Source organism: Crystallibacter permensis, assembly GCF_025960875.1.
GTDB classification, from domain to species: Bacteria; Actinomycetota; Actinomycetes; order Actinomycetales; family Micrococcaceae; genus Crystallibacter; species Crystallibacter permensis.
Genome location: NZ_JAODLR010000012.1, coordinates 57,058 through 112,693, shown reverse-complemented (window position 1 = coordinate 112,693; position 55,636 = coordinate 57,058). Strand labels below are relative to the sequence as shown.

The 55,636-nt window shown below is 64.9% G+C and carries 52 protein-coding genes and 1 tRNA gene (2 of these 53 running past the window's edge); 26 read left to right on the top strand and 27 right to left on the bottom strand.

The window, feature by feature from the left end; all coding sequences use genetic code 11:
• Nucleotides 1–739 carry the 5' portion of an ABC transporter permease gene (locus B0G38_RS14560; protein ID WP_264670069.1) on the bottom strand. It extends 104 nt beyond the left edge of the window, so the window shows 739 of its 843 coding nt (coding positions 1–739); it begins with the start codon at nt 737–739; its stop codon lies off the left edge, out of view.
• Nucleotides 736–1,710 (bottom strand): ABC transporter substrate-binding protein, encoded by a 975-nt coding sequence (locus tag B0G38_RS14555; protein ID WP_264670068.1) that lies wholly within the window; start codon nt 1,708–1,710, stop codon nt 736–738. Before B0G38_RS14555 ends, B0G38_RS14560 begins: the two co-directional genes overlap by 4 nt.
• Nucleotides 1,711–2,409: 699 nt before the next feature.
• Between B0G38_RS14555 and B0G38_RS14550 the strand changes: the two genes are divergently transcribed.
• Nucleotides 2,410–3,249, top strand: a complete 840-nt coding sequence (locus B0G38_RS14550) for a GerMN domain-containing protein (protein ID WP_264670100.1) — start codon at nt 2,410–2,412, stop codon at nt 3,247–3,249.
• A gap of 399 nt (nt 3,250–3,648) precedes the next feature.
• On the opposite strand, the gene B0G38_RS14545 is transcribed toward B0G38_RS14550, so the two are convergent.
• Both B0G38_RS14545 and B0G38_RS14540 read right to left on the bottom strand, forming a co-directional pair.
• Nucleotides 3,649–4,620: a lantibiotic dehydratase C-terminal domain-containing protein gene (locus tag B0G38_RS14545; protein WP_264670067.1), complete on the bottom strand. Its 972-nt coding sequence runs from the start codon at nt 4,618–4,620 to the stop codon at nt 3,649–3,651.
• Nucleotides 4,621–4,719: 99 nt separating this feature from the next.
• A complete protein-coding gene (locus B0G38_RS14540; RefSeq protein ID WP_264670066.1) occupies nt 4,720–4,854 on the bottom strand; it encodes a hypothetical protein in 135 nt (44 codons plus the stop codon).
• Between the two features lie 299 nt (nt 4,855–5,153).
• Between B0G38_RS14540 and B0G38_RS14535 the strand changes: the two genes are divergently transcribed.
• Together B0G38_RS14535 and B0G38_RS14530 are read left to right on the top strand one after the other, a co-directional pair.
• On the top strand, nt 5,154–6,128 hold the full coding sequence (locus B0G38_RS14535) for a helix-turn-helix transcriptional regulator (protein ID WP_264670065.1): 975 nt from the start codon (nt 5,154–5,156) through the stop codon (nt 6,126–6,128).
• Nucleotides 6,129–6,239: 111 nt separating this feature from the next.
• Nucleotides 6,240–7,493 (top strand): aminotransferase-like domain-containing protein, encoded by a 1,254-nt coding sequence (locus B0G38_RS14530; protein ID WP_264670064.1) that lies wholly within the window; start codon nt 6,240–6,242, stop codon nt 7,491–7,493.
• A 6-nt stretch (nt 7,494–7,499) separates the two neighbouring features.
• Here B0G38_RS14530 and B0G38_RS14525 read toward each other — a convergent pair whose 3' ends face one another.
• From B0G38_RS14525 to B0G38_RS14500, 6 genes are all read right to left on the bottom strand, one after another.
• Nucleotides 7,500–7,715 (bottom strand): hypothetical protein, encoded by a 216-nt coding sequence (locus B0G38_RS14525; RefSeq protein ID WP_264670063.1) that lies wholly within the window; start codon nt 7,713–7,715, stop codon nt 7,500–7,502.
• 45 nt (nt 7,716–7,760) lie between these two features.
• Nucleotides 7,761–8,249 carry a ribonuclease E activity regulator RraA gene (gene rraA, locus B0G38_RS14520; protein WP_264670062.1) on the bottom strand — a complete coding sequence of 163 codons (489 nt, stop codon included), beginning with the start codon at nt 8,247–8,249 and terminating at the stop codon, nt 7,761–7,763.
• Nucleotides 8,250–8,359: 110 nt separating this feature from the next.
• Entirely contained in the window at nt 8,360–9,838 is a 1,479-nt protein-coding gene (locus tag B0G38_RS14515; RefSeq protein ID WP_264670061.1) for a dihydrolipoamide acetyltransferase family protein, read from the bottom strand.
• 15 nt (nt 9,839–9,853) lie between these two features.
• On the bottom strand, nt 9,854–10,828 hold the full coding sequence (locus tag B0G38_RS14510; RefSeq protein ID WP_264670060.1) for an alpha-ketoacid dehydrogenase subunit beta: 975 nt from the start codon (nt 10,826–10,828) through the stop codon (nt 9,854–9,856).
• Complete coding sequence (pdhA, locus tag B0G38_RS14505) at nt 10,828–12,000, bottom strand: pyruvate dehydrogenase (acetyl-transferring) E1 component subunit alpha (RefSeq protein WP_264670059.1); 1,173 nt, start codon at nt 11,998–12,000, stop codon at nt 10,828–10,830. The genes B0G38_RS14510 and pdhA overlap by 1 nt, the downstream gene beginning before the upstream one ends.
• 149 nt (nt 12,001–12,149) lie before the next feature.
• A complete protein-coding gene (locus B0G38_RS14500) occupies nt 12,150–13,301 on the bottom strand; it encodes a histidinol-phosphate transaminase (protein WP_264670058.1) in 1,152 nt (383 codons plus the stop codon).
• An 83-nt stretch (nt 13,302–13,384) separates the two neighbouring features.
• On the opposite strand from B0G38_RS14500, the gene B0G38_RS14495 reads away from it, so the two are divergent.
• The 4 genes from B0G38_RS14495 (at nt 13,385) to B0G38_RS14480 (ending at nt 19,165) form a co-directional block, all read left to right on the top strand.
• Nucleotides 13,385–13,789, top strand: coding sequence for a phage holin family protein (locus tag B0G38_RS14495; protein ID WP_169996881.1), 405 nt, complete (start codon nt 13,385–13,387; stop codon nt 13,787–13,789).
• Between the two features lie 140 nt (nt 13,790–13,929).
• Nucleotides 13,930–15,348, top strand: coding sequence for an MFS transporter (locus tag B0G38_RS14490; RefSeq protein ID WP_264670057.1), 1,419 nt, complete (start codon nt 13,930–13,932; stop codon nt 15,346–15,348).
• Entirely contained in the window at nt 15,348–17,525 is a 2,178-nt protein-coding gene (locus B0G38_RS14485) for a molybdopterin oxidoreductase family protein (RefSeq protein WP_264670056.1), read from the top strand. The genes B0G38_RS14490 and B0G38_RS14485 overlap by 1 nt, the downstream gene beginning before the upstream one ends.
• Nucleotides 17,522–19,165, top strand: a complete 1,644-nt coding sequence (locus tag B0G38_RS14480) for an FAD-dependent oxidoreductase (RefSeq protein WP_264670055.1) — start codon at nt 17,522–17,524, stop codon at nt 19,163–19,165. The genes B0G38_RS14485 and B0G38_RS14480 overlap by 4 nt, the downstream gene beginning before the upstream one ends.
• On the opposite strand, the gene B0G38_RS14475 is transcribed toward B0G38_RS14480, so the two are convergent.
• Complete coding sequence (locus B0G38_RS14475; protein ID WP_264670054.1) at nt 19,136–20,599, bottom strand: hypothetical protein; 1,464 nt, start codon at nt 20,597–20,599, stop codon at nt 19,136–19,138. The genes B0G38_RS14480 and B0G38_RS14475 overlap by 30 nt on opposite strands.
• Nucleotides 20,596–20,901, bottom strand: coding sequence for a hypothetical protein (locus B0G38_RS14470; RefSeq protein WP_264670053.1), 306 nt, complete (start codon nt 20,899–20,901; stop codon nt 20,596–20,598). The genes B0G38_RS14475 and B0G38_RS14470 overlap by 4 nt, the downstream gene beginning before the upstream one ends.
• A 205-nt stretch (nt 20,902–21,106) precedes the next feature.
• Here B0G38_RS14470 and purB point away from each other — a divergent pair, with 205 nt between their 5' ends.
• From purB to B0G38_RS14455, 3 genes are all read left to right on the top strand, one after another.
• Nucleotides 21,107–22,519: an adenylosuccinate lyase gene (gene purB / locus B0G38_RS14465; protein ID WP_264670052.1), complete on the top strand. Its 1,413-nt coding sequence runs from the start codon at nt 21,107–21,109 to the stop codon at nt 22,517–22,519.
• A gap of 185 nt (nt 22,520–22,704) precedes the next feature.
• A complete protein-coding gene (locus tag B0G38_RS14460) occupies nt 22,705–23,880 on the top strand; it encodes a metallophosphoesterase family protein (protein ID WP_264670051.1) in 1,176 nt (391 codons plus the stop codon).
• Nucleotides 23,881–24,007: 127 nt separating this feature from the next.
• Nucleotides 24,008–24,081, top strand: a tRNA-Met gene (locus B0G38_RS14455).
• Nucleotides 24,082–24,143: 62 nt separating this feature from the next.
• Here B0G38_RS14455 and B0G38_RS14450 read toward each other — a convergent pair.
• The 3 genes from B0G38_RS14450 to B0G38_RS14440 form a co-directional block, all read right to left on the bottom strand.
• On the bottom strand, nt 24,144–25,358 hold the full coding sequence (locus tag B0G38_RS14450; RefSeq protein WP_264670050.1) for a hypothetical protein: 1,215 nt from the start codon (nt 25,356–25,358) through the stop codon (nt 24,144–24,146).
• 167 nt (nt 25,359–25,525) lie between these two features.
• Nucleotides 25,526–26,689, bottom strand: coding sequence for an aminotransferase class I/II-fold pyridoxal phosphate-dependent enzyme (locus B0G38_RS14445; RefSeq protein ID WP_264670099.1), 1,164 nt, complete (start codon nt 26,687–26,689; stop codon nt 25,526–25,528).
• Between the two features lie 64 nt (nt 26,690–26,753).
• A complete protein-coding gene (locus tag B0G38_RS14440; RefSeq protein WP_264670098.1) occupies nt 26,754–27,179 on the bottom strand; it encodes a universal stress protein in 426 nt (141 codons plus the stop codon).
• 154 nt (nt 27,180–27,333) lie between these two features.
• Between B0G38_RS14440 and B0G38_RS14435 the strand changes: the two genes are divergently transcribed.
• Complete coding sequence (locus B0G38_RS14435) at nt 27,334–28,512, top strand: L-talarate/galactarate dehydratase (protein ID WP_264670049.1); 1,179 nt, start codon at nt 27,334–27,336, stop codon at nt 28,510–28,512.
• Nucleotides 28,513–28,549: 37 nt separating this feature from the next.
• The gene (locus B0G38_RS14430; protein WP_264670048.1) at nt 28,550–29,272 is read left to right on the top strand and encodes a FadR/GntR family transcriptional regulator; all 723 of its coding nucleotides are present in this window, start codon (nt 28,550–28,552) and stop codon (nt 29,270–29,272) included.
• Between the two features lie 130 nt (nt 29,273–29,402).
• Here B0G38_RS14430 and B0G38_RS14425 read toward each other — a convergent pair whose 3' ends face one another.
• Genes B0G38_RS14425 through B0G38_RS14410 form a run of 4 tightly spaced genes read right to left on the bottom strand, consistent with a single transcriptional unit; the run spans nt 29,403 to nt 32,934 of the window.
• Nucleotides 29,403–29,804 carry a universal stress protein gene (locus tag B0G38_RS14425; RefSeq protein ID WP_264670047.1) on the bottom strand — a complete coding sequence of 134 codons (402 nt, stop codon included), beginning with the start codon at nt 29,802–29,804 and terminating at the stop codon, nt 29,403–29,405.
• Complete coding sequence (locus tag B0G38_RS14420; RefSeq protein WP_264670046.1) at nt 29,801–31,342, bottom strand: tripartite tricarboxylate transporter permease; 1,542 nt, start codon at nt 31,340–31,342, stop codon at nt 29,801–29,803. The genes B0G38_RS14425 and B0G38_RS14420 overlap by 4 nt, the downstream gene beginning before the upstream one ends.
• Before the next feature lie 9 nt (nt 31,343–31,351).
• Complete coding sequence (locus B0G38_RS14415) at nt 31,352–31,921, bottom strand: tripartite tricarboxylate transporter TctB family protein (RefSeq protein WP_264670045.1); 570 nt, start codon at nt 31,919–31,921, stop codon at nt 31,352–31,354.
• On the bottom strand, nt 31,918–32,934 hold the full coding sequence (locus B0G38_RS14410) for a Bug family tripartite tricarboxylate transporter substrate binding protein (RefSeq protein WP_264670044.1): 1,017 nt from the start codon (nt 32,932–32,934) through the stop codon (nt 31,918–31,920). The genes B0G38_RS14415 and B0G38_RS14410 overlap by 4 nt, the downstream gene beginning before the upstream one ends.
• A gap of 153 nt (nt 32,935–33,087) precedes the next feature.
• Here B0G38_RS14410 and B0G38_RS14405 point away from each other — a divergent pair, with 153 nt between their 5' ends.
• The 5 genes from B0G38_RS14405 to B0G38_RS14385 all read left to right on the top strand — a co-directional run bounded on the left by B0G38_RS14405 (nt 33,088) and on the right by B0G38_RS14385 (nt 38,992).
• Nucleotides 33,088–33,966 (top strand): LysR family transcriptional regulator, encoded by an 879-nt coding sequence (locus B0G38_RS14405; RefSeq protein WP_264670043.1) that lies wholly within the window; start codon nt 33,088–33,090, stop codon nt 33,964–33,966.
• A gap of 165 nt (nt 33,967–34,131) precedes the next feature.
• A complete protein-coding gene (kdgD, locus tag B0G38_RS14400) occupies nt 34,132–35,046 on the top strand; it encodes a 5-dehydro-4-deoxyglucarate dehydratase (protein ID WP_264670042.1) in 915 nt (304 codons plus the stop codon).
• 10 nt (nt 35,047–35,056) lie between these two features.
• Nucleotides 35,057–36,643 (top strand): aldehyde dehydrogenase (NADP(+)), encoded by a 1,587-nt coding sequence (locus tag B0G38_RS14395; RefSeq protein ID WP_264670041.1) that lies wholly within the window; start codon nt 35,057–35,059, stop codon nt 36,641–36,643.
• Nucleotides 36,644–36,646: 3 nt separating this feature from the next.
• The gene (locus B0G38_RS14390) at nt 36,647–37,978 is read left to right on the top strand and encodes an enolase C-terminal domain-like protein (RefSeq protein WP_264670040.1); all 1,332 of its coding nucleotides are present in this window, start codon (nt 36,647–36,649) and stop codon (nt 37,976–37,978) included.
• Nucleotides 37,979–38,071: 93 nt separating this feature from the next.
• Entirely contained in the window at nt 38,072–38,992 is a 921-nt protein-coding gene (locus B0G38_RS14385) for an AEC family transporter (protein ID WP_264670097.1), read from the top strand.
• Between the two features lie 15 nt (nt 38,993–39,007).
• On the opposite strand, the gene B0G38_RS14380 is transcribed toward B0G38_RS14385, so the two are convergent.
• The 6 genes from B0G38_RS14380 to B0G38_RS14355 form a co-directional block, all read right to left on the bottom strand.
• On the bottom strand, nt 39,008–39,844 hold the full coding sequence (locus B0G38_RS14380) for a DNA/RNA non-specific endonuclease (RefSeq protein WP_264670039.1): 837 nt from the start codon (nt 39,842–39,844) through the stop codon (nt 39,008–39,010).
• Between the two features lie 90 nt (nt 39,845–39,934).
• A complete protein-coding gene (locus tag B0G38_RS14375; RefSeq protein WP_264670038.1) occupies nt 39,935–40,138 on the bottom strand; it encodes a hypothetical protein in 204 nt (67 codons plus the stop codon).
• A 77-nt stretch (nt 40,139–40,215) separates the two neighbouring features.
• Nucleotides 40,216–41,226 (bottom strand): NAD(P)-dependent alcohol dehydrogenase, encoded by a 1,011-nt coding sequence (locus B0G38_RS14370; protein WP_264670037.1) that lies wholly within the window; start codon nt 41,224–41,226, stop codon nt 40,216–40,218.
• 20 nt (nt 41,227–41,246) lie between these two features.
• The gene (locus B0G38_RS14365) at nt 41,247–42,116 is read right to left on the bottom strand and encodes a carbohydrate ABC transporter permease (RefSeq protein ID WP_264670096.1); all 870 of its coding nucleotides are present in this window, start codon (nt 42,114–42,116) and stop codon (nt 41,247–41,249) included.
• A gap of 8 nt (nt 42,117–42,124) precedes the next feature.
• Complete coding sequence (locus tag B0G38_RS14360) at nt 42,125–43,063, bottom strand: carbohydrate ABC transporter permease (RefSeq protein ID WP_264670036.1); 939 nt, start codon at nt 43,061–43,063, stop codon at nt 42,125–42,127.
• Nucleotides 43,063–44,445, bottom strand: coding sequence for an ABC transporter substrate-binding protein (locus B0G38_RS14355; protein ID WP_264670035.1), 1,383 nt, complete (start codon nt 44,443–44,445; stop codon nt 43,063–43,065). Before B0G38_RS14355 ends, B0G38_RS14360 begins: the two co-directional genes overlap by 1 nt.
• Nucleotides 44,446–44,563: 118 nt before the next feature.
• Between B0G38_RS14355 and B0G38_RS14350 the strand changes: the two genes are divergently transcribed.
• The 4 genes from B0G38_RS14350 to B0G38_RS14335 all read left to right on the top strand — a co-directional run bounded on the left by B0G38_RS14350 (nt 44,564) and on the right by B0G38_RS14335 (nt 47,901).
• On the top strand, nt 44,564–45,520 hold the full coding sequence (locus B0G38_RS14350; protein WP_264670034.1) for a sugar-binding transcriptional regulator: 957 nt from the start codon (nt 44,564–44,566) through the stop codon (nt 45,518–45,520).
• Complete coding sequence (locus B0G38_RS14345; RefSeq protein WP_264670033.1) at nt 45,517–46,755, top strand: FGGY family carbohydrate kinase; 1,239 nt, start codon at nt 45,517–45,519, stop codon at nt 46,753–46,755. Before B0G38_RS14350 ends, B0G38_RS14345 begins: the two co-directional genes overlap by 4 nt.
• Entirely contained in the window at nt 46,640–46,924 is a 285-nt protein-coding gene (locus tag B0G38_RS14340) for an FGGY-family carbohydrate kinase (RefSeq protein ID WP_264670032.1), read from the top strand. Before B0G38_RS14345 ends, B0G38_RS14340 begins: the two co-directional genes overlap by 116 nt.
• Nucleotides 46,925–47,331: 407 nt before the next feature.
• Nucleotides 47,332–47,901 (top strand): DoxX family membrane protein, encoded by a 570-nt coding sequence (locus B0G38_RS14335; protein ID WP_264670031.1) that lies wholly within the window; start codon nt 47,332–47,334, stop codon nt 47,899–47,901.
• A gap of 72 nt (nt 47,902–47,973) precedes the next feature.
• Here B0G38_RS14335 and B0G38_RS14330 read toward each other — a convergent pair whose 3' ends face one another.
• Complete coding sequence (locus tag B0G38_RS14330; protein WP_264670030.1) at nt 47,974–49,458, bottom strand: mannitol dehydrogenase family protein; 1,485 nt, start codon at nt 49,456–49,458, stop codon at nt 47,974–47,976.
• A 220-nt stretch (nt 49,459–49,678) separates the two neighbouring features.
• On the opposite strand from B0G38_RS14330, the gene B0G38_RS14325 reads away from it, so the two are divergent.
• Genes B0G38_RS14325 through xdhC form a run of 3 tightly spaced genes read left to right on the top strand, consistent with a single transcriptional unit; the run spans nt 49,679 to nt 54,391 of the window.
• Nucleotides 49,679–51,181: a xanthine dehydrogenase small subunit gene (locus tag B0G38_RS14325; protein WP_264670029.1), complete on the top strand. Its 1,503-nt coding sequence runs from the start codon at nt 49,679–49,681 to the stop codon at nt 51,179–51,181.
• Complete coding sequence (gene xdhB / locus B0G38_RS14320) at nt 51,178–53,583, top strand: xanthine dehydrogenase molybdopterin binding subunit (protein WP_264670028.1); 2,406 nt, start codon at nt 51,178–51,180, stop codon at nt 53,581–53,583. The genes B0G38_RS14325 and xdhB overlap by 4 nt, the downstream gene beginning before the upstream one ends.
• A 1-nt stretch (nt 53,584) precedes the next feature.
• Nucleotides 53,585–54,391, top strand: a complete 807-nt coding sequence (xdhC, locus tag B0G38_RS14315; RefSeq protein WP_264670027.1) for a xanthine dehydrogenase accessory protein XdhC — start codon at nt 53,585–53,587, stop codon at nt 54,389–54,391.
• A 92-nt stretch (nt 54,392–54,483) separates the two neighbouring features.
• Here xdhC and B0G38_RS14310 read toward each other — a convergent pair whose 3' ends face one another.
• Entirely contained in the window at nt 54,484–54,906 is a 423-nt protein-coding gene (locus B0G38_RS14310; protein WP_264670026.1) for an arsenate-mycothiol transferase ArsC, read from the bottom strand.
• A 202-nt stretch (nt 54,907–55,108) separates the two neighbouring features.
• Here B0G38_RS14310 and B0G38_RS14305 point away from each other — a divergent pair, with 202 nt between their 5' ends.
• Nucleotides 55,109–55,543 (top strand): arsenate reductase ArsC, encoded by a 435-nt coding sequence (locus B0G38_RS14305; RefSeq protein ID WP_264670095.1) that lies wholly within the window; start codon nt 55,109–55,111, stop codon nt 55,541–55,543.
• A 32-nt stretch (nt 55,544–55,575) separates the two neighbouring features.
• A protein-coding gene (gene trxB, locus B0G38_RS14300) for a thioredoxin-disulfide reductase (RefSeq protein ID WP_413542071.1) crosses the window boundary here: on the top strand, nt 55,576–55,636 show its 5' portion. It continues 914 nt past the right edge of the window; only the first 61 of its 975 coding nucleotides appear in the window; its start codon is at nt 55,576–55,578; the stop codon falls past the right edge of the window.

Genomic DNA, 55,636 nt, shown 5'->3' with positions numbered 1-55,636 from the left:
GTACCAGCGCGTACATCCCCGAGATCGCGCCACCGGACTGGGCCAGGGCAATCTCGCGGCCCAGTCCCGGGGAACCGATCACCAGTTCGGCGGTGATCGCCAGGATCAGCGCCACGGAAGCGGCCAGGCGGATGCCGGTCATCAGGTACGGCAGCGCCGTCGGGAACACGACGTGGCGGACCCGGGCCATGGCGCCCAGTCCGTAGGACTTAGCGGTCTGCATCGCCACGTTGTCCACATCTGCGACCCCGTAGAGCACCTGGATGAAGACCTGCCAGAACGACGCGTAAACCACCAGCATCAGGGTTGATTCGATCTTCACGCCGAACAGCAGCACGGCCAGCGGGATCAGCGCCACCGAAGGGATCGGGCGGAGGAACTCCACGGTCGAGTTGGTGAACTTCCGCAGGAACATCGACGAACCGATGATGAAGCCCAGCACCACGGCCAGCACGATCGACATCACCAGGCCGATCGCCCAGGCCAGCATGGTTTCGCCGACCGCTACCCAGAACGCCGTCAAACCGAAATCGGTGATCAGTGCCGCGATGACCTCACTGGCCGGCGGCAGGAACCGCGGCTCAACGATGCCCACGCGTGGAATCAGCTCCCACAGCAGCAGGAACCCGATAATGCCCGCTATCCCGAGCAACTGTTTTGACGGCAGCTTCTTTGCTGGCTGCTTTCTGGCCCGTGGGATGGGCGCAGCACTATTGGTTGTTACGGCTTCTTGGGTCATGGCAGCAGCTCATCCAGGTTCGGGGCCTCGCTCAACGTGCCGTACTTTGCGGCCGCTTCGCCGAGCGCCTGGGCCGCTTCGCGGCTGAACTCCGGGCGGTACTCTGGCAAGGTCAGTTCCGCGAGGGTTTCAGCATCGATTTCGGTGTAGGTTCCGACAATGTCGCGGACTTCCTGCGGGTTCTCCTGCGCGTATTCAAGGGACTTATTCATGGCCCTGGTGAACTTCTCCACCAGCTCCGGCTCGCTCTGAACCTTTTCGGAAGTTGTAAAGTAGCCGGCAATGTCGAGCTCCGGGTGCATTTCCGTGAAGTTCCATGACACCACACGCGCTCCCTCGGACCGCGCCTGGGTTAGGAACGGATCCAGGATCCACGCGGCATCAACCTGCCCATTTTGGAGCGCGGCGGGAGCATCGGGGAAAGCGACTTCCACGAAGTCGATGTTGTCCGGATTGCCGCCGTCCTGCTCGACGACGTGCTTGATGGTCGTATCGCCGATATTGGAGAGGTTGTTGACCGAAACGGTCTTGCCTTCGAGATCCGCTGCGGACTGGATGTCGGAATCCTTAGGAACGACTACGGCGCCGAAGCCCGCTCCTTCCTCACCGGTGGTGGAGGCGCCATTGGCAACGAACTGCAGGTCCAGCCCTTTGTCATTCGCGACCATGACCGAGATCAGGTTGGAGAAAGCGAAGTCAAAACTGCCGCTGACCACGCCGGGAACGATTGCGGCTCCGCCGGTAGCGGTCTGCAGATCCAGCTCAAGACCTTCTTCGGCAAAGAAGCCCTTCTCGTCACCGAGCCAGATGGGCGCCGTATCTACAATGGGGATTACCCCGACGGAGATCTTGGTCAGTCCGCCGCTACCGGCGGGCGCTTCGGATCCGCCGCCGCTCGGGGAGCCACTGCCACAGGCAGAGAGGGCGAGCACTGAAACTGCGGCCACGAGCGCGGTCAGTCTGCGTTTCATTTTCTACTCCTTAGTGATCCCTGAGAGACCCGGGAAAACCTGAATGTTCGCGCAACGAACAAATGTTCACCCATCAGTCTGCGCGACTCCTATTGTGACGTCAAACACATCACTTCATCGTTATAGACACGATACTCGGTGACGCACCTAGTCGGTATTGAATTGAAGTTTTCAACGAATTGTGAAGCGAGATTGCAAACCGGAACCCATTACCCTCCGGTGCCGGGACTGGCCCATCCGGCGAGTCCTGGACGTGACAAACCTGCAACGGGATGGTGACCGGAAATCCGTTTGTGGCTGGTTCTTTCGCGCGTATCGTGAGTGATAACCACAGGCCACCGGCCCCTGAGCGGATGTTTGAGCATCCTCGTCCCGGCGGCATCACGTTTACAGGGGGTCAACATGAGCAAGCAACGCGTTCTGGGGACCGCATCAGCAGCCCTGCTGCTGGCTCTGACAGCGTGCAGCCCTCCGGCCGGTCAAGGCCAGTCACCAACAGCAAATCCACCGGCCACCTCCGTAGCCGAACCGCAGGGGATTACCCCACCCACAAATCCGGCTCCCGACCCATCGGCTCCGCCAGTGGCGTCGGTCCCACCTGCTACGGCCTCCGCGCCGACCGAGGAAACAGCTGCAGCGCCAGTCGCCCAGTCGGAAGTTTCGGTGAGGTCAGAGAACGGGGCAGGAGTTCCCTTGACGATGTATTACATCGGAGTAGAAGACGGCGGGGTCTCTGGCGCGGAGATCGGCTGCAGGGACAGCCTCGTCGCCACTTACACGGAGCCTGTCAAGACTCAGGATCATGTGAAGGCCAGCATGGAACGCCTGCTCGCCGACGGGGACAGATTGCACGGATCATCCGGACTGTACAACGCCCTCCACGAATCCGCACTGACGTACCAACGCGCCAGGATCGATGGCGACACCGTCACCGTCCACCTTTCCGGGGAGCTAAAATCCGGAGGCTCGTGCGATGACCCGCGCATTGAATGGCAGCTGAGACAAACCGCAGCCACTGCCGCCGGAGTCGGGGAGGCCATCATCCTGATCAACGGGATTCGGATTGAGGATTACCTCAGCGGACGCGGCCCCGCTGTTCCCGAAGCACCGGCGCCTGCTGCACAGGCCCCCATTACAGTTCCCTTGACCGTCTATTACATCGGGCTCGCCGGCGAGGAGACTTCAGGCGGCGGTATAGGGTGCGGCGACAGCGTCGTTGCCACCCTTACACAGCCTGTAACGTCCACCGATCAGCTTGAGGCGAGCATCACCCATTTGTTGGCAAACAAGCAGGAGTTTCTAGGCGAGTCAGGCCTCTATAACGCGCTGAACTCCTCAGCATTGTCCTATCAGGGCAGCACCCAGGACGGCGAGACCGTGACAGTTAATCTGTCCGGCAGTGTCACGGTCCGTGGAACTTGTGATGGTCCGCGCATTGAAGCGCAGTTGGAACAGACTGCCGCCACAGCCGCCGGCGTTGCCGAAGCGGTAGTACTGGTCAACGGCATCCCCATTGAAAAACTCGTCGCGGTGAAGTAGCCATCGGTCAGCGTGGGTAGCCGGGTGGTGCAGATTTGACCCGAACAGCCGACTGGCCGGAACCGTTGGGGGCAGTTCCGACCAGTAAGCCTTGGGGGAACTGGCCGGAACCGTTGGGGGGAAGTTCCGGCCAGTAGTTTATTTTTTTGGGGGGACTGGCCGGAGCCGTTGGGGGAAGCTCCGGCCAGTGGTTTATGGGGTTATCGTGCGGGATTTACTGCCAGGCATGGTCTGCCCAAGCTGCGTCCCGCGAGTAATCGCTCCCACTCAAGTTCCACAGATCGCCATCTTGGCCGTGGGCTCCCACGACTCCGATCTGGTCGAGTGCTGAAGCCGGGCCTTGTTCTGCGTTGCCGGGGGCCAGTGGGCCCACGGGCGCCGATGTGATGCCATAGGGAGTCATCGTCTTCTCTTCTCCAACAGAGCGGATTCAGTTTCCGGGGTCCAGGCGCGGGCGTAAATTCCCAAAGCCGCCTCTTCCCACAGTGTGAAGCCCAAGCGGTTCATCATCAGATGTGACTGGCTGAAAGTCAGATTCTGCGCACCGCGGCTGACCCTCGATTTATCTGCCCGGTACAGGTAGGCGTCAATAGCCCGCTTCCAGCGGCGACGCCAGTTTTGCACGCTTCCTTCGGCTGCCGTGGCGGCCATCAGGCGGTGCATCGGTGCGGTTTTCGGCGCCAAGGTGGCAGTCAAACCGAGCCGGGCTTTAGCAGCGCCGCGTCCAAGTTCCATTGTCGAAACGCGGAGGTGGTTGTCCCAGCAGTAATCCCAGGAGAGTCGGCGGCGGTCCGGCCACTGCGGAGCCTTCGGCCCGTTGAGCATGGCCCAAGCCGCGTCGGAGAGCAACAGCGCGCCGAGGGCCGTCCGGCCCTGCGACTTGTTGAACCGTTGCGCTGCCCAGCTACCAAGTTCAGAAGACAGCTCAAAGACCTCTTCGGCAAGTTCGAGCCCTTCGAGCCCGCCAAATCTGTCCAGATCCGATTCCTGCACCAAGGCGACAGTATCCGTTCCCAGGGTGCCGATTAGATCCATGCTGTCCGGCGACACGACGTAGTGCTGCTGGACTCGAACTGTTGGCAGGATTTCAAGGAGCCGGTTCCGGGCCGCCTGCTCAAACCTTTGGAGGCTATCAAGGGCTGAGCGGTGGCCCAGGAACCGGACCTTTAGGTGAGGCCCCACCTCATCAACATGGTGGCTGAAGTACCAGCGGCCCACGCCTTCGCGGCGAGCGTGGGCCACCAGTGGTGTAATCAGTTCTCCTATGACGGTTTCGGCTACGTCTTGTCTACCCGTGTAAATAGACAGGACCCACCAGTAGCGTTTGAGACTGAGCTTTTCCGAAGAGCGTACGGCTGTCAGCTGGCTCATGCGCTTCTCCTAGATCTGCTCGCTGGTGGTTGGGGAGGGATAGCCGTTGCCGTCCTGATTACAGGATCAGCGGGTATGCTGTTGCGGTGGGGCAGCTTTTTACCAGTCCCAGGCAGCCGTAACGATTGCGTTGGACTGTTGGCTCTGGTCGGCTGCCACTGCAGGAGTGGCCGCGGAGACCGCGCCTACAGCAAGCAGTAGACCTGCCGTAATGCCGGCGATCTTCTTGAACATGTCATTCCCCTTCGATGTGAGTGGCAATCCATCGAGTATCGTTCCCCCGACTCTTCAAGAGTTCCGCGTCACCGGGCATGCTGTCCAGTCAATATAGGGGCAACATCATGACATGCCCTTATCGGGACGAATCAGGGCATCCATGAACGTTCTGACACTTGGCCATAACCGCGGATTCCCGCGTGATTCAAGGATTTTCCAACATGAGTATGATTTGAGTATGACCACTACAGTTAGGTGGCATATACCGGACATGGCAGATAGTTACATGCCACGAATCATGCTTGAGGGGGCACCGGATGTTGAGTGGGACAGCCTTTGAGCTCTATGAATACGCGGTAACTCACCCGGACTGGACCAAGGAGTCCGCGTCGACTGCGCTCGGCTACACCATTCGGGATCTCAATAGCGCCATTACTGAGCTCACCGGACGCCGCCTGTTCCAACAGCCGGCGCCAGACGTGGACTGCTTTACTGCCATCTCTCCCGACGTGGCCCTGGCGCAGCTAGTCGAGGCCGATGAACGTCTGCTTATCGATCTACGCGGCAAAATCAGCGGGCACCGGAGCGACATGGCTTCGCTCGTCCCCACATACCTTGCGGCACGAAAGCAAATCGCTCTCGATTCATCCATTGAAATACTCGAAGACCCTGGGGTAATTCGAAAGCTCCTGATGGACTACGGACGGGATGTCACAGAACAGGTCCTGATCAGCCAGCCTGGCTCAGGGTCTACGGCGGAGGTCCATGAAGAGGGCATCCAGAAGGACTTGGAACTCCTGGAACGCGGCATAGTCAGAAAAAATCTCTACAATGCCAGCACCCTGGATCATGTGCCTACTCGGAAGGCGGTCGCCGCCACGGCCCCCGCTGGCCTGGAATATCGGACATTGCCCTACGTGCCACTGAAAGTCCTGATCTTCGACCAGTCCTTGGCGCTCGTAGCCCGCCAACTGGACGCCGATGATCGAGCAGCTCTGGTAGTGCGTGACGTCAATCTAATCCATGTATTCACACAGCTATTCAATGTGGCATGGGAAGTTGCAACCCCATACGGCTGGGAGACCGAAAGCCGAAACCCTGCTGACCTCAACAGCATTCAACGATCCGTCCTCCGTGGGATGGCCGCCGGTTACTCCGACGAAGTGATTGCACGGAGGCTTGACATCAGTGTGCGCACCTGCCGCCGGCATATCGCATGGATGCTTGAAGAACTGGGCGCCGAAAGCCGCTTCCAGGCGGCACTCAAGGCCAAAGAAGCAGGCTGGCTGTAGTCGGGACGCAAGAAACCGATTGCACAAATAGAAAACAGCTGTTGCCTTCGGGGCAACTGTTCGGGTTATCCTGTGTGAGTGAGAACACAGGAATCTTCCACTTCTGCCGACATGCCAACCGAAACCGAAGTAGCGCTTGAACGCGCGGTTACTTCGCATCGGCACCACAGTCTGTACTCGGACCGCGCAGCCAAAATCAAGCAATCCGCCGTTCGCGATGTCTTCGATATTTCGCTACGCCCCGGCCTCGTCTCGCTCGCCGGAGGAAACCCGTTCCTGCAGTCCCTGCCCTTGGAGAAGCTCGCGGGAATGGCCTACAGGCTCATCGCCGAGCAGGGCATGACAGCCCTCCAGTACGGCGGCGGCCAGGGAACCGAACGGCTTCGCACCCAGGCCTGTGAAGTCATGGCCGAGGAAGGCATTGAGGACGCCGACCCGGCGAACGTGGTGATCACCACCGGTTCCCAGTCCGCCCAGGACGTCGCCTGCAAGGTCTTCTGCAACCCCGGCGACGTTGTGCTCTGTGAAGACCCAACTTATGTGGGTGCCCTGAACACTTTCGAGGCTTATGAGGTTACGGTGGAGACCGTGGCCATGGATGAGCTCGGCCTCGTTCCCGACGATCTGCAGCGGCGCATTGATGAGGTCCGCTCTGCCGGCGGCAACATCAAGTTCCTTTACACCATCCCCAACTTCAACAACCCGTCGGGCATCACGCTCGCCGCAGAGCGCCGGCAGCGCGTCGTGGAGATCTGCCAGGACGCGAACATCCTGATCATCGAGGACAACCCGTACGGCTTGCTGCGCTTCGATGGCCACCCGATCGCCCCGCTGCGCGCGGGCCACCCGGACGACGTGATCTACATGGGTTCGTTCTCCAAGATTCTCGCGCCCGGCCTGAGGATCGGCTGGGCCTTGGTGCCGGCGCATCTGCAGCGGCGTTTCTACCTGGCCAGTGAGGCAGTCACGCTCTGCCCGCCCACGCTGAACCAGATGCTCATCTCGGAGTACCTGGATGGCCACGACTGGCGCGGGCAGATTACCACCTACCGCAGCCTCTATTCCGAGCGCTGCACAGCCATGCTCCAGGCGCTCGAGGACTTCATGCCGGAGGGCGTCAGCTGGACGCGGCCGCAGGGCGGTTTCTTTATCTGGGTGAGCCTGCCGGAGGGAATCGATACCTACCCGCTGCTGTACAAGGCGATCGACGCCGGCGTCATCTTCATTCCCGGCGCAGCATTCACCCCATCGGACGATCCCTCCAGCAAGCTCAGGCTGGCATTCAGTGCCGTGTCCAGCGAGAACATACGCGAGGGCGTACGACGGCTGGCTCCTGTGTTGCAGGAAGCTATGGATGTCCGGTAGCAGCTATCAGCGCTTCTTGAGGTACTTGTAGTAGACATAGCGGCCGCCAAAGTAGAGGCCCAGGACCAGAATGATGCGTAGAATTCCGTTCATGCCCGGGAACAGAAATATGAATATGTAGCTCAGCAGGAATATGACGGCCATGCCCCAGAGGGTGCGCCGCCAGTCGATCTTGGGCACGTCGGGACGGTTGCCGGACCCTGAAGGTCGGTTGTTGCTCATGGCCCAAGTCAATCACAGGCGCAGGCGGTCCCTGTTTTCGACTGCTCAGCGCTCGACCAGGACGCCGTCTGCATCGGCATAAACCATGGCACCTGGCCGGAATGCTACACCAGCGATCTCGACGCGCACATCCACCTCGCCTAGAGAGTCTTTGGCGCTCTTGCGCGGGTTGCTGCCCAGCGCTTTGACCCCCAGTGACAGCTGCGCAATGGCGGTGCGGTCACGGATGGGTCCGTTGATGATGACGCCAGCCCAGCCGTTTTCCACCGCCGCTGCTGCGATCATGTCGCCCATCAGGGCGGTCTTGAGCGAGCCGCCGCCGTCCACGACGAGAACCGCGCCTCCGCCGGGTGAATTCAGAACGGATTTAACCAATCCGTTGTCTTCATGGCAGCGGATGGTACGAATGGGGCCGCTGAATGCCACGTTGCCGCCCAGATCCTGGAACTGCAGCGACACCGACTGGAGGTCCTCGCCTCGCTCGTCATACAGGTCCGCGGTGGAAACAAAACCGGAAAGATCAGTGCTGGTCATCGGGAATGGTCTCCTTTTCGCCACATGCGCTCGATCATAGCCCAAGCCAGAAGGGAGCCAGGCCTTCCTGCCGGCGCAAACGCCTTCGACGACTACGCCATTCCTCGGTACTAATCGAGCAGAAGCGCGGGTTCTTCCATGATCGCGGCAACGTCGGCCATGAAACGGGCGGAAAGATCGCCGTCCACCACCCGATGGTCGAAGGAGCCGCCAAGGGTAGTGATCCAGCGCGGAATGACCTCCCCGTCCAGCACCCACGGCTTCTGCTTGATGGTGCCGAAGGCCACGATCGCGACTTCGCCCGGGTTGATGATGGGTGTTCCGGTGTCGATGCCCAGCGCTCCGACGTTGGTGATGGTCAACGTGCCGCCTTGCATTTCGGCCGGTTGGGTCTTACCCGCGCGCGCCTTGGTAGCGAGTTCGTTGAGGGCGATGGCCAGTTCCTTCAGTGACAGATCCTGTGCGTCCTTGATGTTCGGCACCATGAGTCCGCGCGGCGTGGCGGCGGCGATCCCGAGATTCATGAAGTGCTTGATCAGGATCTCGTCATCGGTCCAAGTGGCATTAACGGAGGGGTTCCGCGCTGCCGCCCAGATGACCGCTTTGGCCAGGATCAGCAACGGTGAAATCTTGATGCCCTCGAAGTCGCGGCTGACCTTAAGCCGCTTCACGAACTCCATGGTCCGGGAGGCGTCCACATCAACGAAGATGCTTACGTGCGGAGCGGAGAAGGCCGATTCGACCATGGCCTTAGCCGTGGCCTTGCGGACACCCTTGACCTTGACCCGCTCGATGCGCTGGTTCTGCGGCTTCTTGCTCGGTGCCCAGAAGGTCTCGGCCTGGTCCAGCTCGGCGTCGCGCTGCGCCTGGTAGCTCAGCAGGTCCGCCTTCGTGACCTCTCCACCGCGGCCCGTCGGAGTGATGTCCGCCAGATCGATCCCCAGATCCTTGGCAGCCTTGCGCACAGGCGGCTTCGCCAACACTCGGGTCAGCAAGCGGTTCACTGCGGCCTGCACGGTCTCGCCGCGCTGCTGGCCCTTGGTGCCGTCCCGGGTTATCTCGCTTTCGACGGCGGAGTCAGGGGACGCTGCCGAGGGAACCGGCGGCACGGGGCTGGACGAGCGGCGAGGGCGGCGCTTGACCGCATCTGCCTTCGGTCCGGATCCGACCAGCGACCCGCTTCCTGGGCCGGGCTCAGCTGCTGGCGGCGTTGCCTCGACTGCGCCAGCCAGCGGATCGCCCTCAGTCTTCGCGGGCGCGTCCTGTGGCAGCGCACCGCTGTCCGGACGCGCGGGGGCCTGGAGCGCGTCCCCGGCGTCCTTCACCGGCGCTGGCTGGCCGGCGCCGCCGACGTTCACGGAGATGATCGGCGTGCCCACCTCGATGGTCTGCCCCTCCGGCACGAGCAGTTCCGCCACGACGCCCGCGTACGGGCTGGGCAGCTCCACCAGGGACTTGGCCGTTTCGATCTCCACGATCACGTCATTGACGGCGACGGTGTCCCCGGGCTTGACCTTCCAGGAAACGATTTCGGCTTCGACCAGGCCTTCGCCAACGTCGGGAAGGTTGAATGATTCGATATTCGACATGGAAACTCCGATGCGTCAGTAGGCGAGGGAACGGTCGAGGGCCTCAAGCAGCCGGTCGATGTCCGGAAGATAATGCTCTTCCACCTTGGCCACGGGGTAGGGCATGTGGAAACCGCCTACCCGCAGGACCGGGGCCTCGAGGCTGAGGAAGGCGCGTTCGGAGATGCGCGCGGCGATCTCCCCGCCGACGCCGCCGAAAGTGGGTGCCTCGTGGGTGACGATCAGGTGCCCGGTCTTGTGCACCGACGTCGTGATGGTGTCGAAGTCGATCGGCGAGATGGAGCGTAAGTCGATCACCTCCACGCTGTTGCCGTCCTCCTCGGCGGCCTGCGCTGCCGCCAGTGCGACCGGCACAAGCGGGCCGTAGGCGACGATGGTGGCGTCCGTTCCCTCGCGGACCACCTTGGCGCTGAATGCGTCCTGACCGGGATTGTCCGTGTCCACTTCGCCCTTGAGCCAATAGCGGCGCTTGGGCTCGAACACGATGACCGGGTCGTTCGATTCGACGGCTTGCTGGATCATCCAGTAGGCATCGTGGGGATTGGACGGGGTAATGATGCGCAGCCCCGCGGTATGCGCAAAGAGCGCCTCCGGCGACTCCGAGTGGTGCTCGATGGAGCCGATGCCGCCGCCGTAGGGAATGCGGATGACGACGGGCGCACTGAGATCGCCGGAGCTGCGGGCGTGGATTTTCGCCAGTTGGGTGGTGATCTGGTTGAAGCCCGGGAACACGAAGCCGTCGAACTGGATTTCGCAGACCGGCCGGTAGCCGCGGAACGCGAGGCCGATCGCCGTGCCGATGATGCCGGATTCGGCCAGCGGAGTGTCGACCACGCGGGTCTTGCCGAACTCGGCCTGCAGGCCTTCGGTCACGCGGTAGACACCGCCCAAAGCGCCGATATCCTCGCCCATGAGCATGGTCTTCGGGTTGTTCTTCATCGTTTCGCGCAGGCCGGCGGTAATGGCCTTGGCGATGGTCATGTTGGCCACTAGTTGCCCTCCCCTGCCTCATCGGTGTCCGCGAAACCTGCCTCATACTCGCGGTGCCAGGCGAGTTCCTCGGCGACCAGCGGGTGCGGATCGGCGTAGACGTTGTTGAAGCTCTGCACCATCTCCGGACCGGTCATGGCCAGGACCTCGGCACGGACCTTGGCTGCCAGCTCATCGCCCTGGACCGCGACCTCCTCGAAGAAGGAGTCCTCCGCGGTGTTGCTGGAGCGCAGATACCGTTCCAGGCGCTTGAGCGGGTCCTTGTCCCTCCACGCGTCCTCCTCTGCGGAGAGCCGGTACTTGGTGGGGTCGTCCGCGGTGGTGTGGGCGCTCATCCGGTAGGTGAACGCCTCGATGAGCACAGGGCCCCGGCCGGAACGGGCATGCTCCAACGCCCAGCGCGTGACGGCGTGGACGGCGACTACGTCATTGCCGTCGACCCGAATCCCCGGGAAACCGTAGCCGCTTGCACGGTTCGACAGCGGGATCCGCGACTGCACTTCGGTAGGCACGGAGATGGCCCAGTGGTTGTTCTGGCAGAAGAAGACCACCGGAGACTGGTTCGAGGCGGCGAAGACCATCGACTCATGGACGTCGCCCTCGGAGCTGGCCCCGTCACCGAAGTAGGCGACACTGACGCCGTCCTCGCCGTCCCGCTGCAGGCCCATGGCGTAGCCGACGGCATGCAGGGTCTGGGCGGCGAGGACCAGCGTGTAGAGATGGAAGTTCTTTTCCCGGGGATCCCACCCGCCGCTGGAAACACCGCGGAAGAGCTTCAGCAAGGCGGACAGTTCGAGCCCCCGGGTCAGCGCCACACCGTGCTCCCGGTAGGTCGGGAAGACGTAGTCATTCGCCTGCAGCGCGGTCCCGGAACCGATTTGGGCGGCCTCCTGCCCTAGCAATGGCGGCCACATCACCAGCTGCCCCTGGCGCTGCAGAGCCACGGCTTCCTGGTCGAAGCGCCTGATCAAGAACATGTCCCGGTACAGCCCGCGCAGGGCCTCGCCGTCCAGATGCGCGGCGTAGGGCCCGTACTGGACGTCCTCGCGCAGTGTTCCGTCCGAGGCAAGTAGCTGGACCATTTCCGGGGCGTCTGCAGGGTCGCTGGAGGTCATGGACTGCTCAAGTTCCTCAATGTCGAATTCAGAGGTGGGCAGGTGTTCAGCGCCCATACGAACTCCTCGCCGGCATGCCGCCCGTCGACGGTTACCTTAGCTGCTGATATATGCCTTGCCGGGAATGCATTACCGGCAAGGCATATATGGGTCAATTTTCTGTTCCAGCCTAACGATACCGGGCCTGGGCCCCGCTGTTGTTACGGTCAGGAAACGCCGGGGCCTTTTGTATAGTTCGCACACAGAGAGAGGAAACGGGTATTGGCCTCCACCTCGCCGATGCTGACCCGGACCCCTTCGTTGGGGAAGGCCCGGACAGAGAGAGCCTGTTCCCCCGCGTAGGCCGCAAAGTCCTGGGCATTCTCACCTAGCGGAAGCCATACAAAGTTGCCCTGGGACTCCGGGATCTTCCAGCCAAGATCGCTCAGGCCGGCCACGACTCGTTCGCGTTCGTCCACGAGGCTTTGTACCCTTTCCACAACCTTGTCGTAGTGCTTCAGCGAGGCAATGGCCGCGTCCTCTGCCAAGCTGGAGACCGCGAAGGGCGTCGCAGCGACCCGCAGGTGCTGGGTGAGTTCCGGGTTCGCGACCGAGTATCCGACACGCAGATTGGCCAGGCCGTGGGCTTTGGAGAAGGTCCGCAGGACGATCACGTTGGGGTGCTTCTTGTATACCTTGATGCCGTCCACCACTTCCGGATCCCGGACGAACTCGGTATAGGCCTCGTCGATGACCACCACCACGTCTTGTGGGACCTTGGCCAGGAAGTCCTCCACCTGGGAGGTGGTGAGGGCCGGGCCGGTCGGGTTGTTCGGGGTGCACAGCAGGATGACTTTGGTCCGGTCGCTGATGGCGGCTGCCATGGCTTCTAGATCGTGCGAGCCGTCAGCCTGGTTGGGGATCTGCACGCTTGCTGCGCCGGAAAGGCCGATCATGATCGGGTAGGCCTCGAAGGAGCGCCAGGCGTAGATGACCTCATCCGCCGTGCCGTCCTCGCTCTGGCCGGAGAAGGTCTGCAGGATCTGGACCAATGCGCCCAGACTGCCGGCACCCGTGACAATGTCCTCTGCGGGTACATCGAGGAAACGGCTCAGCTCGGTGCGCAAGGCCGTGGACAGCGGATCAGGGTAGCGCATGATGTTGTGCTGGGACTGGATGGACGCCAACACCTCAGGGATGGGCGGAAGCGGGTTCTCGTTGGAGGAGAGCTTGTACGGCTGCAGCCCTTCAATAACGGCCGGTGGTTTGCCCGCCGCGTATTTGGGCAGCCGGTCCATAACCGGGCGGGGGCGGATCTGACGGTCCTGAGCGGCCGTCTGAACCGCAGCTACATTGGTGGGGTTCTGGCTAGAAGTCATGGGTTAAAGAATACGGTGATGCAACGAGGGGTTTGTCACGCCGATCCTGTGCCTCCTGATCGGCGGTATGACAGCATGAAGCCATGGGAAAGTTCATTGTGCGTGTTCTGATCAACGGCCTGGCGCTGTGGATAGCAAGCTGGATCCTGCCGGGCATCACGGTGGAAAGCACCGCCGCAACGGAAGTTGCGCAGGGAAACTCTACGGCCGGCGTCGTACTTGCGTTCCTCTTTATCGGGCTCATTTTCGGCCTGGTCAACGCGATCGTGCGGCCGATCGTCAGCTTCCTGTCGCTGCCGGTCACGATCCTGACATTGGGCCTGTTCACCATCATCATCAACGCGCTCATGCTGATGCTAACGGCGTGGCTCTCTTCCTACACGCCGGTGAACTTTGTGGTGGATTCCTTCTTCTGGACCGCGGTGCTCGGCTCGCTGATCATCAGCCTCGTGTCCCTGATCGCCGGATCGATCACGCGGACCCGGTAGTTCCGGGTTGGCCTCACCGGCGGCCGGCGGCGCGGTGAGGCACTTTTGATCCGCCCGTAACGTGCGGCCATCGCTGCCGAAACACGCCGTTCCTACAGTCTTACCAACAGGGTGAAACCGCTCCCCTTTTGGAGGACTGAATGAGTGTTGAACAGATCAGGACCACAGGCACCGCGCGCGCCGACGATGGGACAGGTTCCCGGCTTCGTGTACGTTCGGGCCGGTGGGTGGACGGCTGGGATCCGGAAGACAAGGACTTCTGGGAAACCGAAGGCCGGCCGATCGCGCGGACCAACCTGAACTGGTCCATCTTCTGCGAGTTCTTGGGCTTTGTCGTCTGGCAGCTGTGGTCCATCATGGCCGTCCAACTGCCCGCGGCCGGGTTCGGCTTCAGCAATTCGCAGATCTTCTGGCTGATCTCGATTCCGAGCCTGGTCGGGGCCACCCTGCGGATCCCGTACACCTTCATGGTGCCGAAATTCGGGGGCCGGAACTGGACCGTGATCTCCGCGCTGCTGCTCCTGGCGCCGTCGATCGGGCTGGCCGTGTGCGTGGCCAACCCGGAGACGCCCTTCGGCGTGATGCTGCTGGTGGCGGGTCTGGCCGGCCTCGGCGGCGGGAACTTTGCCAGCTCGATGGCCAACATCACCTACTTCTATCCTGCGGCCGAAAAGGGCTACGCGCTGGGGCTGAACGCCGCCGGCGGAAATCTTGGCGCCGCCGTCGCGCAATTAGTGGTGCCCGTGGTTATCACGCTCGGCGCGGCCGCTTCGCTCAACCTCCCGCTTGGCGGACTGATCTGGGTGCCGCTGATCCTGCTCGCCGCCTGGGGTGCCCGGAAGTACATGCACAACCTCTCGCATGCGAAGGGGGACGCGGCTGGCTCCGTGGCAGCTTTGCGCGAGCCGCATCTATGGATCATGGCGCTGCTCTACATCGGCACCTTCGGATCCTTCATCGGTTTCTCCGGGGTCTTCCCGAAACTCATCCACGATGTCTTTCCCGCGTTCTCCTCCTTTGAGGTGGGCTCGGCTGCTCTCTCGCTGGCGTTCCTGGGTCCGCTGGTGGGGTCGCTGGCCCGGCCGCTGGGAGGCAAGCTGGCCGACCGCTTCGGCGGGGCACGTATGACGGTTGCCGCCTTCGGCGCCATGGCGCTGGTTGCGCTGGCGGTTGTGTGGACGCTGCCGCTGGGGAACTTCTGGCTCTTTCTGCTGCTGTTCCTGGCACTGTTCACCGCGAGCGGCTTCGGCAACGGCGCTACCTACCGGATGATCCCGCGCATCTTCGCCATCCGCGGCCTGGGGGCTGCGGCCGGGACGACCGGCACCCGAGGGGACGTCGGCAGCGAGCGCAAGGCGGCTGCAGCGCTCGGACTGGTTTCCGCGATCGGCGCGTACGGCGGTTTCCTGATTCCGCAGGTTCTCAACGCTTCCAACACTGCTACCGGCGGTTATACCGGCGCGTTCTACGGTTTCGTGGCGGCCTACGCGGTGATGCTGGTGGTGGCCTGGTTCTGCTACCTGCGGCCCGGTTCCGCGATGGCCCGGGGCGGTGTCTGATGGCCGTGGATACACACTGCCCCTACTGCGCCCTGCAATGCGCAATGCGGTTGGCGCCCAAGGAAGCAGCCCCCGCGACCGCGAAACCAAATCACGACGACGGCAGCGCGCAGCTCCCGGCTGACGGGACGCAGCTGGAAGCAGCCGGCCGGGACTTTCCCACGAACCGCGGAGGTTTGTGCCGGAAGGGCTGGACCTCGCCGGCACTGCTGGACTCGCCGGAACGGCTGACCGAACCGCTGCTGCGCGACGGCGACGGAAGCTTCCGCCCCATCGACTGGGAAGAAGCCCTCGATCTGGCGGCGGAGGCCATCCGCAGCTCCCGCTCGTTGCACGGACCGGACTCGGTAGGGGTCTTCGGCAGCGGCGGCTTGACCAACGAAAAGGCATACCAGCTGGGCAAATTCGCGCGGCTGGCCGTGGGCACGTCCCGGATCGACTACAACGGCCGGTTCTGCATGTCCTCCGCCGCAGCGGCGGGGAACCGGGCGTTCGGCATGGACCGGGGGCTGCCGTTTCCGCTGGCCGACCTGGACCAGGCCCACACCGTCCTGCTCCTGGGCTCCAACGTCGCGGACACCATGCCGCCGTTTGTCCAGCATCTGCAGGGCGCCCGGGCTGCGGGCGGCCTTATCGTGGTGGACCCGCGCCGTACTGCCACGGCCGCGCTGACGGAGGCCGGCGCCGGGCTGCACCTCCAGCCGACACCGGCGACGGACCTGGCGCTCCTGCTGGGGATCGCCCACGTCGTCGTCCATGAGGGACTCGCCGACCAGTCCTTTATCCGAGACCGCACCACAGGCTTTGAGGCACTGCTGCGGAGCCTGAACCACTGGTGGCCGGCACGGGTCCAAGCCGTGACCGGTGTTCCGGCGGAACTGATCCGCGAGACGGCGCACCGATTGGCATCCGCGGCACGGCCTGATGCGGCCGGACAGGCGACCGGCGGGACCTATATCCTCACGGGCCGCGGTGTTGAGCAGCATGTCGATGGCACGGACACCACGACCGCGGCGATCAACTTGAGCCTCCTGCTGGGCCTTCCGGGCAGCAGCCACGGCGGCTATGGCACGCTCACCGGGCAGGGCAACGGGCAAGGCGCCCGCGAGCACGGACAGAAGGCCGACCAGCTGCCTGGCTACCGCAAGATTACTGATCCGGCCGCCCGGGAGCATGTGGCCGGTGTCTGGGGTGTCCGTCCCGAGCAGATCCCCGGGCCCGGTGTTCCCGCCGTCGAAATGCTCATGGGCCTTGGCCGGCCCGGCGGAGTGCGCTGCCTGCTGGTGCACGGGTCCAACGTGGCGGTTTCTGCCCCTGATGCCGGTGCCGTCATCCGCGGGCTGCGCAATCTCGACTTCCTGATGGTCTCCGACTTCTTCCTGTCCGAGACCGCGGCCGAAGCGGACCTCGTGCTGCCCGTCCTGCAATGGGCGGAGGAAGAAGGGACGATGACCAACCTTGAGGGGCGTGTGCTGCGGCGGCGCCGTTCCATCGATCCGCCAGCAGGGGCACGCTCCGAGCTCTGGATCATGACCGAACTGGCTCGGCGGCTGAACGCACCGTCGAGCTTCAGCGCTGACGCCGCAACCGTCTTTGAGGAACTCCGGCAGGCTTCTGCCGGCGGTCCGGCCGATTATTCGGGCATCAGCTATGACATGCTCGACGCCGGCGCGGAGGCCTATTGGCCGTACCCGACCGGGTCCGCGGGTACGCCGCGGTTGTTTCTGGACCGCTTTGCGCACGACGACGGCCGGGCCAGACTGGTGACTGTCTCGCCCACGGCACCGGCTGAAGCCCTCAATGGACCGGGCAGCCTCACGCTGGTGACCGGCAGGCTGCTGGAGCATTACCAATCCGGCGCCCAGACGCGTCGGGTTACCGAGCTTGCCGCTGCACAGCCCGAAGCACGCCTGCAGCTGCATCCCGTAACGGCGCAGGGCCTGGGTGTCGTCGATGGAGACCTGATGGAAGTCAGTGGCGACCGCGGCTCGGTCCGGGTCAGGGCCGATGTGACGATCGGGATCAGGCCGGATACGGTCTTCCTGCCCTTCCATTTCCCCGAGGAGCAGTCGGCCAACATCCTCACGTCCGCGGCCACGGATCCCATTTCCGGCATGCCCGAATTCAAATCCACCGCCGTACGGGTCCGCGTGCTGGCGAAAGCAGGGGCCCTATGAGCGGGCAGAAGTTTGAAGAAATTGTCGAACGCGTTGTCATTGTCGGCTTCGGTCCGGTGGCAGCCCGCCTTGTTGACGAGATCCTCCCCGCGGTCCGCGAGGGCCGGCTGGACCTGACGGTCATCGGTGCCGAAGGTGTGGCGGCCTACAACCGTGTCCTGGTTGCCGACGTCGGTACGGGGCGAACTACCGGCGAGGCCATCGGGCTGGCCGATGCCGCCCAGCTCCGCGGCGACGGTGCCACGGTGCTGCTGGGGCGCACCGTCCGGCGGATCGACCGGGCGCGCAGGACCGTGCTGCTGGATGACGGAACACAGGAGCCCTTCGACCGGCTGGTGCTCGCCACCGGGGCGCAGTCCGTGGTCCCTACGCTGGCCGGCCTCAATCCGGACCCGGCCGCCCTGCATTTGTTGCCGCCGGGCGTGACAGCCCTGCGGGATCTGGAGGATGCGGCAAAGTTGCGTGCCGTTGTCGGTTCCGGCGGCCGGATCGTCGTTCTTGGCGGCGGGATTCTCGGCATCGAAGCGGCGCTGGCCGCGGTCGAGGAAGGAGCCGATGTCACCGTGGTCCATCACGGACCGCACCCGCTGGGCCGCAACCTCGATCCCGGCGGCGGACGGATGTTGGCCGCCGCGCTGCACGCCAGCGAAATCGGGCTGGCGTCCGATGTCCGTTCCACCGCAGTTGCTTTCCGTCCACGAGTGGGAGGCCGCCACCAGTTCCGCGCGCTGGTGCTGGAGGACGGCACGGAGCTTCCCGGCGATCTTCTGCTCCTGTCCTGCGGGGTGCGGGCGAGGACCGAACTGGCTGCCGGCTGCGGACTGGGTGTGGACAAGGGCATTCTGGTGAACCACAGGCTTGAAGCCGATGTGGAAGGGCGCGTATTCGCCGTCGGCGACTGCGCCCAGGTGGCGTGCGGCGATGGCGGCTGCACAGGCTGTTCAGGCAGTAGTGCGGGACCTCCCGGCCTGATCGGCCCGGGCTGGCGCCAGGCGGAATACGTTGCCCGGCGTTTACTGGAACTCGCGCCACGGCGGCAGGTGGCCGTCGTAAGTGGGACAACGGCGCAGACCCAGGCGGCGCCGCTGGCACCGGAACGGCCCGGTGTCATGCTGCTCAAGGCGCGAGGACTGGACCTGGCCTCGGCCGGGAACATCTCCGCCGAGCTCTGGGACGCCTGGCGGCAGGAACGGGATAGTGGCGGGAGTCCGCCGGGTTGCCCGCCCATCCAGGTAGCCCAGTGGGCCGACCCGGAACATGGTCGGTATGCCAAAATGGTGACTCGCGCCGGAGTGCTTGAAGGACTGGTCTGCGTCGGCATGCCCCGGACTGCGGCCGAACTGGTGCTGCTGTATGAGCGCGGGGCTGAACTGCCGGCGGACCGCACCGCCCTGTTCCGGTTGGATTCGGTCGAGCAGCAGGATGACGGGCCGGCACCTGCCGATCCGGACTCCACTTTGTGCCGCTGCAGCGGTGCAACGCTCGGCGGGGTGGAGAACGCGATAGCCGTCGGCTGCAGCAGCGTCGAAGAGGTTTCCGCCTGCACCCGGGCCGGCACCGGCTGCGGCGGTTGCAAATCGCGCATTGGGGAATTGATCGAGGCGTATGCGTCAGTAGCCGTGCGGGCGGTTCCGCAATGAGTACGATGCCCGCTTATGCGGTGGCAAGGGTTCGCGGGCAGGTACCTGGCGGGTAAGGGTGAACAAGTGCCGGCTTGCCAGGCCTCCGCCTACAGCGGCGCCGAGCGCCAATCCGGAATCTGCAACCGAGACGTCCGTGCTGTCCTGCAGTAGCTGCGCTCCGGCCATGTAGTTCCCGAAATCATGCCCGGGACCGAGGCCGCCGTCTTCACCCTCAGGAGTCCCCACCTCATTGGTCAGGGTCACGGTGACCCGGTCCCTGGTATCAGGGCTGGGGAGTCCGTCCGCTCCGGGTACCCAGTCCTGGACATGTTCCAGATGCAGGCTTCTGAGTCCTTCCGGCAGATCGACGGCACCTACCGGCGAGCCGGCCGTAAGCACGTAGGCAACGTTGTGCTCCGCCAGGAATGCCTTGTCTGCGGCCATATTCATGGCGTGGATGCCGCCTTGGCTATAGCCGACCAGCACCACCTGGTCCGCTGCTTCGGCGCCGGCTTCCTCCAGCGCAGCGGAAACCGCGGCCGAGACATGCTGGCTGTCATAGGCAAGCGCTTCGGCTACCCCCGTCTCATCGAAAGGATTGGCCGTTGCCTCCGGCCCCTGGGACTGCGTTCCCGGCAACGCGACAACCCAGGTCTTGCCGGCGGCGGCTACCGTTTCCAGAATTTCGATAGTTCCCGGTCCGGCAGCTGCCGCGGCGCCGGCACGTGCGAGCAGCCCTGCAGGTGTGGCCTCCAGGCGCAGCGCCCCTGCCGCCGGCTCTCCGCCGGGTCCGCTTTCGGTATCGGCGCGCCGCGTTACCGAAATGGGAGCCGGCTGCAGCAGGCCCAGCCCATTCGCGGTCTCGACGAGGTTTGGGACGAGACGCTCAGTGGTCGATGCCGGTCCGGAGCCAGGGTAGCGGGGATCATCCGGTGGTCCGGGTATCGGCGGCAGCGCCAGCAGGCCGCGGGTTCCGTGGTTGATCAGCCGCTCCGTGCCTCTCAGCGTAGGCCGCAGCTCGTTTCCCATCGCGCCCAAGGGTGTACTCAGCCACCAGGTTCCTTGCGCCAGGCCGTTCAGGGCACCGTTGGCGGCAGCCTCGGCCCGCCCGTAGGCTTCCTTCGCCCTGGTCACCTGGTCCGCTATTTCGCGCACGTCGTCGGCCGACGCCTGAACAGCCTCCAACGCCCGCCGCACGGCCTCCTGCGCCGCCACCCGCCCGGGCACCATGAAGATGCGGCTGTCCAGAATGGTCAGCTGCAGTGCATAGATGTCGAAATAAATTCGATCCGCATCCGCGGCCACGGATCCCAGCCGGACCGCAGCGTCCTCAAGTTCCTCCCATTGGAAGGCCGCGCCGCCGACCCCGCCCGTCACACGGAAGCCGCCCAGGTCGCCGGAGCTCCCGTCCAGCCGGGTGGGGGCGGGCAGCCACTCCGGATGGCCTGTCATGGGCCCGGCTGGATCAGGTCTGCCGCTTCAACCGCTACACCGAAGGCATTGACGGCCACGGCCGCCTCCCTGACGTCTGTTGCCGCATTGTCCATCCGCAGCTGCCGTTCCACCAGGCTGCGGCGGAAGGCTTGTCCGGCTGGCGACACCCAGGCCGCCAGCTCCAGTCCCGCCAGCCGGCCATTGAGCTCCAGCAATGCGGTCTCGCAGGCGTACAGCCGGTGCGCAGCCAGCCGCAGATCGTCGGCTCCCGTCGCCCCGACCGCAAGACCCGACGTCGTACTCTGCAACGAACTGACCATCACTCTTCCTTCCCTTGCATCGACGCTAAGGCCGCGGCCCAGGGTGGCGTGCAGGCCAGTTCAGGTATGTGCGCAAAGGCAGCTCCGGCTGTGCTGTGGAGATCGTGTCCTCCGGCACACAGCGGCCGCCAGCCAAGAAACCGGTGCGGTGAAAGTTGGGGAACAGGTTAGGGAATCGTGCCCGACTCTTGAAAGAATGGGGTCCATGGCTGAAACTCCCCGCGTCTCCTTGGCAGACGTCACTCCCGCAATCGCCCTTGGCCCCCTTGACGGCCGCTACCGCTCCGCCGTCGCGCCGTTGGTCGACTATCTCTCCGAGGCGGCACTGAACCGCGACCGCGTCCACGTGGAAGTCGAGTGGTTGATCCATCTCACCAGCCAGTCCGTCCTGCCGGGGGCCGGACCGCTCAGCGCCGAGCAGCAGGCCGCGCTGCGCAAGATCGTCACCGATTTCGACGGCAACTCCGTCCGCGAGCTGGCCGAAATCGAGGCCGTCACGGTCCACGATGTGAAGGCCGTGGAATACTACATCGGCCGCCGGCTGGAGGACATCGGTATCGATCACCTCAAGGCCATGGTGCATTTCGGTTGTACCTCCGAAGACATCAACAATCTCTCCTACGCCGTCGGCATCAAGGGTGCCGTGGAGCAAGCCTGGCTGCCGGCCGCCCGCTCGCTCGTGGCGCAGATCAGCGACATGGCGGAGGCCAACCGGGATGTCCCGATGCTCTCGCGCACCCATGGCCAGCCGGCGACGCCCACCACGCTGGGCAAGGAACTGGCGGTCACCGCGCACCGGCTGACCCGCCAGCTCGAGCGGATCGCCCGGACCGAGTACCTGGGCAAGATCAACGGCGCCACCGGCACCTATGCCGCCCACTACGCTTCCGTCCCCGGCGCCGACTGGCAGGCCGTTTCCAAGGGCTTCGTCGAAGGCCTGGGCCTGACGTGGAACCCGCTGACCACGCAGATCGAGTCGCATGACTGGCAGGCCGAGCTGTACGCGGACATCGCCCGGTTCAACCGGATCCTGCACAACGTGTGCACGGACATCTGGAGCTACATCTCCATCGGCTATTTCGCCCAGATTCCGGTAGAAGGCGCCACCGGTTCCTCCACCATGCCGCATAAGGTCAACCCCATCCGGTTCGAGAACGCCGAGGCCAACCTGGAGATCTCCAACGGCCTGCTGGACACCCTGGCCGCCACCTTGGTTACCTCCCGCTGGCAGCGCGACCTGACCGATTCCTCCTCGCAGCGCAATATCGGCGTGGCCTTCGGGCACTCGATACTGGCCATCTCGAACGTCGCGAAGGGCCTGGAGCGCCTCGATGTGCCGGCCGAGGTGCTGGCCGCGGACCTGGACCAGAACTGGGAGGTGCTCGGCGAAGCGATCCAGATGGTTATGCGCGCCGAAGCCATCGCCGGTGTCGAGGGTATGGACAACCCCTACGAACGGCTGAAGGATCTCACCCGCGGACACCGCGTGGATGCCGAACGCATGAAGGAATTCGTCTCCGGTTTGGGACTGTCAGCCGAGGCTGAAGCCCGCCTGCTGGCGTTGACTCCGGGGAGCTACACCGGGATTGCTAACCAGCTGGTGGACCATCTCAAGTAGCCCGAACAGCCGTAAGTACGACGCCGGAGCTTAATTCCGGCGTCGTACTGCGTTGGGAAGCGCTCCACCCGCCGGCAACCTGCCGGTCATTTCCCCTGCCTAAAGTCGCAATCCCGACTTGCCCGCCCTCCCCCGGGCCGGCCACCGAGCTGCCTCTGCAGTCGGGATCCATGAAAGGCACGAAAATGAGCACGAACTCCCCCAATCTCGGACGCCGCGGATTGATCGCCGGCGGCACCGGCGCCATCCTGGCCGGCATGCTGGCCGCGGCCCCAGGTGCCAACGCCGCAGTCCCCGCCAAGTCGAAGGGCAACGCGAAGATGCCGCTGGCGTTCGGTCCCGACGGCAAGTTCCGCGTGGTCCAGTTCAATGACACACAGGATGGGCCGCGCACCGACCGGCGCACCGTCGAGTTCATGGGCAAGGTCCTCGACGCCGAGAAACCCGGCTTCGCGTTGATCAACGGCGACGTGATCAACGGATCGCCCAAGACGGCCGAGGAAGTGCGCCAGTCCATCAACAACGTGGTGCAGCCGATGGAATCGCGCGGCATCCAGTGGGCCGTCACGTTCGGCAACCACGACGAGGACTCGATGGCGAACGGCACCGGCATGACCGAGGCCAAGATGCTGGAGTTCGTCCGCGCCTACCAGCACAACGTCAACGTCCGGCCGGAGAAGGGCGTCGACGGCTCGTCCAATGCGCAGCTGCTCATCCGCTCTGCCAGCGGCAACAAGCCTGCCTTCGGCATCTGGCTGCTCGACTCCGGCCGGTATGCACCCGAGAACCTCGGCGGCCAGGACTTCGAAGGCCTCATGGGCTACGACTGGATCCGCCCCAGCCAGATCCAGTGGTACCGGGAAGCGTCCGAGGCCGCCGAAAGGCAGCACGGAAAGATCCCTTCGCTGATGTTCTTCCACATCCCGCTCTTCGAACACCACCACATGTGGTTCGGTTCCCAATTCAGCTCCGACGACGCCGACCACGCCGCTGCCGTGACCAAGCACAGCATCGTCGGCGTCAAGAACGAAAGTGTCTACACGGGGGCCTTCAACTCCGGCCTTTTCAGCGCCCTGCAGGAGCGCGGCGACGTCCGCGGTGTCTTTGTGGGCCATGACCACATCAATACCTACTCGGGCAATTACTTCGGAATCGAGCTGGGCTACGGCCCAGGCACGGGCTTCGGCACCTACGGACTTGGCGGCGCCAAGGAACACCATCTGCGCGGTGCCCGCTTGTTCGAACTCGACGAGCGCAAAGAGCAGGTCTACACCGCGACCAGGACCGTGTTCGCGAAGGACCTTGGCATCGATATGGACCCGAAGAGCCAGCCGCTGGACGAACCGCTCCCGCTGCCGTAGGCCGTTCCGGAATCAGCTTGGCGTGGCGGCACGCTGCCTCACGAATCAGGCCGGCGGGCGCGGATTCGTGAGGCAGCTCACCAAATTCGTCGTTTGGACGCTAAGGGGTCTAGAGTCATAACTACGCCGCGGGGTGGAGCAGTTCGGTAGCTCGCCGGGCTCATAACCCGGAGGTCACAGGTTCAAATCCTGTCCCCGCAACGAAAAGGAAAGGCCGTCAGTCCGCATTGCGGGTTGGCGGCCTTTCTGCTTCCATCGGCCGCTCAGTCCTGCTGTTCGCTCCCCGTCGCGATCTGCCCGGCGGGAAAACTCTTCGGAGCAGGATCGTCCTCCGGTCGGAACGAGAGTTCTTTGTCCTCGGGACCGGGCCGTATGAGAAACCAGAAACCCAGGCAGCACACCCCGCCGACTGCAGCAATGAGCCCCAGCAAGCCCACTACGCTGGTCTGGCTCACTGAGCCTTGCAGGGTATGGCGGAAGAACGTCAGCCAGACTCCCGCGGCCGTACCAAAGATGCCGATCAGCAGCGTCCGCCACGGGTGCTCCCACAGCCAGGGACCCAAGCCATTGAATTCACCCTGCTCATACAAACGCATGCCCATGGCGTTCCGGGGGCTGAGCAATTGAATGGTTCTTGGCGGATCAAGGTTCGCCGCGGAAGCAGGCTGCTCGACTAGTTGGGCCGCCGCGAGGGGCGCGGCGAGCAGCGCGCCCATCGCATGCAGGGCACCCCGTCCCTGCGGCAACGCCAGGATCTCCAGATACTGTTCGGCAGCATCCACGGGCATTCCGTCGGCAAGAAGGTCCTCAAGGGCCATGCCACGGCAGGCCGTGAGCTTCCGCAGCCGGTCTACCTCGGGGCTGGCCGTGTCGTGGGGTGGCAACGTTGCCTGCGCCCAGGTCCAGTCAAGGTTCCGGTATCCCACTTGGAGGAACGGGCCTTTTGTCATTTCCGGACGGACGATGATGGAACGGCGGTCGCCGTTCCGGACCATCAGGACAGCCGGCCGGCTGACTTTGCAAATGTAGGGGCCGAGCTCCCCTCCCTTCAACCGGGCCTTGGCGACGATGACTTCGGGGGTCCGCCACACCTGCAGTTCCGACTTGAGGGAGGAGGCCGTGTTGTATAAGTCGAAATCGAATTTGCCCGAGACCAAGACCGCCACCCCGTTGAAGGTCTGCCGTCGATAGGGAGGACGCTTCCCGAGCAGGACCTGCCAGCCCAATCCGACCGAGACAGCCTGCAGTTCAGCCCCCAATGAATGGCCGAGGTCGGTGGCGGTCTGCCCACTGGGCACCAGGCTCAAGGCTTCGGCCACTGCGACGGCTTCATCCTCGTCCACGGCGCAGACCGCTTCGGCTCCAACCCGGCCTTTCCTGGCCGTCATATCCCAAACCGAGCTCATCCACCGACCGACGACGGGCCCTTCCAGCTCGATACGTCCACCACCCGCCAGCGCATACCGGGCATCATCCATGGTGCTTCTGCCTGTTCATATCCCCAATGCTTCATTGAGCAGCCGGAGACGCGACAGGGGCACTGGCCCGAATGTGGGTCAAGAGCCGCCATAGCGGAGCTGTGGAGGGAGTGCCTGCGGCCTGCCGCACGTGCAGCAGGCCGCAGGCCAAGACCGCTTTCCCGACTTCAGGACTGGCTGCGGCTCTCCTGGAACCGGATGATCCGCTCCACGGCTTCGGCCACGGCCTCCCGACCCGCGGCAAAAGAGAGCCTGACGGACCGGCGGCCGCGAACGGCGTCGAAATCGGAGCCTGGCACCAGCGCGACGCCTTCCTGTTCCAGCAACGCCCGGCAGTACTCGCCGGAGTCCGCGAACCCGGCCAGCTGGTCCCCCAGCTCGGCGTAAAGATAGAACGCCCCGTCCGCCGGCGCGGCCGTCCCCCACTGCAGCCGGCCGAGGTTGTCCAGCAGGATCCGCCGGATCGCGGCGAACTCGGCCACGGCAGCCTCCGCCTGGTTGTAGGAGTCCTCACTGAAGGCCTCGACTGCAGCCAGCTGTGCGGGCGCAGGCGGACACAGCGCCACGTTGCCGGCGAGCGCATCCATGGCCGGCGCCAGATCCCGCGGCATCAGCGCCCAGCCCAGCCGCCAGCCGGTCATCCCCCAGTACTTTGAAAACGAGGAAATAACGACGCCGGTCCGGTCCAGTTCCCAGGCACACACGCCCCGGGCGTCGGGCGCCTGGGGGCCGAAGGGGTAAGTGATGCCGTGGTAGATTTCGTCGCTGACCAGCCGCACCCCGTTGGCCGCACACCACTGCGTCAGCGCCGCAAGCTCCGTACGGGAGACCATCGTCCCCGTGGGGTTCGCCGGCGAGGCGAGGACCAGTCCGGCCAGCGGACCGTGGGCGGCGGCTGCAACATCTAGCAGGGCCGGCGTCGGCTGGTAGCGTTCGGCCGGACCGCAGTCGATCTCCACCACTTCGCAGCCCAGCGAACTGAGGATGTTCCGGTAGGCGGGGTACCCGGGCCGGGCCAGCGCCACCCGGTCCCCCGGGTTGAAGGCGGCCAGGAACGTGAGCATGAACGCGCCCGAGGAGCCGGTGGTGATGGCCACGTCGTCGGCTTCGACTTCGAGCCCGTACCAGCGGCGGTAGTGTCCCGCCACGGCTTCGCGCAATTCGCTGATACCCAGGGCGCTGGTGTACGTCAAGGGCATGCCGGATGCGTGAACCTCCGCAGCCTTCGCCGACACTCCCCGAGGCGCTCCGCCGGAGGGTTCGCCGGCGCACAGCGAGATCACGTCCCGCCCCGCCGCCCGCATCTGGGCGACCCGGTGCAGGATCTTCATGACTTCGAAGTGCGGAACGAGGGCGCGGTCGGCCACCTTCAGCGGGTTCAACCAGTGCCCGCTCTCAGGAGTCGGTCTTGGCGATGTACACGTCGCAGGACGCGCGCTGCGCCACGGACGTTGCCACGCTCCCGAGCACCCGGCCCAGCCCCTTCATCCCCACATTTCCGACCACGATCAGCTGCGCGTCCACGCGCTCGGCCTCGTTGATCAGGGCGTCCTGGGGCTTGCCGTGGAGTGCGGCATAGCTGGTGGCCAGCCCTTCCGTGGCGAGATCCTCGGCTGCCTTCTTCGCCACCTTTTCGGCCGTTGCCGAGTCCGACAGGTACCACTTGTCGTTCCCGATGCGCACCACCTCGGCGTTGTCGGTCGCATGGGCGGTGACCACCCTTAGCTCCGCCGACAGTCCGGCGGCAAGCTGTGCGGCAGTTCGGGCAGCCTTCATCGAAGTTTCGCTGCCATCCACTCCAACAATGATGATTCCGGCCATCGGGGTCTCCTCTTCGAGAATGTCATCGGGACCGCTCCGGGGCGGCTTGAAACCAACATACATGCGTTCCCGCGATGCCTGCCGCAGAAAGTACTTGTAGTACAAGTCACGCACTTGTACTATTTAAAGTATTGCCACCCGATTAAGGACCCCGATGACTGCCACTACCTTCGCCAATCCACTCGCCGCCATCTCGGGCGGTGAAGCCACCACTGACCGCATCCGGCATGTGAAGCTCTCCACGCTGACACTCCCGCTGCAGACGCCGATCAGCGATGCCAAAGTCCTGACCGGCCGGCAGAAGCCGATGACCGAGATCGTGTTCCTCTTCGCCGAGATCACCACGCAGGACGGCCACCACGGCATTGGCTTCAGCTACTCCAAGCGCGCCGGCGGCCCCGCCCAATACGCACACGCCAAGGAGGTCGCGGACAACCTAATAGGCGAGGACCCCAATGACATCGGCCGGGTCTACCAGAAGCTGCTCTGGGCCGGCGCCTCGGTGGGCCGCAGCGGCGTCGCCACCCAGGCCATCGCCGCACTCGACATCGCGCTCTACGACCTCAAGGCCAAGCGGGCGAACCTCCCGCTGGCCAAACTGCTCGGCGCCTACCGCGATTCCGTGCAGACCTACAACACCTCCGGCGGCTTCCTGCAGGCTCCCATCGAGGAGGTCAAGGAGCGCGCCAGCGCCTCGCTCGCCGCGGGGATCGGCGGCATCAAGATCAAGGTGGGCCAGCCTGACACCAAGCTTGATCTGGCCCGTGTCACCGCCGTCCGCGAGCACCTCGGAGACGATGTGCCGCTGATGGTGGATGCCAACCAGCAGTGGGACCGGCCCACGGCCATGCGCTTCGGACGCGTGCTGGAGCAGTTCAATCTGGTCTGGATCGAGGAACCCCTGGATGCGTACGACGCCGAAGGCCACGCCCAGCTGGCCAACGCCCTGGACACTTCGATCGCTACCGGCGAGATGCTCTCCAGCGTCACCGAGCACATCAGCCTGATCAACAACCGCAGCGTCGACATCATCCAGCCGGATGCCCCGCGGATCGGCGGCATCACCCCCTTCCTCCGCCTGGCGGCCCTGGCGGACCAGGCAGGACTTCAGCTGGCGCCGCATTTCGCCATGGAGATCCACCTGCACCTGGCCGCCGCCTATCCGCGCGAGCCGTGGGTGGAGCACTTCGAGTGGCTCAACCCGCTGTTCAACGAGCGCTTGGAAACCCGTGACGGCCGCATGATCGTCCCCAACCGGCCCGGCCTGGGCTTCACGCTCAGCGAGCAGGCCCATGCCTGGACCACGGACACGATAGAGTTCGGCACGAAGTAGCCCGCCGAACAACCCGCCGAGAACAACAAGGACCATCATGGCTGAGCCCGCCGCCGTCGACCGCGGTTCCTCCCGCAGCCTCACCCAGTCCGTGGTGGAGCAGATCAGGAGCAGCATTGTCGACGGCGGCATCGGCCCGGGCGACAAGCTGCCGGCCGAAAGCGCGCTCATGGCGCACTTCGCCGTCAGCCGCACCGTCATCCGCGAGGCGATCTCAAGACTGCAGGCGGCCGGACTGGTCGAAACCTACCGAGGCAAGGGCACCTACGTCCTGACGCGGCCCAGCGAGGAGTCCTTCACCGCGGGGCCGGAGCAGATCCGCACCCCCGAGGACCGGCTGCAGCTGCTCGACTTCCGGCTCGGGCTGGAGGTGGAGGCCTCAGCATTGGCCGCGCTGCGCCGGACCCCCACCCAGCTGGCCAAGATCGGCGCGGCGTTGACAGACTTCCGCTCCGCCCGGAACAAGCCCAGCGAGGCGGTGGAGGCGGACTTCCGGTTCCACCGGGCCGTCGCCGTGGCCACCAACAACCGGTTCTACGTGGATCTGCTCGCCTCGCTGGGTCCCGCGATGATCGCCATGCCCCAGACCCGGCTGCTGGCGAACAACGACGACGGCGAGGAGACGCACTTCTCCCGCGTGGCCTTCGAACACGAGACGGTCTTCGACGCCATCGGCCGGCAGGACGCGCAATCAGCCGCCGCCGCCATGCGCACACATCTGGCCAACTCCCGCGCGCGCTTGGCTCGCCGCCCCGGCTAGCTCGCTCGGCCTGGCCACACAAAACCCGCACAAACCAGGCCGTTCAGCGCCCTGCAATTCTGCCAACAGCACGACGGCGGCTGCCGGCCTTTCGAATGAAAAGGCCGGCAGCCGCCGTCGTACGCGGTATTTAGAAGCCGTCCGGCGCCTTGACCGCGAGCACCGGGCGGTCCGCCTGGAGCAGGATCCGCTGGGCCTGGCTGCCCATGATGAACTTGCCCACCTGGGAGCGCTTGCGCAGGCCGATGACGATCAGGGAGGCGTTGACAGCGTCCGCCACGTCCATGAACTCGTCGGTCAGGTCATCGGTGTGGCCGGGCTGGCGCACGGTGGCGGTGATACCCGCGTCCGCGGCCCGCTGCACCAGTTCGGCAACCTGCTCGGGCGAGACCAGCGCGGCATCCACCGGGGCGCCCTTGCGCGGGGAATTGAGGATCACCATGTCCAGCCCGCGCAGCTTGGCTTCGGCAATGCCGGCGGTGAGCGCGGCTTCGCCTTCGGGGGTGGGCAGGTAGCCGACCAGGATACTCATACTGATTCCTTTTCATTCTTCCGCGACGGATCGTCGGTGTTGGTGGCCTTTTTGGCGCGGGCTTTCTTGAACAGAGACTGGATCAGCGGCAGGAAGATCACCATCAGGAAGACCAGCAGCAGCACGCCCGAAATCGGACGGGTGACGAAGCCCGCCGCGTCGCCGCCGAAGACCAGCAGCGAACGGCGCAGGTTCTCTTCCAGCAGGGCGCCGAGCACGAAGGCCAGCACCAGCGGCCCAGGCTCGAAGCCGAACTTCTTCATCAGGTAGCCGATCACGCCGAAGAAGATGACCAGCCAGATGTCGAAGACGCTGTTGCGGATGGTGTAGACGCCGATCAGGGTGATCAGCACGGTGATCGGGGCCAGGATGGCGGCCCGCACACGCAGGATCTTGACGAATATGCCCACCAGCGGGATGGACATGATCAGCAGCAGGATGTTGCCGATGTACATCGAGTTCACCACGCCCCAGAAGAGTTCCGGGTCGTTGGCCACCAGCTGCGGGCCGGGCGTGACACCCTGGATCAGCAGTGCGCCGAAAATGATCGCCATGGTGGCGTTGGCGGGGATGCCCAGGGTCAGCAGCGGGATGAACGACGACGTTGCCGCCGCGTTGTTGGCCGATTCCGGTGCGGCAACGCCTTCCACTGCGCCGCGGCCGAAGCGCTCGGGGTTCTTGGCACGCTTCTTCTCCATGGCGTACGCGGCCAGCGAGGAGAGCGTGGCGCCGCCGCCGGGCAGGATGCCCAGGAAGAAGCCCAGGACGGAGCCGCGGCCAATGGCACCGGAGGACTGCTTGAGGTCCTGGCGCGAGGGCCAGACGTTGGCTACCTTCGCGGGAGCCTGCACCTTGTTGTGGCGCTGCTCCAGGTTGTAGAGGATTTCGCCGAGCCCGAAGATACCCATGGCGATCGGCACGAAGTCCAGACCATCGGCCAGCGAGAGGCTGCCGAAGGTGAAGCGGGATTCGCCGGTGAAGCCGTCGCGGCCCACCGTGGCCAGCAGCAGTCCGAGGCCCGCGGCGATGACGGACTTGAGCTTGCCGCCGTTGCTGACCGTGGCCACCAGAAGGATGCCCAGCAGTGCAAGGGCCGTATATTCGGGCGGACCGAAGTCCAGCGCGAAGCTCGCCACGATGGGGGCCAGCAGGGTCAGGCCGATGATGGATACGGTGCCGCCGATAAAGGAGCCGATGGCCGCGATGCCCAGCGCCGTTCCGGCCTTGCCCTGTTTGGCCAGCGCGTAGCCGTCGAACACCGTGACAACGGCGGAGGCCTCGCCCGGCAGCCGCAGCAGGACGGATGTGATGGTGCCGCCGTACTGCGCACCATAGAAGATGCCAGCCAGCATAATGATCGCGGTGACCGGCTCCACGCCGTAGGTCAGCGGCAGCAGGATCGCGATGGTAGCGGCGGGGCCGAGGCCCGGCAGCACACCGATCAGCATGCCGATCATGACGCCGAGCAGGCAGTACAACAGGTTCATCGGTTCCAGCACCACGCCGAAACCGTTGATCACCGGTTCAAAAAATTCCATGAGTCTTCCCTAGAACAAATGCGGGACGGGCACGCCGAGGGCCACGACGAAGATCAGGTAGAAGGCGGCGACAACGGCGAAGCTGAGCACCGTGGACATCCGCCAGGTTTCCTTGCCCAGGAACCTCAGCCATACGAACGTCAGCAGCAGGGACGGGATCTCGAAACCGACGGTCCCCACCAGCAGCACGAAGCCGATCAGCGTGCCAACCCCGGCGAGCACGGCCCAGCTCGAGGTGGAGAACTTCTCGGCGTCCAGCCTGTTCCGGCCGAAGACCGCGAGCGCGGTGGCCAGGACAACCAGCACCACACTGATGATGAACGGCCACATGCCAGGCTCCGGCGCCTCCGGCGTCCCCAGCCCCATGGCCAGGGAGAGGAAAATGCCGGCAATGCCAATAACGACGACGACGGCGGCCGCCGCGATGTTGGCCAGCGGGCCTGCTGCCGGAGGTTTGTCCTCGTCCCATTCGGCCGCGAGCTGCTCCGGCGTCAGATCATCGAGCACGGAGCCCGCCTCGGCGGCAGCGCGAACGTCGCTGCCGCCGAGGTTGGAACCATCACCGTTGGGTGATGTCACTTCTCGCCTCCGAGATCGACGCCGTATTCCTCCGTGAGGGCCTTGTACTTCTCGGCGTAGCCCTTCCAGTCTGCGGCCAGCTGCTCGCCGTCAATCTGGGTCGGAGTGAACAGGTTCTGCTCGTTGAACTCCTTGTACTTCTCGGACTCGAACGCAGCGGTGAAGGCTTCCTTCAGCTCGGCCAGGACCGGCTCCGGGGTGCCCTTCGGTGCGGCAACGGCGCGGTACTGGGACACCGGAACGTCGTAACCGGCCTCGACGGCGGTGGGCGTGTCCGGCAGGTACTGGTTGCGCTCTTCGGAGAAGGTCACGATCGGGGTCAGCTTGCCGGCCTCGATCTGCGGCATGGCCTCGCCCAGCTGGATGGTCGCCAGGTCCACCTGGTTGCCCAGCAGCGCGGTCATGGCCGGGGAGCCGCCGTCGAACGGAACGTCGGTTCCCTCAACCTCGGCCTGCTTGAACAGCAGTGCCTGGGCCAGCTGGCTGCCGGTGCCGACGCCGGTGGTTGCGAAGTTGAACTTCTTGTCGGCGCTGGTGATGTCCTCCATGGTCTTCAGGCCGGAGTCTGCGTTGGCCACCAGCACGTAGTCGTCTTGGGAGATGCCGGTGATGACCTCGACATCATCCAGCGAGACCGCTTCTTCTTCGCTGACGGCCAGCGGGGTGATGGTGATCAGGGAGGCATTGAGCAGAATCAGGTTCTGGCCGTCCGGCTCCATGCCGGCAACTTCCTTGGTGGCCAGGGCGCCGTTGGCGCCGGGCTTGTTGACCACGGGAATGGCCACGCCCAGCGGGTCTGCGGCGTTCTCGGCCAGTGCGCGGCCGATCCGGTCGGTGCTGCCGCCCGGATCCTGGCCAATGGTCAGGCTCACAGGACCGGACGGGAACTCGCTGCCGTCTGCGGCTGCCCCGGAGTCGGCCACGTTGCCGCCGCAGGCAGTCATGCTCAGGGCAAGCGCCAGGCCCGCACTGGCGGACACGGCCCCGCGGCGGGTCAGCTTGGATGCAAACATGTAAGTCTCCTTTTGGATGGTGCAGGGTGTGGCTGCGGACCCGTGAACGGTTGTGAGGCCCATCACCACTGCAAGGTGCTTCTGGAAGCCTAGGGACAGCTCATGATACTTGTCCAAGCCCAATAAGGCATGAAGTGATACCCTCTGTGCATCATGTACTCACTCGACCAGCTTCGCGGTTTCGTGGCCGTTGCCGAAGAACTTCACTTCGGCCGCGCCGCGGAACGCCTTAATATGACCCAGCCGCCCCTGAGCCGGCAAATCCAGAAACTTGAGCGCGGCATCCAGGTGCAACTCTTTGAGCGGGACAACCGCCGGGTGACCCTCACGTCGGCCGGCGAAGCGTTCCTCGTCGAGGCGCGCAAACTGCTCGCCCTGGCTGACAGTGCCCCGGGTCTTGCCCGGCGGATCTCCGCCGGTGCCGCGGGCACCATCCGCATCGGCTTCACCGCGGCCTCCACCTACGGGCTGCTGGGCGCGCTGTTGAACGAGATCGGGACGCACCTGCCGGAGATCGACGTCGAACTCACCGAGATGGTGACGCGCGAACAGATCCCGGCCCTGGTGAAGGGCGAGATCGACATCGGCCTGGCCCGGCCGCCCTTTGACGAGGAGCTGTTCGACTCGCGGCTGCTGTACCGGGAACCGATGGTGGCCGCTCTGCCCGCGGGACACCCGCTGGGACGGCTGGGGCGCGCGATCACCGGGGAGGACCTGCGCAATGAAGACCTGATCATGCACTCCCCCACCCAGGCCCGCTACTTCTACGACCTGGTGGTTAGGACCCTGCCGGTGACCAACACCAACTTTGTCCACACCGTGAGCCAGATCCTGACCATGGTGCTACTGGTGGCCGCCGGGCGCGGCATTGCGCTGGTCCCGCAGTCGTCCAGCGTGCTGGGCATCGACGGGGTGGAGTACGCACAGGTGGAGGGTTTCGGCGAGGACCCGGTTGAGCTGTATGCCATTTGGAAGCGGGAGGCCCGCAATCCCGCCCTGCTCCGGGTGATGGACTTGATCGAACAGGCCTGATTCACCCGCGGCGCTGCTGGCGTCGCCGTCGTAATGCTGGGAAGGTATCAAACCATACAAAAACACTCTTGGACATGCATCGAAAGTGTTCCTAGGCTGGCAGCAATGCAAACCCCCTTTCGGCGCTACGGCAAGGACCTGGCGCCGCCGATCTAAGGACAACACGTGGCACAGCTGAACCCGGCCGAATTGGCAACCCAGATTAAATCCGGCCTGCTCTCTTTCCCGGTAACGCACTTCGATGCGGACCTGCAGTTTGACGAGGCCCGGTACCGCGAGCACCTCGCCTGGCAGGCCGGCTACGACGTCGCAGGCCTCTTCGCCGGCGGCGGCACAGGTGAAGGCTTCTCGCTCACCACCACGGAAATGGACCGCGTGGTCCGGGTTGCGGTGGATGAAATCGGCGGCAAGGTCCCCGTTCTGGCCTCCGCCACCGGCCCCACCTTCCAGGCCATCGAGCAGGCGAAGTCTGCCGAGGCCGCCGGCGCGGACGGCCTGCTGCTGCTGCCGCCGTACCTGACCGAGGCGGACCAGGAAGGCCTGATCGAACACGTCAGCGCCGTCTGCCGCGCCACCAGCCTCGGCGTCATCGTCTACAGCCGGGCGAACGCCGTCCTGACGGACACGTCGGTAGCCATCCTGGCCGAGCGCAACCCGAACCTGATCGGCTTCAAGGACGGCATCGGCAACATCGAGCAGATGACCCGGATCTACGCCAAGGTCGGCGAGCGCCTCGCCTACATCGGCGGACTGCCGACCGCGGAGACCTTCGCATTGCCGCTGCTGCAGCTGGGCGTGAGCACCTACTCCTCGGCAATGTTCAACTTCGTGCCCGAATTCGCGCTCGACTTCTACAAGGACGTTCGCGCCGAAAACCGCACGGCGGTCTACCAGAAGCTCAACGACTTCGTCATCCCCTACCTCGACATCCGCGACCGGGTGAAGGGCTACGGCGTGTCCATCGTCAAGGCCGGCCTGACCGCTGTGGGCCGCGACGGCGGCAAGGTCCGCCCGCCGCTGCAGGACCTCACCGAGTCCGACCTGCACGAACTGACCACCCTGATCAACAAAATCAGCTAGGAGATTCCCCGTGCCCATTACAGGAAATTCCATCATCGCCGGCACCCCGGTCAACGGGACCGACGGCGAAGTCAATGCCATCAACCCGGCCACCGGCGAAAAGCTTGAGCCCGCCTTCGGCATGGTCAGCGTGGCGCAGCTCGAAGACGCCACCAAGGCAGCCGAAGCAGCGTTCGACACCTACCGCGCCACCTCACCCGAGGTACGCGCAGCGTTCCTCGAGCGCATTGCCGACAACATCGAAGCCATCGGCGCCGAACTGACCGAACGCGGCACCGCCGAAACCGGCCTGCCCGCCGGGCGGCTGGAGGGCGAACGCGGCCGCACCATCGGCCAGCTGCGGATGTTCGCCGCAGTGGTCCGCCAGGGTGACCACCTGCAGGTCCGCATCGATCCGGCACAGCCGGACCGCAAACCGGCAGCACGCCTGGACATCCGCCAGCGCCACATCCCGCTGGGCCCCGTGGCCGTATTCGGTGCCAGCAACTTCCCGCTGGCGTTCTCCACTGCGGGCGGGGACACCACCTCCGCACTGGCTGCCGGCTGCCCAGTGATCGTCAAGGCGCACAACGCGCACCCCGGCACCGCCGAACTCGTAGGCCAAGCCGTGGCGAAGGCGGTCAAGGACAGCGACCTGCCCGACGGCGTTTTCTCGCTGCTCTTCGGCGCCGGCCGCTCGGTCGGACAGGCCCTCGTGGCGGATCCACGCATCAAGGCCGTGGGCTTCACCGGCTCGCAGGCCGGCGGCATCGCCCTGATGAAGACTGCGGCGGCACGGCCGGAACCGATCCCGGTGTACGCGGAGATGTCCTCCATCAACCCGGTGTTTGTCCTCCCCGGCGCCATTGCCGAAGACGCGGCCGCCCTGGCCGGCGACTTTGTCGGCTCGCTGACCATGGGGGCAGGCCAGTTCTGCACCAACCCCGGCCTGGTCTTTGTCCCCGAAGGGAAAACCGGCGACGCCTTCATCAGCGCCGCGGCCGGCTCGCTGCGTTCCTGCGCGGGCCAGACCATGCTCACTCCGGGCATTGCCGGCGCCTGGGAAGATGGCGTGAAGGAACTGGCAGCGGCCGACGGCGTGGAGCAGGTGGCCGAGGGCACCGCAGGGACCACCGAGAATGCACCGGCACCGCGGCTGTTCAGCACCAGCGCGGAGAACTTCGCTGCTTCCCCGCGGCTGCAGGAGGAAGTCTTCGGCGCAGCCGGGCTCTTCGTGCGCTACTCGGACGCTGCCGAACTCGCCACCGCTACCGAGAACATCCAGGGGCAGCTCACCGCGACCGTCCACTACGCACCGGGCGACGAGGCAGCGGCCCGTGAACTGCTCCCCGTGCTGGAGCGCAGGGTTGGCCGCATCCTCTTCAACGGCTGGCCCACCGGCGTCGAGGTTGGGCATGCCATGGTCCATGGCGGGCCGTTCCCGGCGACGTCCGACTCCCGGTCCACCTCCGTAGGCAGCCTGGCCATCCACCGCTTCCAGCGCCCGGTCAGCTACCAGAACGTTCCGGACGAGCTACTGCCGGCGCCGCTGCAGAACAACAACCCGTGGAAACTGAGCCGCCGCCTCGACGGCAGCGTAGAAAACCCGAAGGACTAGCGCATGGCAAGCACCACCCCCACGATCGTCTCGGTCGAAGCCGTCCCGGTTGCCGGCCACGACAGCATGCTGCTGAACCTCAGCGGCGCCCACGGCCCGTTCTTCACGCGGAACATCGCCATCATCACCGACAGCAACGGCAATACCGGTTTGGGTGAGGTACCCGGCGGCGAAGCCATCCGCAGCACCATCGAGGAAGCCGGCAGCATCCTGGTCGGCCAGCCGATCTCGCTGTACCGGCAGCTGCTGCGAAAGGTCTCCGTCGCTTTCGCCGACAGGGACGCCGGCGGACGCGGCGCCCAGACCTTTGATCTGCGCACCACCATCCACGCGGTCACGGCACTGGAATCCGGACTGCTGGACCTGATGGGACAGCACCTGGGCGTGCCGGTGGCCGAGCTCCTCGGCGAAGGCCAGCAGCGGGACAAGGTCCAGATGCTGGGCTACCTGTTCTACGTTGCGGACCGCAAGAAGACCGACCTGCCGTACCTGGCCGAGGAAAACCCGGCCGACGATTGGGAACGGCTGCGCCGCGAAGAGGCCATGACGCCGGAGGCGATTGTTGCCCTGGCCGAAGCCGCCCAGCAGCGCTACGGGTTCCAGGACTTCAAGCTCAAGGGCGGCGTGCTCTCGGGCAAGGAAGAAGTTGCCGCTGTCACCGCGCTGGCCAAGCGTTTTCCGGAAGCCCGGATCACGCTTGACCCCAACGGCGGCTGGCTGATGCAGGAAGCGATTGAGCTCTGCAGCGGGCTGGGCGATGTGCTGGCCTATGCCGAGGATCCCTGCGGCCCGGAGGGCACGTACTCCGGCCGCGAGACCATGGCCGAGTTCAAGCGGGCCACCGGCTTGCCGACGGCCACCAACATGATTGCCACAGACTGGCGGCAGATGGCCCACGCCATCCGGACGAACGCCGTCGATATTCCGCTGGCGGATCCGCATTTCTGGACCATGCAGGGCTCGGTCCGGGTGGCGCAGCTGTGCAACGACTTCGGCCTGACCTGGGGTTCGCACTCGAACAACCACTTCGACATCTCGCTGGCGATGTTCACTCAAGTGGGCGCCGCGGCGCCGGGCAAGATCACAGCCCTGGACACGCACTGGATCTGGCAGGACGGCCAGGGGCTGACCAGGGAACCGCTGCAGATCAAGGGCGGCTACATTGAGGTCCCGGCACGCCCGGGCCTCGGCATCGAGCTGGACCGGCAGGCGCTTGAGGCCGCGCACCAGCTTTACCTCGAACATGGGCTTGGCGCGCGAGACGATGCCGCCGCCATGCAGTTCCTGGTGCCCGGCTGGGAATTCAACCCGAAGCGGCCGGCGCTGGTGCGCTAGGCAAGCTGGTCCACTAGTAAAGTCGAAGGGTCCGGCCCCGCTGTCCCAGGCGGCGGGGCCGGACCCTTTTTGCCTGGAATACGGAGGTATGTGTTGGTCGGCGTCCTGATTGGTTTCGCCATTGTCGGCGCCGTCATAGTGGTTGGTTACATTGCCGCACGCTTCCAGATCGGCGGCCCACACGCCGCCCAGGCCCTGACCCAGACCGCCTTCTTCATCACCAACCCGGCGCTGCTGTTTACCGTGCTCGCCCAGGCGGATCTGGAGGCGGTCTTCTCCGCCTACGTGCCGATTGCCCTGATCACCTCATTGGCAACGGCGGGGCTTTATGTGCTGCTGAGCCGGATCTGGTTCCGCCGTCCGGCCGCCGAAACCGCCGTCGGCGCGATGGCGAGTTCGTATGTGAATGCGAACAACATCGGCATTCCGATCGCCCTCTATGCCCTAGGGAACGCGACGCCGGTGGCGCCGGTGCTGCTGATCCAGCTGCTGTTGCTGGCGCCGGCGTACCTGACCATTCTGGATCTCTCCTCCGGACGCAAGCCGTCGCTGAAAAACATCCTGACGCAGCCGTTCCGCAATCCGATGATCATCGCGTCGTTTCTGGGCGTTGCCGTGGCTTGGACCGGCGTCGAACTTCCCGAAGTGGTCTGGGAGCCGCTGATGCTGCTGGGCGGTGCGGCCGTTCCGCTGGTGCTGATGGCTTTCGGTATGTCGCTGCGCGGCAGCCGGCCGCTGAAGGTGAGCGAGGGCCGCACCGAGGTCATCGTCGCCACCGCCCTCAAGTCAGCCGTGATGCCGCTGCTCACGTACCTGGTGGCCACGTTCCTGTTCCGGCTGGATGCGGAACTGGTGTTCGGGGCGGTCATCATGGCGGCCCTGCCCTCGGCGCAGAATGTCTTCCTCTTCGCCAGCCGCTACGGCCGCGGCATCACCGTGGCCCGCGACGTGGTGCTACTGTCCTCCGCGCTGGCGGTGCCGGCCCTCATCATCGCAGCCTGGCTGCTGGCCTAACGCCCGGACCGTCCGCTATTCGGCCCAGGGCTTCAAGCGCATCTGCTCCGGCTTTTCCAACAGGAGCCAGCGCGGGCGTCCATCACGCTCATGCCCCCGCGGGGTGAACCGATCGGCCTCAACGAGCTGCTCCAGCCCGAGTCCCGTGAGGGACTGGACGTCCCGCACGGGAACCTGGAAGGTCCGGTACGGCCCGAGCGGCGGAATCTCGCCCGCTGCCGTGGCGGCCGCGGTCTGCCGTTCCAGTTCGATCTCATCCAGCAAGGGAGACTGGTCCAGGATGTAGGCCGTGCTCGCGATTCCTTCGGCCGCACGCCAAGCTGCCACTTTCCAGAACAACAGTGGGATCGAAAAGCCCCGGTACTGCGGATCCGCACTGTCGAAGACCGGACCGGTGAAGACACTGAGCCGGGTGTCGTAATTGTCCGCGTGGTCCAGCAGGTAGTCCTCCAGGCCCAGCCACAGCTCCTTGGACTGGTTGAAGGTGTTCACCTGCGGCGCGGCATTGGTGTAGAAAAAGGTCTCCGTGTTGGCCTTGGCGGCGTCGGCCCGGCTGCCCCACACCGGATCCAGCCGCCGCACCAGATGCCCGCGGTCCAGGTCATTGCCGCGGTACAGGTCTTCACCGGCCTGCAAGTCCGCAGTCAGCCTCGGATCCAGCCGCCAGTTGTCCTCCCACGGCAAATCCTGAAGCTGGTCGCCGTCGATATTGACTGCGGCCAGCTCCGCGAGCCGTTGTTGTGTGTTGAGGCAGATCGTGAAATGCGTGTAGTCCAGCACCTTCACTGCGGTTGCGGGACGGGGAAGTTCAACGGTGGTCAGCAGGAAGTCCGCGCTGTAGCCCTGAGTCATGCTTCCATCCTGCGGCACGCGCATGAACGGCAGGAAGCGCCAACCGGAAATCCGGTTGACGCTTCTGCGGCCGTCAGTTTTTTCGCGGACCTAGTCTACGAATTCGGACTGCGTCTCAATGAAATCCCAGTCCTTCTGCGCGAGCGTTGTGTCTTTCAGATCCGGGCCGCCCGCGTCATAAACCTCGAGGGCAACGTCCGGCTCAACGCTCTCGGCCCGCAGGTTCTGCCGGAACCACTGCTTGGTTGCCGTGTGCAGCTCCGGCCACCACTGTTCAATGCTCTTCTCAGTCATCTCAGGCCCTCCGTTGTCGTCTGGTTCCACCGTATGTGCGGACAGCGGCTGGTACAAGGGCCCTCCCCGGAACGGTGCTACGGACGGACCACCGCCTTGAGCGCACCAGGCTTTGCCCCAGCGGTCAGTGCACCTTCCACGTCCTTGAGGGTGTGGTGCGAGGTGACCAGACCGTCGAGATCCACCAGACCTTGGGCCGCAAGTTCGACGGCGGTGGGCCAGGTATTCGCATAGCGGAATGTTCCGGTGATCGTCAGTTCCCGGCCCTGGACCAGCGGGACCGGCAGCGCAATACTGTCTGCTCCCATGCCGACCAGTACGCAGCGGCCCCGCGGGGCCAGCCGTTGCGGACCGGAAAGGATGGCAGGCTCGGCGCCGGTGGCATCGATGAAGACGTCATAACCGCCGCCTGGATACGCGTCGCCGGACGCGGGCATTTCCGCCGCCGTAAACGTCTGTGCCGCGCCATACCGCGGGCCGAGTTCCAGGCGCTCCTCGCGGACGTCGGTCAGGGTCACCGCGGCACCGGCCAGGCGGCAGACCTGCGAAATGAGCAGTCCGATCGGCCCGGCGCCGGCCACCAGCACCTTCGATCCGAGGCCTACGTCCCCGGCGGACCGCGCGGCCAACGCCACGCTTAGCGGTTCCAGCAGTGCGGCGGCGTCGTCGGAAACATGGTCCGGTACGGGATGGCAGAACGCGGCGGGATGCACCACGTATTCGGCGAAAACACCGTCCACCGGCGGGGTGGCGAAGAACCGCACGGCCGGATCCAGATTGTAGTGGCCGGCCAGGCTTTCGGCCGAGAGCGGGTCCGGAATTCCCGGTTCAAGCGATACCCGCTGGCCCACCAACCGGCTGGAAACACCGGGACCCAGCTCCACAATCTCGCCGGACGGCTCGTGCCCGAGGACCAGTGGCTCCTCAACCACGTACGGTCCGATCCGGCCCTCGCGGTAATAATGCGTGTCCGAGCCGCAGACGCCAACGGAACTGATCCGAACCAGCACTTCTCCCGGACCGGGTGTGGGCACGGGTCGTTCTTCGACCCGCAGTTTGCCCGGCCCGTCCAGCACCGAAACCTGCATAGTTATCTCTCCTTGCTCGCTCATTTGACCGCGCCCATGGACAGGCCGCGGACCAGCTGCTTCTGCGCGATCCAGCCGGCCAGCACCACCGGCAGGGACGCCAGCACCGAGGCCGCTGAAAGTTTGGCCAGGAACAGGCCCTCGCTGGTCATTTGCGAGACCAGGAAGACCGGGGTCGTGGCCGCCTTGGCGGCGGTGAGGTTCAGCGCGAAGAAGAACTCGTTCCAGGCGAAGATCACACAGATCAGCGCCGTCGCGGCCAGCCCCGGTGCCACCATGGGCATCAGGATGGTGCGCAGCGTTTTCAGCAGTCCGGCACCGTCCATCTGGGCGGCTTCGAGCACCTCTCCCGGCACCTCTTCGAAGAAGGAGCGCATCATCCAGATAGCGATCGGCAGGTTCATCGCCGTGTAGAGCACCACCAGGGTCCAGATGTTATCCAGCACCTTCAGCTGCCCGGCGATGACATAGATCGGCATGATCACGGCGACCACGGGGAGCATCTTGGTGGAGATGAAGAAGAACAGCACATCCTGGGTCTTCTTCACTGGCCGGATACTCAGCGCGTAGGACGCCGGAACCGCGAGCACGATCACCAGCAGCGTGGACACGCCGGTGGCGATCAGCGAGTTCAGAAAGTAGGACCCTGCGCCGGCTTCCAGAACCGCGCGGTACTGGTCCAGGGTGGGTTCGAAGAAGAAGGTCGGCGGATTGGACGCCGCCGCGGACTCCTGTTTGAAGGAGGTCATGACCATCCAGATCACCGGGGAGAAGAATCCGATGGCCAGGATCCAGGTCAAAACCGTTAATAACGACGACGGCCGGCCGCCTCGTTTCGGTGCTTTCTCGGAGCGGCCGGCGGCGGGAGCCGGTGCGGTAGCAGTATCGATGGCCACGTCTAGTCCTTTACGTCGAAGCTGCGGAAAATCAGGCGCAGCGCGAAGGTAGCAATGATGATGGTGGCGATCACGACAATGACGCCCATGGCGGCGGCCTGGCCAATATCGAAGCCAAGGAACGCGCGCTGGTAGATATAGAACGGCAGGTTGGCGCTGGCAGTACCCGGGCCACCGGCCGTCATCAGGTAGATCTGGTCGAAGGTGTTGACCACGTAGATCGCACCGAGCAGCACACCGAGTTCGATGTAGCGGCGCAGCTGCGGCAGCGTGATGGAAACGAACGTTTTCCACCACCCGGCCCCATCCATCTGGGCGGCTTCGAGGACGTCTTTTGGCTGGGCCTGCAGCCCGGCGAGCACCAGCAGCATCATGAACGGTGTCCACTGCCAGACCAGTGCCATCAGGATCGAGATCACCGGGAACGACGACGTCCAGTCCACCGCCGGAATCCCGAACAGTCCGAGGATCCAGTTGAACAGGCCGTAGCTCGGGTTGAGCATCGAGACGGACCACAGCACCGCGCTGGCGACCGGCATGATCAGGAACGGGGTAATCAGCAGCGTCCTGACCAAGCCGCGGCCCTTGAAGTTGCGGTCCAGCAGCAAAGCAAAGACGATGCCCAGGACCATGGCCGCGAAGACACACCCCAGCGTGAAGATAATGCTGTTAAGGGCGGCCTGGCGGAAGGTCGAGTCCGCGAAGATGTCGATGTAGTTGCTCAGCCCGACGAAAGCATCGCCGTCGGGCCGCAGCAGATTCCAGTTCTGCAGGGAGTACCAAAGGGTAAAGAGGAAGGGCAGTTGCGTGACGATGATCGTGAAGATCAGCGCCGGCAGCAAGGGACCCCGGCGGCGCCATCCCTCCGCCTTGGCTCCTTTGGCGCGGGCCCGGTCTTGCTCATGCCGCTTCAGCTGTTGCTTCTCAACGAGCGTAGACATCAGCGTTCTCCTGTCTTGTAGCTCTCAGCCACTGTTTCGGCATACCGCTGTGACTGCCGCAGTGCTTCTTCAACGCTCTTTTGGCCGGCGATGGCGGCCGATATTTGCTGCGCCACGCGCGTTCCCAGGTCCTGGAACTCAGGAATGCCGACGAACTGCAGGCCCGTGTAGGGAACCGGCTTGGCCATGGAGGATTCCTGCGAAGCGCCGGCCATGGCGTCCAGAGTGGGTTCCGCATAGGCCTCCGACACTTCGGCGTATTCGGGAATCTCATAGGTGGACAACCGGCTGCCGGGTGGTACGCGTTCCCAGCTGATCTCCTCGCCGACCAATTTGATGTAGTCAGGGCTGGTCATCCAGGAGATGAAGTCCCACGCCGCGTCCTTGTGCTCGCTCGCTTCCGGAATGGCCAGCGACCAACTGTAGAGCCATCCGGCGGCTTCGGTCTCTTCCACCGGCGCAGGCGCGTACTTCGTTTTCCCGACCACCAGCGAGGATTCCGGATCTTCCACGCTGGAGACCATGGCCGTGGCGTCGTACCACATGGCCGCATTCCCCTGGCTGTACCGGGTGAGGCAGTCACCGTACCCGCTGGTGGCGGCTCCGGGCTGGCCGTAGTCGCGGACCAGATCCACGTAGTCGGTAACCGCTGCTTCGACTTCCGGGGAATCCAGGGTGGCGTTCCACTCCATGTCGAACCAACGTCCGCCGTAGGTATTGATCACCGTGTTCAGTGGTGCCATCACCTCTCCCCAGCCTGCCAAACCGCGAAGGCATACTCCGGAGAAATCTTTGGCAGGGTCGTGGAGTTCCTTGGCGAACCGGCGGATGTCATCCCACGTGGGCTGCTCTGGCATGGTCAGGCCGGCTTCCTCGAACAGGTCCGCCCGGTAGGCCAGGAAGGAGGATTCGCCGTAGAACGGGACCGAGTACAGATCCCCTTCGTAGCTCAGTGCCTCGCGGATAGTCGGCACGAAATCGTCCGGATTGTACCCTTCGGTGGTTTCCGCATACTCCTGCAGGTTAGTCAGCCAACCGTTCTCCGCCCACATCGGGGTTTCGTAATTGGAGATCATCACGACGTCGAATTCCCCGCCTTCCGTCGCTACCGAAGCCGTGATCTTCGCGCGAGCCTCATTCTCCGGCAGGGAAACGAAGCGGACATCGATATTCGGATGTTGTTCCCTGAAGTTCTCCTGCAGGGAAATCGCGTCCTGCATCTGGGGGTTGGAGACGATCGCCACCACAATCTCTTCCCTGCCTTCGGCTGGCGCCCCGCCGCAGCCGGTCAGGGCCAGCAGCACAGCGGAGGCAGCAGCAACGGCCCCGAGCAGACCGCCCTTGCTGCGCTCGCCGGAATCCGGTTTACGTCCTAATTTCATTAGTTACCCTTGCTCGTTTGAGAGTCTTGCTTCGCTCATTTGTTAAGTGACTTTAGTCATATATACTCATTTGAGCAAGAGCGAATTGCTCATTCGTTACAAAAGGAGGTCTTCTCGAGTGGCACAGCCTTCCGACGACGAACTCCTGGCCCACATCGGCCGGGACTATTACCTGGAGAACAAATCCAAGGTCGAAATCGCCACTACCTACGGTGTATCGCGCTTCCAAGTGGCCAGGCTGCTGGAGGAAGCACGCGCCAGAGGGATCGTCAGGATTGACGTTGTGTTCCCCCATACCACTGCCGCGGCAGATGCGTCGGCACTCCAGCAGGACCTCGGCGTCGAATCCGTGATCGTGACGCCGACCGGCTCGGATGACCACCAGACCCGCGACCGGATGGCGGAAGCAGCGGCTGAGCAACTCATGAAGCGGACCAGCAAGGGCGCTACGGTCGGCATCTCGTGGTCCCGCACCCTGGATCTTGCGGCCCGGCATATCACCGAACTCCCGGACTGCGACCTGGTTCAACTCGCCGGAGCCCTGCCCATCCCCGGGAGCCGAAGCTCCATTGACCTGATCCGGACCTTGGGGGAAGTCACCCAGGGCACGACCTGGCCGATCTGGGCTCCACTGGTAGTGGAGAACGCCGCAACGGCTGAGGGCCTGAAGCGGCAGCCCGAAATCTCGCAGGCGCTGGTCAAGGCGGATTCCCTGGACTTGGCCATGGTTGCCTTGGGCGGCTGGAGGGCAGGCATTTCCACCGTCTGGGACCGGGTGGACAACGCCACCCGGCTCGCAGGTGTCGAAGCGGGGGCAGTCGCGGAGTGCTCCGGACGGCTGATCAGCGCCGACGGCCAGGCGGTCCGGACGGAGCTGGACGAGCGCGTCATCGCGGTTACGCTCGAACAGCTCCGGCACACCCCGCATGTGGTTGTAGTAGCCCAGGGAGCAGCGCGCGCCGACGCGGTCCACGCAGCCATCCAGGCCGGAATTGTAGGCACGCTGATAATCGACGAGGAACTCGCGTGGGCTCTTGAGGACTCGCTCCACCGGAAGCCGGTGCCGAGCGCATGAGCATTGTTATCGGCGTGGATTCCTCCACCCAGTCCTGCAAAGTGCTCGCCGTCGACGTCGAAACCGGCAGGATCCTATCGTCGGCCTCCGCGCCGCATCCGGACGGCACCTCCATTAACCCGGCGCATTGGGCTACTGCATTGGACCAGGCATGGAACGACGCCGACATCCGGACCTTTGGCCAGGAAGTTTCGGGCGTCAGCGTGGCGGCCCAGCAGCACGGCATGGTGGCGCTGGATGCAGAGCGCCAGCCGGTCCACGACGCCCTGCTGTGGAACGATACGCGCAGTGCCGACGCGGCCGGACAGATGGTGGCGGAGCTCGGAGCGGAGGCCTGGGTCGACGCCGTCAATCTGGTGCCCGTCGCATCCTTTACGCTGACCAAGCTGGCCTGGCTCGCGCAGCACCGACCGGAGCTCGCGGCCAAGGTTGCCCGTGTCGTGTTGCCGCATGATTACCTCAACCACCGCCTTACCGGGGAGTATTTCACGGACCGCAGCGATGCGTCCGGGACGGCCTACTACTCCCCGATTACCGGCGAATACCGGAAAGACCTGCTCGAGCAGTTCTTCGGAGCCGTTCCCGAACTCCCACCGGTGCTTGGTCCTGCCGAAACCGGCGGCAATCTCCTGGACCGGTGGGGCACTAACCGGGCCGCAGCGGGCGCTGGTGCCGGTGACAACGCGGCCGCGGCCTTGGGACTCGGCATCAACCCCGGTGAAGTGGTGGTGTCGGTGGGCACTTCCGGAACGGTGTTCACCTCTGTGGTGGAACCGGTCCGGGATCCCAGCGGCACCGTCGCCGGTTTCGCGGACGCAACCGGCCAGCATCTGCCGCTGCTGGCCATGATCAACTGTGCCCGAGTCATGACGGCGACTGCCGCGATGCTCAATGTGGACCTGCCCGAGCTGGACCGGCTGGCGCTGGCCGCGGCGCCGGACGCTGGCGGCCTGACCCTGCTGCCCTATCTCGACGGCGAGCGAACACCGAACCTGCCAAATGCCCGCGGAACCCTGACCGGCATGACGCGGGAGAACATGACGCCGGGGAACCTCGCCCGGGCAGGTGTCCTCGCCGTTCTGAACTCGCTGGCCGACGCCCAGGAACTGCTGCGCGCCAATGGGCGGACCGGTGGACAAAGTGATCCTGATCGGCGGCGGATCGAAGTCGCGCTCCTTGCGCCAGGCAGCTGCAAACATCTTCGGTGTGCCGGTGGAAGTACCGGCCGCAGGTGAGTACGTGGCGCTCGGGGCTGCGCGGCAGGCCGCATGGGCGGTGACCGGCGAGCTGCCGGTCTGGAAGCCGGTAACTGAAGCAGCCTTTGAACCGCAGGCGCACTCCAGCTGGGGTTCAGAGGTGCGCGGACGTTACGCCGAGGCCCGGCAGGCGGCCTACGGACTCTGAGCGCGCGGGGAGAGACCGCAGCGCACATGGTACACAGCGATCCCTGGCTTAGGTCGCCGGCGGTTCAGCCAACGCTGCCCCACGGTGATGTCTTCAGCGTTGGGTTTTCCAGGATGCAGAACTGGCACAAGCCACATCTACAACGTGCGGAAAAACACTTTGCTGCGTGTCACTGGGGGAAATACGTCATCGAACATTTGCCTAATTGGAATTTCTGACGGTACGTTTCCAAACGAGCCAGCCCAAGCAGGAGTCGCCATGACTTCTCCTGGACCAAATCGACCGGCGTTCGAGCCGGGATCCGCGGCTGGCCAGGGTACCGCGGCGTCGTGCAGGACAGTTCGCACCGGCCGGGCAGACGCTCCCACCCAAAGTCAACATCCCCTCCCTCCCCAGGAGAAATCATCATGCAGACCGTACAAGAAACATCGGCCACCCCCACCTTGACAGCGTCGACTCCCACCGCAGACTCCGCGCAAACGCGCCCGGCAGCACCCCAGAGGCATGCCCGACCGCTGGCAATATTGCGGATTCTGCTGGGGTCGGTCTTTTTGTGGGCCTTTCTGGATAAGACTTTTGGCCTTGGATTCGCCACAACCCCCGAAAAAGCCTGGATCGCCGGCGGCTCGCCCACGGCCGGCTACCTAGGCAGCATGAAGGGTTCGTTCGCCGGGCTGTTCCAGCCGCTGGCTGGTGCGCCGGTCGTGGACTGGGCATTCATGCTCGGCCTGCTGGCCGTCGGAACGGCGCTGGTTCTTGGCATCGCGCTCCGCGCGGCCGCTGTCGGCGGCACCGCACTCATGGTGCTGATGTGGCTGTCCTCGCTGCCGCTTAAATCCAATCCCGTCATCGACGAGCACGTCGTATACGCAGCGGCCATGATCGCGCTGGCCGCCACCCGCGCCGGCAACACCTTTGGCCTGGGCCGCCAATGGTCAGCCCTGATGTCATCCCCGTCCCTGCGCTGGTTGCGCTGATTGCGCTGACGCAGAAGGGAGTTCCTGAACGGCAGGAACTCCCTTCACGGCGCAGCAGGTCCGTCGACCCAACTACCAAGCTCCGCCCTCAACCAGCGCGGCGACCGTAGCCTTCGCCCCGCGCGTCTGCAGCGAACCCAACGCCGCCGCGTACGCCTCGACAAACCGGGGCTCGTCGACCAGATCGCCGAAAAGTTCCCGTTGGGAGATGAAGGCCAGCCTGTCCTCGCGGTTCCTGGCCGCAGCCGCCATCAGGGGTTCCTTCAGAGGGTCGACGACGACGAACGCCTCGCCGGCCTCATCCGTTCCCTCCGCATAACGCGCCCAGCTGGCGACAATCGCAGCGGAACGGTGGATTTCGCCGTCGTTCTTCAGGTTTTCCCGAATGACCGGCACCAGCCATTTCGGAATGCGATCCGAGCTCTCCGCGCAAAGGCGGGCCAGGGTGTCGCGGACATGTTCGTTGGAGAATCGCGCGATCAGCTTGTGTTTGTACGCGTCCAAGTCGATCCCGGGGACCGGGTGGAGCGTGGGAGTTGCTTCCTTATCCATGTAGTCCAGCAGGAACTGCGCAAAAACGGGGTCCTGGCTCACCTCGTGGGCGTACCGGTAGCCAGCGAGGTAGCCGAAGTAGCACTGCCCCTGATGGCTCGCGTTGAGCAGGCGGAGCTTCATCAGTTCGTACGGCTCCACGTCGTCGACCAACTGGACGCCCGCCTCTTCAAAGGGCGGGCGGCCCTGCGGGAAGTTGTCTTCCAGCGCCCACTGCTCGAAGTCCTCGCAGACCACCGGCCAGGCATCTTCGACGCCGAACCCTTCGGCAATGGCGGCGCGGTCCTCATCAGTGGTGACGGGCGTGATGCGGTCCACCATGGAGTTGGGAAAGGCAATGTTCGCCTCCATCCAGGAACCCAGCTCGGGGTTCTTGAGGCTGGCGTAGGCGGTGAACATCTTCTTCGCGACGTCGCCGTTGCCTTGGATGTTGTCGCAGGACATGATCGTAAACGGCGGCAGGCCGCGCTCACGGCGCCGGGCCAAGGCTTCCGTCACCAACCCGAAGGTGGTTGCCGGTGTTGCGCCCGGCGCCAGGTCGGCTGCCACGGCAGGGTTTCCGGCGTCGAACTCCCCGGTCACATGGTGGAGGTTGTAGCCGCCCTCGGTGATGGTCAAGGAGACGATTCGGACCTGCTCCGAGGCCATTTTTTCGATCACTGCCTCCGGATCTTCCGGGGCAAACAGGTACTCGACAATAGATCCGATGACCCGCCCCTCGCGTGTGCCGTCCGGGTTCTTGATCACCAGTGTGTAGAGGCAGTCCTGGTCATCCATGACCTTCTTCATGAGCGCGTCGCCGGGCAGGACGCCGACGCCGCAGATGGCCCAGTCGAAGGCTTTGCCCTGGTTCATCAGCCGGTCCAGATACATGGCTTGGTGCGCCCGGTGGAAGCCGCCGACTCCGAAGTGGACGATGCCGGCCGTCAACTGGGAACGGTCATAGGTTGGCTTGGCTAGCTGCGGGGGAAGGTCGGCGAGGGTGCGCGCGTTCAGCGATGACATTGGAACCACCTTGTGAGCTGGGTTACTTTTCCGCCAATCTATCATATGAGCCCTCCACTGTCGCTCAGATGAGCAGTGGTGTGCCCGTCAAACATCCCCGCCCAAACAACTTCGCCTGAAGGCTACGCGACGGGTTTACACCTACGCGTGGCGCAGTATGGTGTGAGTCACAGGATGATTCTCAAGGCACGTCTAACGAGGGCGCTGAGGAGATTGAGGCATGGACGATAGCCAGATAACGGTCAACGGCCAACTGCGCGATTGCGGCGGGGCTGGTCCGCACACCCGGTTGCTCGACTGGTTGAGAACAGAGGGCTTGACCGGGGCGAAGGAGGGCTGCGCCGAGGGTGAGTGCGGTGCGTGCGCCGTCCTCGTGGCCCGCCCGGACGGGGCCGACCGAAGCCGCTGGACCTCAATCAACGCGTGCCTGCCTCCTGCCTTGGCGTTCGACGGCCAGGAAATCGTGACCGCAGAGGGCCTCGGTACCGCACCGGGTCCCTGCGCCGAGGAGGCTCTGCACCCCGTTCAGCGCGAGATGGCGGACCGCGGTGGAGCCCAGTGCGGCTACTGCACGCCGGGGTTCATCTGTTCCATGGCCGCAGAGTATTACCGCCCGGAGCGGGACGCTGCCCGCTCCAGTGCGGCGCAGACCGGGACTGCGGTGGCCGGCGAGGAGCATGCGACCGACCATGAAAGCGGGCCCAACGGCTTTGACCTGCATGCTCTGAGCGGTAATCTGTGCCGCTGCACCGGCTACCGCCCCATCCGGGACGCGGCGTACGCGCTCGGCTCCCCCGATGGCTCCGACCCGCTGCTTGTCCGGCAGGGTGGACCCGCGCCTGCCGCTCGTCCTACCCAGAAAATTGTCGACGGCGCCCGCTTCGTCAGGCCTGCGGCCATGGAGGAGCTCTTCGACCTGCTCGAACAGAATCCGGAGGCCAAGCTGGTCGCCGGCGCCACGGATCTCGGGGTGGAGGTGAACCTGCGGCACACGCGGCCTCCGCTGACCCTTGCCATCGACCGGCTGGAGCCGCTGCGGATGTTGGAGGTCGGCAACGATCGGATCACCATTGGGTCCGCACTGAGCCTCACCGAGATCGATCGCGGGCTCGCCGGCCGCGTACCTTTATTGAGCCAGCTCTTCCCCCAGTTCGCCTCCCCGCTGATCCGCAATACGGCAAGCCTGGGCGGCAATCTGGCGACGGGGTCGCCGATCGGTGATTCCGCGCCGGCGCTGCTGGCGCTGGACGCGTCGGTCGTGCTGGCCTCCGCCAGCGGCGAGCGGGAAGTCGCGCTTGCCGAATACTTCACCGGGTACCGCCAGAGCGTCAAGAAACCAGGCGAGCTCCTGCGCGCGGTGCGGATCCCGCTGCCGCTCGCGGAGAGCACCGCCTTCTACAAAATCGCCAAGCGCCGTTTTGACGACATTTCGAGTGTCGCCGTCGCTTTCGCCATGCAACTCGACGGCTGCACCGTCTCCTCCATCCGGATAGGCGTCGGCGGCGTTGCGGCCACGCCGATCCGCGCAACCAGAACGGAGCAGTCGCTGGCGGGCCAGCCGTGGACGCCGGAAACTGCCGAGGCTGCCGCCGCCGTCATGTCCGCCGAGGGCACACCGATCGACGATTTGAGGGCGAGCGCCAAGTATCGCTCGGCGATGCTCGGCCAGGCATTGCTCAAGTTTTATGCGGAAACAGCATCCGCTGTGGAGGTAGCTCGATGAAATCCCTTGCCGACCGCCCAGTCAATCCCGTCGTCGGTCTGACGGTCCCGCACGAATCCGCCGCGCTGCATGTCACGGGTACGGCCCTTTACACCGATGACCTCATCGTCGGCCGCCAGAATGTGCTGCATGCCTGGCCCGTCCAGGCACCGCATGCCCACGCCGTCGTGACTTCCTTGCGGACCGAACCCGCGCTGCAGGTCCCGGGAGTAGTCCGGGTGCTGACCGGAGCGGATGTTCCCGGCGTCAACGACGCCGGGACCAAGCATGACGAGCCGCTTTTTCCCACCGAGGTCATGTACTACGGCCATGCCGTCTGCTGGGTGCTGGGCGAAACGCCCGAGGCTGCGCGGCTGGGGGCGGAGGCAGTCGACGTCAGCTACGACCGGCTCCCCTCGCTGCTGACACTCACTGAGGCCATCGAGGCGGAAAGCTTCCAGGGCCACCAGCCGACCCTTAGCAGGGGCGACGCCAACGCGGCCCTGGAGGGAGCTGCACACCGGTTTTCCGGCGAGATCGAGTACGGCGGCCAGGAGCACTTCTATCTGGAGACCCACGCATCGTTCGCGTACCTCGATGAGGGCGGACAGATCTTTATCCACAGCAGCACGCAGCATCCCTCGGAGACGCAGGAAATCGTGGCGCACGTGCTGGGCCGGCACAACCACGACGTCACCGTCCAGTGCCTGCGCATGGGCGGCGGCTTCGGCGGCAAGGAAATGCAGCCCCACGGTTTCGCCGCCGTCGCGGCGCTGGGCGCGGTTCTCACCGGCCGGCCGGTGCGCCTGCGACTTAACCGCACGCAGGACATCACCCTGACGGGCAAGCGCCACCCGTTCCACGCCAGATGGGAAGCCGGTTTCGACCAGGACGGCCGCATCCAGGCGCTGAAGGCTACGCTGACGAGCGACGGCGGGTGGAGCCTTGATCTTTCGGAGCCGGTACTGACCCGCGCGCTGTGCCACGTGGACAATTCCTACTGGATTCCCAACGTGCACGTCGATGGCCGGATCGCGAAGACCAACAAGACTTCCCAGACCGCATTCCGCGGCTTCGGTGGTCCACAAGGCATGTTCCTCATCGAGGAGGTCCTGGGCAGAGCCGCTCCGGTACTGGGACTCGACCCCGGCGAGCTGCGGCAGCGCAACCTCTACACTGCCGGGCAGAGCACCCCGTACGGCCAGCCGGTCCGCCATGCCGAGCGGCTGCATACCATCTGGCAAACCCTGCTGGAACGTGCCGACGTCGGGCGCCGACGCGAAGAGATCGACGTGTTCAATGCCGGCCACCCGCACAACAGACGCGCCCTCGCCATCACTCCGGTGAAGTTCGGTATCTCGTTCAACCTCACCGCCTTTAATCAAGCCGGCGCACTCGTGCACGTATATAAGGACGGCTCCGTCCTGATCAATCACGGCGGCACGGAAATGGGCCAGGGCCTGCACACCAAAATGCGCCAGGTGGCCGCCACCGCCTTGGGAGTTCCGCTGGATTTCATCCGTCTGGCCCCGACCCGCACGGACAAGGTACCGAACACGTCGGCGACGGCCGCCAGCTCCGGCGCCGATCTCAATGGCGGGGCCATCAAGGACGCCTGCGAGCAAATCAGCGCGCGGCTGGCCGAGGTGGCGGCCCGCAAGATGAATATCCACCCCGATGACGTCCGGTTCGCCGACGGCAAGGTGACCGGGATCGGCTTTCATGACAGGCACATTGCCTTCGCCGATCTGGCCAACGACGCCTACTTCCAGCGGATTCCGATCTGGGCCGCCGGCTATTACCGCACCTCGGGACTGCACTGGGACAGCGCCCGCATGCAAGGCGAGCCGTTCAAGTACTTCGCTTACGGGGCGGCCGTTTCCGAGGTAGAAGTGGACGGCTTCACCGGCGCCTACCGCCAACTGCGGACGGACATTGTCCACGACGTCGGCGACAGCCTCTCGCCGCTCATCGACCTCGGCCAGATCGAGGGCGGCTTCGTCCAGGGTGCCGGGTGGCTGACGCTCGAGGAACTGCGCTGGGACGAGTCCGACGGCGAGCACCGGGGCCGTCTGGCGACGCAGTCCGCCAGCACCTACAAGCTGCCCAGCTTCTCGGAGATGCCCGAGGAGTTCAACGTGCACCTTTTCGAGCAGGCCACCGAAAGCGGGGTCGTCTACGGCTCCAAAGCGGTGGGTGAACCGCCGCTCATGCTCGCCTTCAGCGTCAGGGAGGCCCTGCGCCAGGCGGTAGCTGCGTTCGGAGCTGGGGACCGGCCGGTCGAACTCGCCAGCCCGGCCACGCCCGAGGCGGTCTTCTGGGCGATCCAGGCAGCGCGGGAGACAACCTCAAAGGCTTCCGACGGCGGGAGTCAGGCCGAGGACGCGTCCTCGCCTTCATCTGTTACTACCGCGGCAGGCTGAGATGGACTGGCTGCAGGCGCTGCAGGATCTGCGCTCGGCTGGCCTGCCCAGCGTCCTGGCTACGGTCACCGAGGCGCGGGGCCATGCCCCGCGGGAGGCGGGAGCAAAGATGGTGGTCGGCGCCGAGTCCACCTGGGGCAGCATCGGCGGCGGCAATCTCGAGGCAACGGTCATCGACCGGGCCCGCGCGATGCTCCGGGCAGGAGGCACGGTCCCGGAGAGCCTGCCGTTCCCGCTCAATGAACATGCCGTCACCGAGCACGGGCAGCAGTGCTGTGGAGGAGCAGTCAGTGTTCTCCTCGAGCCGTTTCCAGCCCGTGCCACCGTTGCCATCTTCGGCATAGGGCACGTGGGCCACGAGCTGGCCCGGATCCTTTCCCGGCTGCCGATCGAACTGCAGCTTGTGGACAGCAGGGCCGACCAGCTTGATCCCGCCCGCCTCGCCGACGTCCTGGCGGGGCCGGCCGAAGTCCACCCCCAGCACAGCCCTGTCCCGGATTCCACCTTGGGCACCCTGCCGCCGGGCTCGCACGTGTTCATCATGACCCACGACCATGCCGAAGACTTCCTGCTGTGCGACGCCGCGCTGCGCCGCGGCGACCTCGGCTCGGTGGGTCTCATCGGCTCCTCGGCCAAGTGGTCCAGGTTCCGCCAGAAACTACAGGCCGAGGGGCATGAGGCCGACGTCATCGACACCATCAGTTGCCCGATCGGGCTTCCCGGCCTGCCCGGTAAAGACCCGGCCGCCATCGCCGTCAGCGCAGCGGCCAGCCTGCTCCCGGCCCTGTCGAAGCACCTGGCCGTCTGACAGCTCGCGCGGTTCGGTGCGTATCCCCCCAAGCACAGACGGGCGGCCCCATTATGGGACCTCCCGCCGTCGTCGTTAGTTGTGGTCTTCGCCTACTCGCCGACGAGCTCTTCGTAGAGCCGGTGCACGCGGGCGTCGATCTCGTCGCGGACCAGGCGCATCCGTTCCATGCCATGGATGTCGCGCAGGCTCGGTTCGCCGATTTCCCAACGCTCGTAGCGCGTGCCCGGCACCTCCTCCAGCTGCGCGTTGGTGCCCAGAATAACGACGACGTCGGCCGCCCGCTGCGCTTCTTCGGTCACCGCAGTGGGCGTCCCTGCGCTGATGTCGATGCCCTTTTCGAGCAGCGCCTCGGCCGATTCCTGGTTGACCGCGGTCCCGGGTTTGGTGCCGCACGAGTGCACCCCCACCGTGCCGTTGGCCAGTTTTTCCATCAAACCGGCGGCCATCGGGGACTTGCCGCTGTTGGAGGAGCAGACGAAGAGGACGCTGGGCTTAGCTGGCTGAGGGGTCATGGGGTCGCTTTCTGCAGGCGGATTCCGAAGAGGGACGTGAAGTCCATTATGCCCAGATTGGCTGCCGGGAGGGTCTTCGCGCCGGCCGGGAAGGCGAAGGCTCTTGATAGTAGCCGCGGTTCTTGTTGCACTGGTCTATACAGCCCGCGCCGGAACGTTTCTTCACCCCAGAGGCACCGCCGGCAGAAGCAAAGGACCCGCCATGACCGAGACCAACAGCCACAAGCCCACCGTCCTCTTCGTCTGCGTCCACAACGCGGGCCGCTCGCAAATGGCCGCCGCCTACCTGGAGCACCTGTCCAGGGGCGCCATCGACGTCCGGTCCGCCGGATCCCGGCCGGCAAAAGCGGTCAATCCCGCGGTGGTGGAAGCCATGGCGGAGGACGGAATCGACATTTCCGGCCGCACCACCAAACAGCTCACTACGGAGCAGCTCCACGACGCCAACATGGTCATCACCTTGGGCGGCGGCGACGATGTCCCGGTCATCCCCGGCCGGAAGTACGAGGACTGGGAGCTGACGGAGCCAGCCGGCAAGGACGTTGGCGCCGCCCGCGTCCTGCGCGACGATATCAAGGCCCGGGTTCAGAACCTGGTATCCGGCCTGCTCCCCGCGCTGCACCCGGACGCCAGCTAGCCCGCGGCGACGGCACCCGAAGGAGAAACATCATGAGCGAGAAGATCATCATCATCGGCTCCGGCCCCGCGGGCTACACCGCGGCGATCTACG

What these genes read in the sequence shown, in the direction of transcription:
- B0G38_RS14555 (WP_264670068.1), bottom strand. Translation starts at nt 1,710, where the DNA reads ATGAAACGCAGACTGACCGCGCTCGTGGCCGCAGTTTCAGTGCTCGCC.
- B0G38_RS14550 (WP_264670100.1), top strand. Translation starts at nt 2,410, where the DNA reads ATGTATTACATCGGAGTAGAAGACGGCGGGGTCTCTGGCGCGGAGATC.
- B0G38_RS14545 (WP_264670067.1), bottom strand. Translation starts at nt 4,620, where the DNA reads ATGAGCCAGCTGACAGCCGTACGCTCTTCGGAAAAGCTCAGTCTCAAA.
- B0G38_RS14540 (WP_264670066.1), bottom strand. Translation starts at nt 4,854, where the DNA reads ATGTTCAAGAAGATCGCCGGCATTACGGCAGGTCTACTGCTTGCTGTA.
- B0G38_RS14535 (WP_264670065.1), top strand. Translation starts at nt 5,154, where the DNA reads ATGTTGAGTGGGACAGCCTTTGAGCTCTATGAATACGCGGTAACTCAC.
- B0G38_RS14530 (WP_264670064.1), top strand. Translation starts at nt 6,240, where the DNA reads ATGCCAACCGAAACCGAAGTAGCGCTTGAACGCGCGGTTACTTCGCAT.
- B0G38_RS14525 (WP_264670063.1), bottom strand. Translation starts at nt 7,715, where the DNA reads ATGAGCAACAACCGACCTTCAGGGTCCGGCAACCGTCCCGACGTGCCC.
- rraA (WP_264670062.1), bottom strand. Translation starts at nt 8,249, where the DNA reads ATGACCAGCACTGATCTTTCCGGTTTTGTTTCCACCGCGGACCTGTAT.
- B0G38_RS14515 (WP_264670061.1), bottom strand. Translation starts at nt 9,838, where the DNA reads ATGTCGAATATCGAATCATTCAACCTTCCCGACGTTGGCGAAGGCCTG.
- pdhA (WP_264670059.1), bottom strand. Translation starts at nt 12,000, where the DNA reads ATGGGCGCTGAACACCTGCCCACCTCTGAATTCGACATTGAGGAACTT.
- B0G38_RS14500 (WP_264670058.1), bottom strand. Translation starts at nt 13,301, where the DNA reads ATGACTTCTAGCCAGAACCCCACCAATGTAGCTGCGGTTCAGACGGCC.
- B0G38_RS14495 (WP_169996881.1), top strand. Translation starts at nt 13,385, where the DNA reads ATGGGAAAGTTCATTGTGCGTGTTCTGATCAACGGCCTGGCGCTGTGG.
- B0G38_RS14490 (WP_264670057.1), top strand. Translation starts at nt 13,930, where the DNA reads ATGAGTGTTGAACAGATCAGGACCACAGGCACCGCGCGCGCCGACGAT.
- B0G38_RS14485 (WP_264670056.1), top strand. Translation starts at nt 15,348, where the DNA reads ATGGCCGTGGATACACACTGCCCCTACTGCGCCCTGCAATGCGCAATG.
- B0G38_RS14480 (WP_264670055.1), top strand. Translation starts at nt 17,522, where the DNA reads ATGAGCGGGCAGAAGTTTGAAGAAATTGTCGAACGCGTTGTCATTGTC.
- B0G38_RS14475 (WP_264670054.1), bottom strand. Translation starts at nt 20,599, where the DNA reads ATGACAGGCCATCCGGAGTGGCTGCCCGCCCCCACCCGGCTGGACGGG.
- B0G38_RS14470 (WP_264670053.1), bottom strand. Translation starts at nt 20,901, where the DNA reads ATGGTCAGTTCGTTGCAGAGTACGACGTCGGGTCTTGCGGTCGGGGCG.
- purB (WP_264670052.1), top strand. Translation starts at nt 21,107, where the DNA reads ATGGCTGAAACTCCCCGCGTCTCCTTGGCAGACGTCACTCCCGCAATC.
- B0G38_RS14460 (WP_264670051.1), top strand. Translation starts at nt 22,705, where the DNA reads ATGAGCACGAACTCCCCCAATCTCGGACGCCGCGGATTGATCGCCGGC.
- B0G38_RS14450 (WP_264670050.1), bottom strand. Translation starts at nt 25,358, where the DNA reads ATGGATGATGCCCGGTATGCGCTGGCGGGTGGTGGACGTATCGAGCTG.
- B0G38_RS14445 (WP_264670099.1), bottom strand. Translation starts at nt 26,689, where the DNA reads ATGAAGATCCTGCACCGGGTCGCCCAGATGCGGGCGGCGGGGCGGGAC.
- B0G38_RS14440 (WP_264670098.1), bottom strand. Translation starts at nt 27,179, where the DNA reads ATGGCCGGAATCATCATTGTTGGAGTGGATGGCAGCGAAACTTCGATG.
- B0G38_RS14435 (WP_264670049.1), top strand. Translation starts at nt 27,334, where the DNA reads ATGACTGCCACTACCTTCGCCAATCCACTCGCCGCCATCTCGGGCGGT.
- B0G38_RS14430 (WP_264670048.1), top strand. Translation starts at nt 28,550, where the DNA reads ATGGCTGAGCCCGCCGCCGTCGACCGCGGTTCCTCCCGCAGCCTCACC.
- B0G38_RS14425 (WP_264670047.1), bottom strand. Translation starts at nt 29,804, where the DNA reads ATGAGTATCCTGGTCGGCTACCTGCCCACCCCCGAAGGCGAAGCCGCG.
- B0G38_RS14420 (WP_264670046.1), bottom strand. Translation starts at nt 31,342, where the DNA reads ATGGAATTTTTTGAACCGGTGATCAACGGTTTCGGCGTGGTGCTGGAA.
- B0G38_RS14410 (WP_264670044.1), bottom strand. Translation starts at nt 32,934, where the DNA reads ATGTTTGCATCCAAGCTGACCCGCCGCGGGGCCGTGTCCGCCAGTGCG.
- B0G38_RS14405 (WP_264670043.1), top strand. Translation starts at nt 33,088, where the DNA reads ATGTACTCACTCGACCAGCTTCGCGGTTTCGTGGCCGTTGCCGAAGAA.
- B0G38_RS14390 (WP_264670040.1), top strand. Translation starts at nt 36,647, where the DNA reads ATGGCAAGCACCACCCCCACGATCGTCTCGGTCGAAGCCGTCCCGGTT.
- B0G38_RS14380 (WP_264670039.1), bottom strand. Translation starts at nt 39,844, where the DNA reads ATGACTCAGGGCTACAGCGCGGACTTCCTGCTGACCACCGTTGAACTT.
- B0G38_RS14375 (WP_264670038.1), bottom strand. Translation starts at nt 40,138, where the DNA reads ATGACTGAGAAGAGCATTGAACAGTGGTGGCCGGAGCTGCACACGGCA.
- B0G38_RS14370 (WP_264670037.1), bottom strand. Translation starts at nt 41,226, where the DNA reads ATGCAGGTTTCGGTGCTGGACGGGCCGGGCAAACTGCGGGTCGAAGAA.
- B0G38_RS14360 (WP_264670036.1), bottom strand. Translation starts at nt 43,063, where the DNA reads ATGTCTACGCTCGTTGAGAAGCAACAGCTGAAGCGGCATGAGCAAGAC.
- B0G38_RS14355 (WP_264670035.1), bottom strand. Translation starts at nt 44,445, where the DNA reads ATGAAATTAGGACGTAAACCGGATTCCGGCGAGCGCAGCAAGGGCGGT.
- B0G38_RS14345 (WP_264670033.1), top strand. Translation starts at nt 45,517, where the DNA reads ATGAGCATTGTTATCGGCGTGGATTCCTCCACCCAGTCCTGCAAAGTG.
- B0G38_RS14340 (WP_264670032.1), top strand. Translation starts at nt 46,640, where the DNA reads ATGGGCGGACCGGTGGACAAAGTGATCCTGATCGGCGGCGGATCGAAG.
- B0G38_RS14335 (WP_264670031.1), top strand. Translation starts at nt 47,332, where the DNA reads ATGCAGACCGTACAAGAAACATCGGCCACCCCCACCTTGACAGCGTCG.
- B0G38_RS14330 (WP_264670030.1), bottom strand. Translation starts at nt 49,458, where the DNA reads ATGTCATCGCTGAACGCGCGCACCCTCGCCGACCTTCCCCCGCAGCTA.
- B0G38_RS14325 (WP_264670029.1), top strand. Translation starts at nt 49,679, where the DNA reads ATGGACGATAGCCAGATAACGGTCAACGGCCAACTGCGCGATTGCGGC.
- xdhB (WP_264670028.1), top strand. Translation starts at nt 51,178, where the DNA reads ATGAAATCCCTTGCCGACCGCCCAGTCAATCCCGTCGTCGGTCTGACG.
- xdhC (WP_264670027.1), top strand. Translation starts at nt 53,585, where the DNA reads ATGGACTGGCTGCAGGCGCTGCAGGATCTGCGCTCGGCTGGCCTGCCC.
- B0G38_RS14310 (WP_264670026.1), bottom strand. Translation starts at nt 54,906, where the DNA reads ATGACCCCTCAGCCAGCTAAGCCCAGCGTCCTCTTCGTCTGCTCCTCC.
- B0G38_RS14305 (WP_264670095.1), top strand. Translation starts at nt 55,109, where the DNA reads ATGACCGAGACCAACAGCCACAAGCCCACCGTCCTCTTCGTCTGCGTC.